Origin of the sequence: Pseudomonas sp. MEJ086 (genome assembly GCF_030209025.1) — a bacterium.
GTDB lineage: Bacteria > Pseudomonadota > Gammaproteobacteria > Pseudomonadales > Pseudomonadaceae > Aquipseudomonas > Aquipseudomonas fulva_A.
This window is the reverse complement of the sequence record NZ_JARVSV010000029.1, coordinates 1-57,671: the sequence shown is the minus strand read 5'-3', so window position 1 is coordinate 57,671 and position 57,671 is coordinate 1. Positions and strand designations below refer to the sequence as shown.

Here is a 57,671-nt window from a genome sequence, read left to right as displayed (position 1 = left end):
CGGCACTGCATTCGTAGGAGCCCGCTTGCGGGCGATGCGGTCGTGTTCATCCAGCGGATGGCATGCCGTTGTCATTGATCGCGGCCTGCGCACCGGGTATTCAGATGAATTGACGGTACGTCCGCGGATCGCCGGCAAGCCGGCTCCTACAGGATCGGTGTACCTGCAAGATGGTCGTCCGGCACTGCATTCGTAGGAGCGTCGCCCCCGGCGCGAATGCGCTGTTAGCCAGCTCTGACGATACGTGGTGATCTAACCCGTAGGAGCCCGCTTGCGGGCGATGCGGTCCTGCTCACCCAGCGGATGGCATGCCGTTGTCAGCAATCGCAGGCTACGCACCGGGTGCTTTGGTAGCCGGTGTCGAGCGTGGCGATACACGGAAAGAAGGGCCTGGATGTCGCGGTGCTCGATCCAGGCTAAGAGATACGGCGCGAGATGACCCCGTGCCGCGTGGGCAGGTCAGACGCCGATTTCGCCGCCGTCGTTGCGCTGGATCACCACCGTGGAGGCGCGTGGGCGGACGCTGGTGCCGGCTGGCGTTTCGTCCGTGGCGACGTCGGTGGATGGCCAGTTACCCGGGTGCTGGATGTTGACGAAGATGGTCTTGTTGTCCGGCGTGAAGGCGATGCCGGTCACTTCGCTGCCGTTCGGGCCAACGAAGAAACGGCGCAGATCCACCTGATTCTGAGCATTGACCGGTACCTGCTTGCCGCTGGCATCGACCAGGTTGGTGGGGATTACCGCCAGCATCTGGTCGTTGGTGTAGCTGGTCACGCTCGATTCGCCGTTGTCGGTCTGGATCCAGAGAATCCCGCGGCTGTCGAAGCTCATGCCATCCGGGCTGGCGAACTGGTTGAGTTCGGTCAGGCCGGAGCGGTTGATGTCGGGGGTGCCCGAGGCGTTGGCGCCGAACACGAAGATATCCCAGGCAAAGCTGAGCTGATCGTCGCTGTCATGCCAGCGGATCACGTGACCGTGACGGTTCGGGCCGCGTGGGTTGGCAGCGTCAACGGCGGCCGCAGTGCGCGCGCTGTTGTTGGTCAGGGTCAGGTAAACGTCGCCATTGAGCGGGTTGACGGCGGTCCACTCCGGGCGGTCCATCGGCGTCGCGCCGACGGCATCGGCCGCGCCGCGGGTGTTGAGGATGATCCCCGGCAGGTCGGTGAACTTGGTGCCCAGGGTGCTGCCGTCGGTGGTCTGGGTGGCCGCTACCAGCGGGATCCAGGCACCGGTGCCGTCGGCATCGAAGCGGGCGACGTACAGGGTGCCGCTGTCCATGTACTTGGCACCGGTGGCCAGGCGGTCGCTCGGGTTGGCATCGGCAGCGTCCCACACCGCGTCGGAGACGAACTTGTACAGGTACTCATTGTTCGAGTCGTCACCGGTGTAGAACACCACCGGCTTGCCGACTACCGGCAGCGCCGGCCAGCAGCCTTCGTGGCGAATACGGCCCAGGGCGGTACGCTTCACGGCACGGGTGCTGGAATCGTACGGATCGATCTCGACGATGTAGCCATAGGTGCTGGCTTCGTTGCGGTAGTCGTCGGTCGCCGACGCACCGCTCGGGGTGATGTTGAAACGGGTGAATTCGTCGTTCTGTTCCGAGGCATCCCCGGCAGCGGTTTCCCAGCCATAGCGGCCAGTGCTGGTACCGACACCGATACGTGACTGATCGGCAGGACGGGGGGAGGTGTTGATGAAAATCGACGGCCAGTTCTCTTCGCAGGTCAGATACGTGCCCCACGGGGTGTAGCCGTTGCCGCAGTTGTTGTTGGTGCCGCGGGTTTCGGTGCCGTTGATCGAGAACTTGGTCTTGACGTGGTCGGTGCCGCGCAGCGGGCCGGAAATATCCATCACGGTGGCGGTGGTGAAGCGACGGTTCAGCGGATCGTTATCGACGACCTGCCAGCGGCCGCTGACCTTGCTGATGCGAATCACACCCGCGCCATGGGCGTTGATCTCCTTGCGCACTTCTTCGGCTGGGCGCCGGCCGTTGATCGTGGTCTGGCCGTTCGGGTGCAGGGCATCTTCGTCGATGTATTCGTAGTTGATCGCCAGCAGGCCATCATCGGAGCTGCCGTTGATGGGGAAGAAGTGCATGCCGTCGTGGTGCATGCCTGCCGAGTTTTCCTGCTCGGTGGAGGTGTTGCTGCCATCCGCTTTCCAGGTGCCACCGGCGCTGTTGAACGGCGTTCCCCAAGGGGCCAGCACGTAGGCGCTGTAACCGGCAGCTACCACGCAGGCATCGGTGCGCGAGCCGGCAATCGACTGGAAGCCGAGAGCCAGTTTCGGCTCGGCGGGTGGCTCGGTGGAAGGGCTGTCATTGCTGGAACCGCCGCTGTCGAAACAGCCGGTGAGGCCGGTGCCCGCGATCATGGCGATCGCGGCGCCCAGGCCACCGCGCATCACGCTGCGGCGGCTCAGGTACGAATCCAGAACCGATGCCATCGGCAGGTTGCCACTGGGGTTGCGGTCCAGGTTATCGCCGGTATCTCGACTCATCAGGTCATGTCCTTTTTCTGTTGAAGCGGCTTGAGGAAACCGGGACTTTAGAGACCGAATGTGATGATTTTCTGGCAGTTCTGTTAACGGCTATTGAAAGCTTTGTGACGCTACCTTTCTGATTTATCTGATTTTTTCGATTGATGACCGAGGTATGGCTGTCGAATAACCGCCATTAAACTGTCACATAAGCTGCCCAGTATCCCGCCCCGACAATGCATAAAGATGAGGCGAGCGGGGCGATGACGAACATCGGCAGACGTGAAGTGATGAGCTGGATGGGCATCGGTGCAATGGCCCCGATGCTCAGCGCCTGCTCGGGCTTCGCAACCCCGCGGCAGAATGGCCAATCCGAACTGGAATTGCTGTATTTCGCCGATACCCTGGATGCCCGCCAGCCGGGTCAACCGGTGGTGCCGGCCACTCGGCTGGGGCCGGTTTCCCACCTTGGGCGAGCGCCCTGGCTCAGTGGCAGCAATGCCCACCAGGCCCGCAGCGAACTCAATCCGCTGCTCGATGCGCGCCTGGCCGAAGGCGTCAGCACCGGTGGTTACGCCGTACTGGGTGCCTTGCTGGAAGAGCTGCGTCAGCGCCACGGCGTCGAGCGCTGCCTGACCCTGGAGAACGGCCAGGGCTGGAACGGCAGTGGGCTGGCCTATCTGACCCAGGGAGAGAGTGGCGCGCAGGGTAGCCAGTTGCTGGGCAGCGAGGTGCGGGTCAGCAGCGATGAGCGCGTGCTGTGGCCACAACGCTGTGCCGGCCTTTATCGGCATTTCGCTCGGCCCGTCGTCGGTGCCGGCCTTGCAGACGCCGAGGCGCTGGGTAGCGAGCCTTTCACCATCATCCGGCGCGCCGGGGTGCGGATCGCGGTAGTGGGGATTACCGACCCTTATGCCGGGGATCAGAATGCCTCACTGAAACAGTGGTACCAATCGCTGCTACCGGCCTTCAGGGAAGCACGTGCCCAGGCCGATCTGGTCATCGCCCTGGCCGATGTGGGGACCGGTCCCGGCCTGTGGCTGGCCGAACGACTGAGCGATGCCGATCTGCTGTTGTGTGCCCGTGGTCAGGACTTCTGGCCGGCGCCGATCGAGGTGCTGCAGAGCAGCGGCAGACGGGTGCCGGTGGTGCTGGGCGGCTGCCGGGCCAGCGGTGCCTTTCATATCGCTTGCCAGCGGCAGGCGGGGCAATGGACCTTCGTCGCGCGCTTTCACCCAGCGTTCGAACATCTGCTGTCCCCGGCAGGTCAGGCGCATGCGGCGCGCCTGCGGACGCAGTTGCAGGGCCAGCGAGCGCCTCACGCCGCCTGGCTCGATCAGCCCCTGGCCAAGGCGCCGCAGGCGCTGTGGCGTCGCGACACCCGGGGTGGCAGCTGGGACCGCCTGCTGCATCAGGCGCTCTCCGATGACGGCCAGATGCAGGTGTTGCTGCCTGGCCTGCGTTACGACAGCCCGGTAGCCGCTGGCCAGGCGATTACCCGAGAACAACTGATCAGCCTGACTGGCGGCTATCCGGCCCCCGTCGTGGAGGCGCCGGTAAAGCCGCTCGAAAGCGTGCTGGAAAACGCAGCCGATCAACTGTTCGGCGATCCCCTGTTGCTCGACAACAGCCAGGATCTGCCGCGCTGGCAGGGGCAGGCCTGGCAGGTCAACTACAGCCCGACCGGCAAGCGGGTTTCCGGTCTGGCTCCACTCGACGGCCTGTGCCGCAGCGTGTCACTGACCGATGACGCCAGCCCAGGCGAACCCCTCTGGCAGCGTGTGGAGGCCTGGCTGACCAGGCAGCCAAGCGACTGGCAGCTACCTGCTCTGCATCTGCCTAGCGTGCGTTACGTACAGGGCCATCCCGGCTGGCATCCCAGAGGCGTCAGTTGATCAGCGCGCAGCGACTGTGGAGCGGCTTTTGGCTGACCCTCGGTGCCTGGCTGGCGGCGCAGTGCGTATTGCAGCTCAGCCGTGAACCGCAACCGGCCCGTGCCGCTGCCGTCGATGTGGCAGCGCCCCCTGGCCTGCTGGTGGGCCACTGGCAACTGAATGCCGATGGCGACGCATTGCCGCTCACGCGCCTGCCGATCCAGTACCTGGGCGGGCTGCGCGCGGTGCCGCTGAGCGCCACCGTGGTGGTGTTGCGCTACGGCGAGCAGGTCCGCAGCTTCAGCCGTGGGCAACGCCTGGGGCCCGGCATCGTGCTGCAGGACATCGACGAAACAGGGCTTATTTTCGATAACCAGGGGCGGCGCGAGCGCCTGCCCTGGCCGCCACGGCCTGCCGTGACCGGCTTCAAGCGGCAAGGATAAGAGATGATCGTTCGCTACTGCCTGGCCGCTCTGTTGGCCTTGGGCTCGACCCAGTCTCTGGCCGATGACGTGCTGGATCTGCCGGTCGCCGAGTCGCCGCTGTACGAGGTGAATTTCGTCGACACCGAGCTCAGCGAGTTCATCGACAGCGTGTCGCAGATCACCGGGACGACCTTTATCGTCGACCCGCGGGTCAAGGGCAAGGTCACCGTGCGCACGGTCGAGCGCCATGACAGCGAAGCGATCTACGACATCTTCCTCGCGCAACTGCGTGCCCAGGGTTTCGCCGCGGTCAATCTGCCTAACGGCAGCGTGAAGATTCTCCCCGATCAGGCGGCGCGCCTGGAGCCGGTGCCCGTGGACCCCAGCGGCGGGCAGCAGGCGGGCGGCGATGGTATCGCCACCCGGGTATTCAGCGTACGCAACGCCGCCAGCGAACAGCTGCTCGGCATCCTCAAGCCGCTGATCGACCCTCGGGTGGGTGTCATCACGCCGTATCCCGCCGCCAACCTGCTGGTGGTCACCGACTGGCGCAGCAATCTGGAACGTATCGATCGTCTGTTGGCCGAGCTCGATCAGGTCAGTGACGAGCCGTTGCAGGTGATGCCCCTGCAGCATGCCAGCGCTGCCGACACCAGCGTGCTGATCACTCGCCTGCTGGCCAGCGAGAAGGGCGGCGACAGCGCCCAGGTGATCGCCGACCCGCGCAGCAACGCCTTGCTGGTACGAGGCAGTGCCGATAGCCGCGAAAGGGTGCGCGCCCTGCTGACACAACTGGATCGGCCGGGTGGCGAACTGCGCAGCTCCAATACCCAGGTGATCTACCTGCGCCATGCCAACGCCAGTGAGGTGGTGAAGGTGTTGCGCGGTCTCAGTCAGGAGGCCCCCCAGGCCCCCGGCGAGGGCACGGAGGGCGTCCAGGCTGCGCGCCTGCCGATCAGTGATTCGGGGGTACGCCTGGAGTACGAGGAGGGCACCAACGCAGTGGTGATGGTCGGCCCGGACAGCGAGCTGGCAGCCTACCGCTCCATCGTCGAACAACTGGACATCCGCCGTGCTCAGGTGGTGGTCGAGGCGATCATCGCCGAGGTCTCCGATTCCCGTGCCGAAGAGCTGGGCGTGCAGTGGCTGTTCGCCGACGAGAAACTTGGCGCCGGGGTGGTCAACTTCAGCGCGGGCGGCGCGAACATCGCGGGTATCGCCGGTGCGGCGGCCAGTGGTGACAATGCCGCCCTCGGTGAGCTGCTTTCGGGGGTCAACGGCGCGACCGCCGGCATCGGCCATTTCGGTGGCGGGTTCAATTTCGCCGTGCTGCTCAATGCGCTGAAGAGCAAGAGCGGCTTCAACCTGCTGTCCACGCCGACGCTGCTGACCCTGGACAACGCCGAGGCGTCGATTCTGGTTGGCCAGGAAGTGCCTTTCGTCACCGGCTCGGTGACCCAGAACAACAGCAACCCGTACCAGACCATCGAGCGCCGCGAGGTCGGTGTGAAGTTGCGCATCAAGCCGCAGATCAATATCGACAACAGCGTGCGCCTGGATATCGTTCAGGAGGTGTCGTCGATCGCCGACTACGCCTCGGCCAGCGATGTGATCACCAACAAGCGCGAGATCAAGACCAAGGTGATGGTCGAGGACAATGGCCTGATCATTCTCGGCGGGCTGATCAGCGATGAAGTCAGCAATACGGATCAGAAAGTACCGCTGCTCGGTGACATTCCCGGGCTCGGCCGGCTGTTTCGTTCCTCCGGCAAGAGCGGCGTCAAACAGAACCTGATGGTGTTCATTCGTCCGCGCATCCTGCGTGACGGGCCAAGCATCGCCAGTTTCAGTGCCGACAAATACCAGAATCTGCAGCGCGAGACGGCGCTCAAATTACCCGCGCTGGATGGCGATGTCCGGCTGCAGCAGCTCTTCCCGGCAAGCCGCGCACGCCTCGATGGAGGCGCCTGGTAATGAGCCTGTTGCCCTACCGTCTGGCCCGTCAGGCCGGCCTGGCCTGGGTGCCCAGCGAGGGTAGCTGGAGCCTGTGGCTGTGCGATGACGCCGACAGCGACCAGTTGCAGGAACTGTTGCGTGTCGAAGGTGCGCCCGGCGCGGTGTGTCACTTGCCGCGGGCCGAGTTCGAACGGCGCCTGGGCCAGCTGTACCAGGCCGGCGAGGGGGCGAATGCGGCGCTGATCGAGGGCATTGGCGAACAGGTCGATCTCGACAGCCTGATGAATGACATGCCACGCATCGAGGACCTGCTCGAGAGCGACGACGAGGCGCCGGTGATCCGCCTGATCAATGGCCTGTTCGCCCAGGCGCTGCAGTTGCAGGCCTCGGATATCCATATCGAGACCTTCGAGCAGAGCCTGGTGGTGCGCCTGCGCATCGACGGCCACCTGCGCGAGGTTCTGCGCCCGCCACGGGCGTTGTCAGCCATGCTGGTGTCGCGGATCAAGGTCATGGCACGGCTGGACATCGCCGAAAAACGCCAGCCCCAGGATGGCCGCATCACCCTGCGGGCCGCCGGCCGCGAGGTCGACGTGCGGGTTTCCACGCTGCCGGGCATTCATGGCGAGCGGGTGGTGATGCGCGTGCTCGACAAGCAGGCCAGCCTGCTGGCGCTGCCCAACCTGGGCATGCCGCCTGCCGTGGAGCAGGGCTTGCGTGCCTGTCTGGGCCGCCCCAACGGCATCGTGCTGAGCACCGGCCCGACCGGCTCGGGCAAGACCACCACCCTCTACGCCAGCCTCAACAGCCTGAATGACGGCAGCCGCAACATCCTCACCGTCGAAGACCCGGTGGAATACGCCATCACCGGTATCGGCCAGACCGCCATCAACCCGCGTGCCGGGCTGACATTCGCCAGTGGCCTGCGGGCGATCCTGCGCCAGGACCCGGACGTGATCATGCTTGGCGAAATCCGTGATCGGGAAACCGCGCAGATTGCCGTGCAGGCCAGCCTCACCGGGCATCTGGTGTTGTCGACCCTGCATACCAACAGTGCAGTGGGCGCCGTGACGCGGCTGCGCGACATGGGTATCGAGCCCTTCCTGATCGCCTCCTGCCTGCGTGGCGTGCTCGCCCAGCGCCTGGTGCGCCGCCTGTGCAGTTGCGCCGAGCGTAGACCCTTGCAGGCCGCCGAACGGCAGTTGATGCCGGAGCTGGCCGGCCTCGAGTACAGCTTTCATCCGGTCGGCTGCGAAGAGTGCCAGGGTTGCGGTTATCAGGGCCGCCTGGGGCTCTACGAATTCATCGAGCTGGATGCCGGGCTGATCGCGCTGCTGTACAGCGGCGCCAGCGAGGTGAGCATGCAGGCCTACCTCGAGGATCGTCGGCAGAGCCTGTCGGCCATGGCCTGCGACTGCCTGGCACGCGGCGACACCAGCCTCGCTGAAGTGCTGCGTGCGGTGCAGGGCTGAGTATGCCGACCTATCGCTATCAGGCCGTCGACCTGGCTGGCAAGCCGCACAAGGCCAGTCTGCAGGCGGACAGCGAGCGCCATGCCCGGCAGCTGCTGCGCGAGAGCGGCTTGTTCGCCCGCGAGTTGCATCGTCACGACCCGCAAAGCCGGCAGCCGCGCCGCCAGCGGGTCAGCCGTGCGCAACTGTGCGAGCTGACCCGGCAACTGGCGACCCTCACCGGCGCAGGCATTCCGCTGGTCGACGCACTGGGTACTCTGGAGCGGCAGCTGGTCCAGCCAGCGCTGCGCAGCCTGCTGGTGGCGGTGCGCGGCTCCCTCGCCGAGGGCGTTGGCCTGGCCCGCAGCCTGGCGCGTCAGGGCGGCGTGTTCTCGATGCTGTATTGCGCGCTGGTCGAGGCGGGCGAGCGCTCCGGTCGCCTGGCCCAGGTGCTCGAACGCCTGGCCGAGCACCTGGAGCAGGTCCAGCGGCAACAGCACAAGGCCCGCACCGCGCTGATCTATCCGGCCGTGCTGATGGGCGTTTCCCTGGCCGTGGTGATCGGCCTGATGACCTTCGTGGTGCCCAAGCTCACCGAACAGTTCACCCATGCCGGGCAGAGCCTGCCGTGGATCACCACGCTGCTGATCGGCATCAGCAATACGCTGGTGCTGCTCGGCCCCTGGCTGCTGGGAGCGGCACTGCTGGCGGCATTGGTCGGCAAGCTGCTGCTGCGCAAGGCGCACTGGTGCCTGCGCCGCGATGATCTGCTGCTGCGCCTGCCCCAGGTCGGCGTGCTCCTGCAGGTCCTGGAAAGTGCCCGGCTGTCGCGCAGCCTGGCGATCCTCGCCGGCAGTGGCGTGCCATTGCTCGAAGCCCTGCAAGTGGCGACCGCCACGGTCAACAACCGGCGCATCCGCCTGGCCCTGGAGCGGGTCGGCAGCGAGGTGAAGGGCGGCGTCAGCCTGCACCGCGCTCTGGAGGCCAGCGGCCATTTTCCACCGTTGCTGCTGAACATGGTCGCCAGTGGCGAAGCCAGCGGCACCCTGCCGGACATGCTCGAACGCGTGGCGGACAACCAGGAGCGTGGCTTCGCTCGCCAGGTGGACACCGCCATGGCGCTATTCGAACCCCTGATGATTCTGGTGATGGGCGGCGTGGTGCTGTTCATCGTAATGGCCGTGCTGCTGCCGATCATGCAGCTCAATCAGGGCCTGACACTTTGAAGAGGAAAGCCATCATGCGCAGCAATCGTTTCACTCAACGGGGCTTCACCCTGATGGAAATCATGGTGGTGATCTTCATCATGGGGCTGTTGATCGCCGTGGTTGCGCCCAGCGTGCTGGGTAGCCAGGACAAGGCCATGAAGCAGAAGGTGATGGCCGATCTGTCGACCTTCGAACAGGCACTGGACATGTACCGCCTCGACAACCTGCGCTTCCCCAGTAACGAGCAGGGGCTGTTGGCCCTGGTGATCAAACCCACCGTCGAACCGCTGCCGCGCTCCTGGCGCGCTGACGGTTACATCCGCCGCTTGCCGCAGGACCCGTGGGGCAATTCCTACCAGTACCGCAGCCCGGGCGAGCATGGTCGGGTCGATGTCTATTCGTTGGGCGCCGATGGCATCGCGGGCGGCGAGGGCATCGATGCCGACCTGGGCAACTGGGAGCTTTGAGACGTTGCCATGAACCGGAATGACAGCGGGGTGGAAGGCCCTTACGTAGGATGGACAACGCCGTTTTTTTCCACCGTTGCGATCGTGAGCGGTGGACGGGTGAAGCGTCGTCCATCCTGCGTGGCTGATGCCATTGTGGATGAGCCGGTACGTTGGCTGGATAACGCTCTTTTTGTCCACCATTGCGATCGTGAGCGGTGGGCGGGCAAAGCGTCGTCCACCCTACATGGCCGGGAGCTCTGGTAGGTGTCCAGGCAGCGCGGTTTCAGCCTGCTGGAGCTGCTGGTCGTGCTGTTCATCGCCGGCTTGCTGACCAGCCTCAGTGTGGCCTGGCTCGACAGCGGTCAGGCGCCGGCACAGCAGGCGCTGGAGCGCCTTGCCGCGGCCAGCCGCGCTCAGGCCGCAGTGGCGCTGCATGCCGGACAGATTCATGGCCTGCGCTGGAATGGCCAGCGCCCGGAGTTCGTGCGCCAGGTACGCGACAACGATCAACTGCACTGGCAGGTCGAGGCGGTCGCATTGGGGGAGTGGCCGGCAATGTTGCGACCTGACTGGCCGGCTGCCGGTGAGCCGCGTCTGGTCTTCACGCCAAACGGGGTCGGTCGTCCGCAGGCACTGCGCTGGCATTGGCCCGATGGAGGCGAACGGTGGCAGTGGGACAGCGCCGGTCGCTTGCAGCGGACGTCGCTGCCATGAAGCGCCAACGGGGTTTCACCCTGCTTGAAGTGACGGTCGCCCTGGGTATCGCCGCCACGCTGGCGGTCATGACCAGCCAGGTGCTGCGCCAGCGCCTGGCCGTACAGCAGAGCGTCCAGCAGCATCAACTGGGGGCGTTGTGTGCTCGTGAGCTGGAGGCACGCTTCGCGGTCGAGCAGCTCTGGCCTGCGCAGAACAGCCTCGCTGGCGTTCTTGCCCAGGGCCACGAGAACTGTCACTGGCAACTGCAGATGCAGGGCACCGGTGTGCGGGATCTGCGGCGTGCCGAGTTGAGCCTGTTCGCTGATGGCGATCGCCGCGAGTCGCTGGGGCTGTATCAACTGTTTCTGGTGCGCCCATGAGGGGCAGGCAGCGCGGTTTGACCCTGGTGGAACTGCTGGTCGCCTTGGCGTTGACGGCGTTGCTGGGTGTGCTTCTGGCGGCCCTGGTCAATGGCTGGATCAACGTTCGTGAGCGCTTGGCGCAAGGTTCTGCAGGGATGCCGGTTCTGGATTTCTGTCTGGCACTGGAGCGTCGTTTCGATACCACCGTGCTGCGTCAGCTCCATGAGCGGCGGTTACCGCTGGCCTTGAACTGGCTGGACTGGCGGCCGGACGAGCTGCAACTGCAGTGGGTCGCGCTGGGTGCCTGGCCGAGTGCCGAGGGCGGTGCCCGTCTGCAGCGTCAGCGTCTTGATTACGACCGCCGCAGCCAGCGTCTGCTGCTGCACACCTCCAGCGATCTGTACGCCGCAGCCGCACCTGTCTGGGCACTGCGCGAGCAGCTGGATCGGGTGGAAGCGGTGAGTTTTACCTTTCGTCAGGACAGCCGCTGGCTGGCCTGGCCATCGACGGACAGGTTGCGACCCGACAGGGGCGTGCGCCTGACTTTTCAGCGGGATGGAGCACCCTATGTCTGTACGTTCGCCCTGCCATGGGGCCGTTCATGAAGCGTGAGCGCTGGCGCCGCCGCGCGGCACGGCCCTGGCTGTTATTGCGCCCGGGCGCGGATGCCCAGGCCTGGCAATGGGCGCGGGTAGAGCAGGGGCGCGTGCAGGCGTCAGGTTATGGTGCGCCGCCGACGATCACGGGCGCACGGGTGGCGTTGGTGCTGCCGGGTGAGCTGTGCAGCCACTTTCAGGTGCCCGCGCCGCCTGGGCTGAAGCGTCACGAGTGGCCGTTGTTGCTCGAGGATCGCCTGCTGCAGAGCGCTCAGGATCTGGCCTGTGGCTGCCTGGCCCGCGAGCCCGGCTCCATGCAACTGGTCTGCGTCGAACAAACGCTGCTGGATGGCTGGCTGGCCCAGTGCGCCGAGTGGCAACTCGATGTGCAGCGTTGCTGGGCGCAGTTCCAGCTATTACCGGTGCCGGCCCCAGGCTCGGCATGGTGCTGGCGACAGGACGCCGGCGCGAGCCTGTTCGTCGGTCGCAGTGCCGAGGCGCGCCTGCACTGGCTGGCCTGGCCAGTCGCGCTTCAGGCGGCAACGCCTGCCTGTGTTTGGCGCGAGCTCGAGATGCACACGGTCGAGGGCGATTGGCCCGAGCCTCTCGCCGCGCTGGATGGCATGCCCAGCCTGTTCGAGCGGCGCCGGGGCAAACGTCAGGTCCGCCAGATGAGCCCTGGCCTCTGGCGCCTGCCTGCTGCCTGTCTGGCCGTGGCCGTGCTCTGGGCTGGCCTGTGGTCCAGCCAGCAGTGGCGGCAGCAGGGCGTCTATCAGGCGCAGGTGGAAGCGCTGGTCGGGCCGGTCGCATCATTGCGCGAAGCCGCGCAGCGGGTGAGGCAGCAGCGTCTGGGCGCGGATGAGCGACAGCTTCGTTTGCGGCAACTGGAACATCTGCAGACCGAACTCGATGGCTGGTTGCGTGCCAACGGTAGCTGGCAATTGAGCGCTGCGCGGTTCGATGGTCAGCGCTGGGCACTGCGTCTGCAGGGGCATGAGGTCATCGACGATGCACCCTGGCAAGCGATGGCCAGCGCCATAGGCGTGGCGGTGCAGGTGACTCAAGCAGGCGACGCGCTCAATCTGACCTTCGACCTGGGAGCCGCATCATGAGGCTGAATCTCGAAGGACGCGGCGTACGAATACTGGCGGTGGCGATCATCGCCGTGTTGCTGGGGCTGCTGGCCTGGCGTGAAGGCCAGCAGCGCTGGCAGACGTTTGGCCAATGGCAGGCGCTGGCCCAGTCGGCCCAAGCCCTGCGGGCCGCCAGGACACTGACCGTCGATGACCTGCAGCAGGCCGCCAAGGCCCGTGAAATCAGCATCGAAACGCTGGAGCCTGGCAGTGAAGAGTGGCTGGTGCGCGGCCATTTGAAAGATGAGCGCGTGCTACAGGACTGGCTCCAGCAGTTGGAGCGAGAGGGTGCACGACCGTTGCGCTGGGGGCTGCGACGTGACGACTCGGCGCTGCACTTCGAATTGGCGTTGCAACGATGACGCGGCGTCGTTGGCTGTGGGCATTGCTGGTCTTTGTCATGACGCTGCTGGTCGAGCTGCCCGCCCGCTGGCTGTTGGCGCCGCTGCCCGTCCCGCTGGCAGGCATCAGCGGCAGTATCTGGCAGGGGCAGGCCGAGCGCTTGGGCGATCTCGGCCCGTTGCGCTGGAATTGGCAACCCTGGCGGCTCAGCGCACAGGCGAGTGCTGGCTATCAGGGGCAGCGCTGGCAACTGCAGGTGTCCGGCTGGCCCTGGGCCTGGCATGCCTCGTTGCAACCCGCCAGCGATCCACATACGTTCGTGACCGGTTACCGCTTGGCAGGGCAATGGCAGGGCAGCATCGAGTTGAAAGGCCGTGGAACACGCTGCCTGTCAGCCAACGGGAATTTACAGGGTGATGGTCTGGCGCTGCTCGCACCCTGGCAGCTGGACCTGGGACGTGCGCGTGTGACGCTCGATTGCAGCGCTGGCTGGAAATTGGCAGGGCAGTTGAGCCTGGCTGGGCAGCATCATGCCGACCTGGCGGCCGATCTGCTCGCCAGGCAGGCCAGGTTGACGGGGCGAGTCGAGCCTGGCGCGGCACTGCAACCGGTGCTGGTCAGTGCGCAGTGGCTGGCGCCTGGCGGCAGTGAGGTGGCGCGCAGTATCCGTTGGTAATCACGCCCTTTCAGGGACGAATCTCGATCAGCGTGCCGTCTTTCACCAGGCCCCAGACCTCGCGCATGTCGGCGTTCTTCATGGCGATGCAGCCTTCGGTCCAGTCCAGCGTGTGGAAGAACCACTCAGGGTATTCGTCGTCCACTGGCGTACCGTGGATCATGATCATACTGCCCGGCTTCACCCCGGCGGCTTTGGCCTGGGCCTGATCGCGGGCGTTGGGGTAGGAGATGTGCATGGATAGCTGGTAGTTCTCGCTCTTGCGGCGCCAGTCGATCCAGTAGAAGCCTTCCGGCGTGCGCAGGTCGCCTTCGCGCTGCTTGGCACCGAGCGGCTGCTTGCCCAGGGAAATGCGATAGGACTTGAGCGTTTCACCCTGGCCGATCAAGTGCAGCCGACGCTGGGACTTTTCCACCAGGATCTTGTCGACGGTCGCGGCGGGGGAGGCAGGCGCGGTGGCAGCCTGACCAGCGAAGGTCAGAGAGAGCAGGGTGAAGGCGAGCAACCAACGCATGGGATTTCGACTGAGCGGATGGCCGGCGGGCGGCGGAGGCTCATTCTAAGGCAGGCGTATAGGGGCGCCTAGGGGATCGCGACAAGAGCCGCCATTGGTATCGGTAGCCTGGCGTAGAGCGAAGCGAAACCCGGGATGCGGTATCTGGTCTGCCCAAGGCTACCGAAGCGGGCAGCGACACCCAGGGGAATCCCCCAGGTATCGCCGCTCGACGCCGGGCTACTGCCTGTCAGTACAGCGACGGCAGTTCGTTGGGGCGCAGATCGAACACCAGCACTTCGGCCTGTTCGCCGTTGCTCAGGTGCAGATCACGCACATCGCGCAGCCGTACGCCATCGCCTGCCTGCAGCGGCTGGCCGTTCAGCTCGACGCTGCCGCGAGCGACGTGAACGTAGGCATAGCGGTTCTCGTCGAGCTGCAACTGAGCCTGCTCGGCGCCTTCGAACAACCCGGCATACACCCGCGCATTCTGCCGCACGGTGAGCGAGCCATCGGCGCCGTCCGGCGAGATGATCAATTGCAGGCGGCCGCGTTTCTGCGCCTCGCTGAAGTGCTCCTGCTGATAGCGAGGCTCGGCCTGGCGCTCGCCCGGCACTATCCAGATCTGCAGAAAGTGCACCGAGTCGCTGCGCGAGTGGTTGAACTCGCTGTGCGAAACACCGGTTCCTGCGCTCATCAGTTGCACGTCGCCAGGGCGGATCACCGAGCCGGTACCCAGGCTGTCCTTGTGCTCGAGAGCACCTTGCAGCACATAGGAGAAGATCTCCATGTTGCGGTGCGGATGCTCGCCGAAGCCCTGGCCGGCAGCCACGGTGTCATCGTTGATGACCAGCAGGTCCGAGAAACCTCTTTCTTTCGGGTTGTTGTAACTGGCGAAAGAGAAGGTGTGAAAGGAGTTGAGCCAGCCATGGTTGGCGTGGCCACGATCGGTCGATTTACGGATAGCCAGCATGATGAATCCTCCTGTTGATGATCGCTGCCTGATTCGGCGGCATGGGGGAAGTCTACTGACTATCTTTGGATTGATTAACGGGCTGTAAATGGACTTATTGTCTTCTTTGGGTTGACTATTGCGTCAGGTTCAGCCGCCCATGTGCTGAATCTGTTCCTTGATGAAATCCGAGAACACCTGCACCGCTCTGGCAGTCTGCCGGTGTTGCGGGTACACCGCGTAGACCGCCGCCGGCGCCGGCCAATGCGTCTCGAGTATGGGAACCAGTGCGCCACTTTCCAGCGCCTGCCCGATGATGAAGGTGGGCAGGTAGGCGATGCCCATGCCGGCGATGGCTGCATCACGGATCAGTTCGCCGTTGTTGGCGCGCAGCTGACCACGCATGGTCAGGTTGCGAGCCTTGCCCTGATCGCGCAGGCGCCATTCGACATGCCGGCTATGGCCGTAGAGCAGGCAGGCATGCCGCTGCAGATCATCGAGGTTCTCCGGCGTGCCGCGCTCGTCGAGATAGGCCGGGCTGGCGCAGAGAATGGTCTGCATGTCGGTCAGGCGCTTGGCGATCAGGCTGGAATCTTCCAGGGTGCCGATGCGGATCGACATGTCGTAGCCGTCGGCGAGCAGGTCGACGGCGCGGTCATTGAGGTCGATTTCCAGGTTGATGTGCGGATGCTGCTGCATGAACTGCGGCAACAGGTGGCTCAGGTGCAGGGTCGCGAAGGTCATCGGCGCGCTGACCCGCAGGGTACCGCGCAGCGAAGCTCCCTGGGCCGACACCAGTTCCTGAGCGTCGCGCAGGTCGGCCAGGATGGTGGTGGCCTTGTCATGCAGCAGCACGCCCAGCTCGGTGGCCTGCAAGCGCCGCGTGGTGCGGTTGAGCAAGCGCACGCCGAGCAGCGCCTCGAGCGCGGCGACACGCCGACTGACGTACTGCTTGGTGACGCCGAGGGCATCGGCGGCTGCGGTGAAACTGCCGGTGTCGAGGGTGGTGACGAACAGGCGCAGGTCTTCGACGTTCATGGGCTTCTCATCGGTTGGCCTGCGATTATTACCGGGTGCGTGGGCTTCACGCCATCGGCTATCCTCGGCGTCTGCCTCAATTGCCCAGGACGCTGCGATGTTCACCAGCAAGTTGCCGTCGATCGGCACCACCATCTTCACCACCATGTCCCAGCTCGCCGCCCAGACCGGCGCCATCAACCTGTCCCAGGGCTTTCCCGATTACGACGGCCCCGAGGCGCTGCGCGAGGCCGTCAACCGGCACATCGCTGCCGGGCACAATCAGTACGCGCCGATGACCGGCCTGCCGGCGCTGCGCGAGCAGATCGCCCTGAAGATCGGGCGCCTGTATGGCCGCCAGGTCGGTGTGGACAGTGAGGTGACCGTCACGCCCGGCGCGACCCAGGCGATCTTCTGCGCGATCCAGGCGCTGATTCATCCCGGCGACGAGGTGATCGTCTTCGACCCGAGCTACGACAGTTACGACCCGGGCGTCACCCTGGCCGGCGGCCGCTGCGTGCACGTCCCGCTGGCCAGCGGCGATTTCGCCATCGACTGGCAACGGCTGGAAGCGGCGCTGAGCCCGCGTACCCGGCTGATCATCCTCAATACACCGCACAACCCCAGCGGTGCGCTGATCAGCCGTGAAGAGCTGGATCGTTTGGCCGCGTTGATCCGCGACCGCGACATCTATCTGATCAGCGACGAAGTCTACGAGCACCTGGTGTTCGATGGTCGCCAGCACGCCAGTGTGCTGAGCCATGACGAACTCTATGCCCGCGCCTTCGTGGTCAGCTCGTTCGGCAAGACCTATCACGTCACCGGCTGGAAGACCGGTTACGTGGTGGCGCCACCCGCGCTGAGCGCCGAGCTGCGCAAGGTTCATCAATACGTCAGTTTCTGCGGCGTGACCCCGCTGCAGTGGGCGCTGGCCGACTTCATGGCCGCCTGCCCCGAGCATGTGGACGAGCTCCCCGGCTTCTACCAGGCCAAGCGCGATCTGTTCTGCGACCTGCTGGGGGGCTCGCGCTTCACCTTCAGCCGCACGCCGGGCACCTATTTCCAACTGGCCGACTATTCGGCAATCCGCCCTGATCTGGACGATGTGGCCATGGCCCAATGGCTGACCCGTGAGCATGGCGTGGCGGCGATTCCCGTGTCGGTGTTCTGCCAGACGCCGGATCCGGCGCAGCGTCTGGTGCGTTTCTGTTTCGCCAAGCGTGAAGAGACCTTGCGCCAGGCAGCGGAAAAACTACGGCAGATATAGTGGCGCCGCGGGGAAGACGAACGGTAGGAGCGTCGCCCCCGGCGCGATGGTGGTGGCCATCACGCAGAATCGCGGGTGTTATCGATAATCGCTGCGGGGTCGCAGCTTCTGAAGCTGGGCAGCGCAGCTTTATCCACGTCGCACGGATCCGCATCCAGCAAGAGAGGCATCAATGAGCGAAGCAACCAATCTCCAACTGGCGCTGATCCAAAGCGACCTCGCCTGGCACGATCCCGAGGCCAATCGCAGGCATTTCGAAGCGCAGTTGCAACAGGCTGCTGGCGCCGAACTGGTGATACTGCCGGAGATGTTCAGTACCGGGTTTTCCATGCAGTCGGCCGAGCTGGCCGAGCCGGAAGATGGCCCCACCAGTCGCTGGCTCAGCGAGCAGGCAAGGCGTATCGGCGCGGTGATCACCGGCAGCCTGATCATCCAGGCCGCCGATGGCAGCTATCGCAACCGCCTGCTATGGGCGCGACCCGATGGTTCGCTGGCGCATTACGACAAGCGCCACCTGTTTCGCATGGCCGGTGAACACGAGCACTATGCGGCGGGTGACCGCCAGGTGGTGTTCGAGATCAAGGGCTGGCGAGTGCGGCCACTGATCTGCTACGACCTGCGTTTCCCGGTCTGGAGCCGTGATCCCCAGGGCACCGACCTGCTGCTCTATACCGCCAACTGGCCCGCGGCGCGGCGCCTGCACTGGAACCGGCTACTGCCGGCCCGAGCCATCGAGAACCTGTGCTACGTGGCCGCGGTGAACCGCATCGGTGTGGATGGCAAGAATCACCCCTACAGCGGCGACTCCCAGGTGCTGGACTTCCAGGGCGACAGCCTGCTCGATGCTCACGACAAGGCCGGCGTGTTCCATCAGCGCCTCGATGGCGCCGCATTGGCTGCCTATCGCGAGCGTTTTCCCGCGCACCAGGATGCCGACCCGTTCGAGTTTCGCTGAATCAGGAAGGTTGCGCGCAACGCCCGGAAAATGGCTCCTGCGCAGAGCGTGGGAACGATCGTCAAAAGCGCATCGAATCGACCATCCGCAGGATGGGTCGGGCCGCGTAGATCGAGGAGCGAAGCGACGATACCCATCAGGCCTTGCAAGTAGCCCTTGATGGGTATCGCTTCGCTCGACGTCATCCTACGGCAACGGCGCGTTTACTTTATTGCCTCAGTACGCGCTGGCCTGGTTGAGCATGGTCACTTCGTCGGCGCTCAAGTGCAGGCGGGTGGCGGCAACCAGATCGGCCAGTTGCCTGCTCGATGTGGCACTGGCGATGGGCGCGGTGATGCTCGGACGGGCGATCAGCCAGGCGAGGGCAATCTGGGCTGGCGTTGCATCACGGGCTGCGGCGACCTCATCGAGCGCGGAGAGGATGGTGACGCCGCGTTCATCCATGTAGCCCTTGACCATCTCGGCGCGGGCGCCAGCGATATCGTCGCGGGTGCGGTACTTGCCGGTGAGAAAGCCGCTGGCCAGGGAAAAGTAGCTGATCACCCCGATGCCGAGTTCCTGCACCACCGGCTCCAGTTCCTCTTCATAGGTCTTGCGTTCGTGCAGGTTGTAGTGCGGCTGCAGGCTCTGGTAGCTCGGCACGCCCAGGCGCTGCGCCACTTGATGCGCTTCGCGCAAGCGCTCGCCGCTGTAGTTGGAAGCGCCGATCACCCGCACCTTGCCTTGTTCGATCAGGCGGGAGAAGGCGCCCAGGGTTTCTTCCAGAGGGGTGTCGGCATCGTCCTGATGGGCCTGATACAGGTCGATGTAGTCGGTCTGCAGGCGCTTGAGCGAGTCCTCCACCGCTTTCTGGATGTAGTCCGCCTCGAGGCCTTTGCCTCCGTGGCCCATTTCCATCCCAACCTTGGTCGCCAGCACGATACGTTCGCGCTTGCCGCTGCGTTTCAGCCATTTGCCGATGATGCTTTCCGACTCGCCACCCTGATGGCCGGGGGCCCAGGCCGAGTACATGTCGGCGGTGTCGATGAAGTCCAGGCCGTTGTCGACGATGGCGTCGAGCATGGCGAAGGACTGCGCTTCGTCCAGCGTCCAGCCGAATACGTTGCCACCGAAGGCGATGGGCGAAACCTGCAGGCCGGACTGACCGAGAGTGCGTTTGGACATCTAATGCTCCTCGAGTTGATGGGGCGTCAGCGTGTGACCGCCCGACCGTCTGCGAGGTTCGCCTGCCCGCACGCGCATACCGCAGAAACGCGACCGGCCCGGTTCGCGAGGGCGAGACCGGGCCGGTGGCGGGTGGCGATTGGCCTGCGTTACGCGGCGTGCTCGTCCTTGGCCAGGGAGGCCATGTCGATCACGAAGCGGTACTTCACGTCACTCTTGAGCATGCGCTCGTAGGCTTCGTTGATGTTCTGGATATCGATCATCTCGATTTCCGAAACGATGCCGTGTTCGGCGCAGAAATCCAGCATCTCCTGGGTCTCGGCGATGCCGCCGATCAACGAGCCGGCCAGGCGGCGGCGCTTGAAGATCAGCCCGAACACTTCCGGCGACGGGTGCGGTGAGTCGGGGGCGCCGACCAGGGTCATGGTGGCGTCGCGCTTGAGCAGCCCGAGGAAGGCGTCAAGGTTGTGCGGCGCGGCGACGGTGTTGAGGATGAAGTCGAAGCTGTTGGCGTGGGCGGCCATCTCGTCGGCGTTCTTCGACACCACCACTTCGGCCGCGCCAAGGCGTAGGGCATCTTCACGCTTGTTCGGCGAGGTGGTGAACAGCACCACATGAGCGCCCATGGCGGCAGCGATCTTCACGCCCATGTGGCCAAGACCACCAAGGCCGACCACACCGACCTTGTCGCCGGGCTGGACGTTCCACTGGCGCAGCGGCGAGTAAGTGGTGATGCCCGCGCACAGCAGGGGTGCGACCGCAGCCAGGTTGTCGGTGTGGCTGATGCGCAGGACGAATTTCTGGTCGACGACGATGTTGTCGGAGTAGCCACCAAAGGTGTTTTCGCCACCGAATACCGGGCCGTTGTAGGTGCCGGTGAAGCCGTTCTCGCAGTACTGCTCGAGGCCTTCGGAGCAGGACGAGCAGCTCTGGCAACTGTCGACCATGCAGCCGACGCCAGCCAGATCACCGACCTTGAAGGTCGTTACCGCGCTGCCCACTGCGGTGACCTTGCCGACGATCTCGTGGCCCGGTACCGACGGGTAGAGGGTGTTCTTCCACTCGTTGCGCGCGGTGTGCAGGTCGGAGTGGCAGACGCCGCAGTAGAGGATGTCGATCTGCACGTCGTGGGTACCGACGGCGCGGCGCTGAAAGCGATGGGGCGCGAGAGGTTTGCTGGAGTCCTGGGCGGCGTAGCCGAGAATGGTGGTCATGGGCAATTCCTATCGTTTGCAATGCGGCTGCGTATGCCGCGGGGGGTGACAAGCGTAGCGCTGGACGCTCGAATGTCGATTGCACAATCCTGCTGCGCTCTGTCCTGATCCTCCATCGAATGCCGTTCGGATCGTTCCTCACGTGAGTATGGTTGCCCCGTTCTCGTTGGCGCGCCGCGCGCGCGAATCGCGGGCATGGCCCGCTCCCACAGAGTGGTTTGAGTTGTTGAGTGCGCGATATTCAATCCAGGCCGCGTCTTTGAAATCGGCGCGTTCCTTCCGCTCTGGATGGGAATGCCGCGTCCGGTAAGCGATATCCCGTGGCAAGGGCGAGGAGGGGGGAGATCGATAAAACCGTGTGGGCGCGCGCAGTGCGCGCGAATCGCGGGCATGGCCCGCTCCCACGGGATGGTTTGCGTTGCAGAGTGCGCGATATTCAATCCAGGCTGCGTCTTTTGCTTTGGTTCGTTCCTCCCGCTCTGGATTGGAATGCCGCGTCCGGTAAGCGATATCCCGTGGCAAGCGGAGGGGGTGGAGAGCGATAAAGCCGTGTGGGAGCGCGCCGTGCGCGCGAATCGCGGGCATGGCCCGCTCCCACGGGGTGGTTTACGTTGCCGAGTGCAGGGTTTCAACACGGGCTAGGTCTTTAGGTTTATCGCGTATTGAGCCGTGCGCGCAGCAGTGGGGTGAGTTGGTCGAACAGGGTCTGTACCGAGCGCAGGGCCAGGCAGTCGGGGCGGGTCAGCAGCCATAGGTCGGTGTCGCAGTCGGTCAAGGCGTCACTCAGGCGCTGCACGCCTTCCAGGCTGCGGGCCATGAAGTCGGGCAGGGCGGCGACACCCAGGCCTGCCTGTACCAGCGTGGCCACCGCCGACATGCTGCTGCAGCGGTAGCGCGGCACCAGGCTGGGGTGCACCTGATGCCGCCAGGCCACGGTGATGTGGTCGGGCATGGAGTCGTCGGGGGCGATCCACGGCACCGAGGTGGGTGCCTGCACGAATGCTTCGCGGTGCTCGGGACGGCCGCAGATGTAATAGGCGGTGTGCCCCAGTTGCCGGCCAACCAGATGCTCGGGCGGTGCGTTGGACAGGCGCAGTGCGATGTCGGCGTCGCGGCGGCTGAGGTTGGCGAAGGTGTTGGTGGTCGCCAGCTCCAGCGCCAGCGCCGGATAACGCGGCATCAGCTCGGCCAGGCTGGGCAGCAGCAGGTTCTGCAGCACGGCGTCGGTGCAGGTCAGGCGAACGGTACCGCTGATCACCTTCTCGCCATGTTGCAGGGCGATGCGCGCCGCATCCAGGGCCTGTTCCGCACGTTCTGCCTGTTCCGCCAGGGCCTGGGCGCTCTGAGTCGGCATGTAACCGCGGCGGCTTTTCTCGAACAGCGCCACGCCCAGGCTGGCCTCCAGCTTGCGGATGGCGCGAAATACCGTTGATACGTCGACATGCAACTGCTCTGCGGCTCGCGCCAGGGAGCGTCCGCGCACCAGAGCGAGTACGAGAGCGAGGTCGGCATGGCTGATCTGGTATTGCGTCGATGCAATCATGAATTGTCTGAATGCCAGTATCGGTTGCGTATGCGCCCACTTATACTCAGGGCGTTGCCTAGAATCAATTACCCAGAATAATGAGGCGCCAGGCTCGTGAGATGTCTTCCGCGGGCGCGCCGAGCCAAAAGGAATGATTTTCCATGACTTCGGTAACCCCACGTGTCGTCCAGCTCAACGAGGCGAACACTTTCCTCAAGGATCATCCGGAGATCCAGTACGTCGATCTGCTGATCACCGACATGAACGGCATCGTGCGTGGCAAGCGTGTCGAACGCGCCAGCCTGCACAAGGTGTATGAGAAAGGCATCAACCTGCCTGCCTCGTTGTTCGCGCTGGACATCAATGGTTCGACCGTCGAAAGCACCGGCCTTGGCCTGGATATCGGCGACTCCGACCGCATCTGCTACCCGATCCCCGACACCCTGTGCAAGGAACCCTGGCAGAAGCGCCCGACCGCGCAACTGCTGATGACCATGCACGAGCTGGACGGCAAGCCGTTCTTCGCCGACCCCCGTGAGGTATTGCGCCAGGTGGTGGAGAAGTTCGACGAACTGGGCCTGACCATCTGCGCCGCCTTCGAACTGGAGTTCTACCTGATCGACCAGGAGAACGTGAACGGCCGTCCGCAGCCACCGCGTTCGCCGATTTCCGGCAAGCGCCCGATTTCCACGCAGGTTTACCTGATCGACGACCTCGACGAGTACGTCGACTGCCTGCAGGACATGCTCGAAGCCGCCAAGGAGCAGGATCTGCCGGCCGATGCCATCGTCAAGGAAAGTGCCCCGGCGCAGTTCGAGGTCAACCTTCACCACGTCGAAGATGCCATCAAGGCCTGCGACTACGCCGTGCTGCTCAAGCGCCTGATCAAGAACATCGCCTACGACCACGAGATGGACTCGACCTTCATGGCCAAGCCCTACCCGGGCCAGGCGGGCAACGGTCTGCACGTGCACATCTCGCTGCTCGACAAGAAGACCGGCCAGAACATCTTCGCCACCGATGACCCGGAACAGCACGCACCGCTGCGCCATGCCATCGCCGGCATCCTGGAAACCATGCCGGCTTCGATGGCCTTCCTGTGCCCGAACGTCAACTCGTACCGCCGCTTCGGCGCCCAGTTCTACGTGCCGAATGCGCCGAGCTGGGGCCTGGACAACCGCACGGTCGCAGTACGCGTGCCCACGGGCAGCAGCGACGCCATCCGCATCGAGCACCGGGTAGCCGGCGCCGATGCCAACCCGTACCTGATGATGGCGTCGATTCTCGCCGGCATTCACCACGGCCTGACCAACCAGCTGGAGCCGGGCGAGCCGATCGAGGGCAATTCCTACGAGCAACTGGAGCAGAGCCTGCCGAACAACCTGCGTGATGCCCTGCGCCAGCTCGACGACAGCGAAGTGATGAACAAGTACATCCGCCCGGAGTACATCGACATCTTCGTCGCCTGCAAGGAAGCGGAAATGCACGAGTTCGAGACGACCATCTCCGACCTCGAATACAACTGGTACCTGCACACGGTCTGACGGAGCGGCGAGCATGACAATCACTACCCGCCAGGACTGGGAGCAGCGCTACCGCAGTCTGGACATCGAGGCGCGTGCCTTCATCGACGGCGCCTACCGCGACGCCGTGGGCGGCGCGACCTTCGACAGCGTCAGCCCGGTGGACGGTCGTCACCTGGCCCGCGTGGCCAGTTGCATGGCCGAGGACGCCGAGCTGGCCGTCAAGGCTGCCCGCGCGAGTTTCGAGCGTGGCGACTGGGCCCATCAGGCCCCGGCGCAGCGCAAGCGTGTGCTGATCGCCTTCGCCGACGCGTTGCTGGCCAATGCCGAGGAGCTGGCGCTGCTGGAAACCCTCGACATGGGCAAGCCGATCAGCGACTCGCTGAGCATCGACGTGCCGGCGGCGGCCAACGCCATCCGCTGGAGCGCCGAGGCGATCGACAAGCTGTATGACGAGGTGGCGCCGACGCCCCGTGACCAGCTTGGTCTGGTTACCCGCGAAGCGGTCGGCGTGGTGGCGGCCATCGTGCCGTGGAATTTTCCGTTGATGATGGCCTGCTGGAAGCTAGGGCCAGCCTTGGCTACCGGTAACTCGGTGATTCTCAAACCGTCCGAGAAGTCGCCGCTGACCGCTATTCGTATCGCCCAGCTGGCGCTGCAAGCCGGTATTCCTGCTGGCGTGTTCAACGTGTTGCCCGGTTATGGCCATACGGTTGGCAAGGCGCTGGCGCTGCACATGGACGTCGACACCATCGTGTTCACCGGCTCCACGAAAATCGCCAAGCAACTGATGATCTACGCCGGCGAGTCGAACATGAAGCGCGTGTGGCTGGAGGCGGGCGGCAAGAGCCCGAACATCGTCTTCGCCGATGCACCGGATCTGCAGGCCGCCGCCGAGGCCGCTGCCGCTGGCATCGCCTTCAACCAGGGCGAAGTATGCGTGGCGGGCTCGCGGCTGCTGGTCGAGCGCTCGATCAAGGAGCGCTTCCTGCCGATGGTGGTCGAGGCCCTGCAACGCTGGAAGCCCGGCCATGCGCTGGATCCGCAGACGCGTGTCGGCGCCCTGGTCGATGACGGCCATCTGGACACCGTGCTCGGCTTCATCGAGGCCGGTCGCCAGCAAGGTGCGGTGATCATCAGCGGCGGTGAGCGTGCCCTGCAGGAAACCGGCGGCAGCTATGTGCAGCCAACGATCTTCGACGGCGTGGACAACGCCATGCGCATCGCCCAGGAAGAGATCTTCGGCCCCGTGCTGTCGGTGATCACCTTCGACAGCGACGAGGAAGCGGTACGCATCGCCAACGACACGCCTTATGGCCTGGCCGCTGCCGTTTGGACGCGCGACATCTCCCGGGCGCACCGCACCGCGCGGGCACTGCGGGCCGGCAGCGTGTGGGTGAACCAGTACGACGGTGGCGACATGACCGCACCGTTCGGTGGTTTCAAGCAATCGGGCAACGGGCGTGACAAGTCGCTGCATGCCTTCGACAAGTACACCGAACTTAAAGCCACCTGGATCAAGCTCTAGCGACCTCGGGTGACCTGCCTCGCGCCTGTTTCTGCAAACAGATGCGCTGGTATCGGCGCCCGATGGGATGGCTATGCGGAGCGGAAACTTTGGAGTTCCTAGGGAGTTTCACATGACTCAACACGTCGACAGTTACTACGCCGCCTCGCGCAATCCGCGAGTCGATTACCCCGCGCTCGGCGAATCCGTCGAGACGGATGTCTGCGTCATCGGCGCCGGTTATACCGGCCTGTCCACGGCGCTGTTCCTGCTCGAGCATGGTTTTCGCGTGATCGTGCTGGAAGCCGCCAAGGTCGGCTTCGGCGCCTCGGGGCGCAACGGTGGGCAGATCGTCAACAGCTACAGCCGCGATATCGACGTCATCGAACGCCAGGTCGGCGCACGCCAGGCACAGCTGCTCGGCGAGATGGCCTTCGAAGGCGGGCGCATCATCCGTGAGCGGGTCGCCAAGTACGGCATTCAGTGCGACCTGAAGGATGGTGGCGTGTTCGCCGCCATCACCGACAAGCAGATGGGCCATCTCGAGTCGCAGAAGAAGCTGTGGGAGCGCTACGGCCATACCCAGCTGGAGCTGATGGACGAGCGCCGCATCCGCGAAGTGGTCGGCACCGAGCGCTATGTCGGCGGCATGCTGGACATGAGCGGCGGTCATATCCATCCGCTCAACCTGGCTTTGGGTGAGGCCGCTGCGGTGGCATCCCTGGGCGGTGCGATCTACGAGCAGAGCCCGGCGACCCGCATCGACCGTGGCCCGCAGCCGGTGGTGCACACACCGAACGGGCAGGTGAAGGCCAAGTTCGTGGTGGTGGCGGGCAACGCTTACCTGGGCGGGCTGATGCCGGAACTGGCAGCCAAATCCATGCCCTGCGGCACTCAGGTGCTGACCACCGAGCCGCTGTCGGACGAGCTGGCCCATAGTCTGTTGCCGCAGGATTACTGCGTGGAAGACTGCAACTACCTGCTCGACTACTACCGCCTCAGCGCCGACAAGCGCCTGATCTACGGTGGCGGCGTGGTCTACGGCGCCCGCGACCCGGCGGACATCGAAGCGATCATCCGACCCAAGCTGCTCAAGACCTTCCCGCAGCTCAAGGACGTGAAGATCGATTACACCTGGACCGGCAACTTCCTGCTGACCCTGTCGCGCCTGCCGCAGGTCGGTCGCATCGGCGACAACATCTACTACTCCCAGGGGTGCAGTGGCCATGGCGTGACCTACACGCACCTGGCCGGCAAGGTGCTGGCCGAAGCACTGCGCGGTCAGGCCGAGCGTTTCGACGCGTTCGCCGGCCTGCCGCATTACCCGTTCCCAGGCGGGCAGCTGCTGCGGGTGCCGTTCACGGCCCTGGGCGCCGTTTATTACCAGTTGCGCGATCGCCTCGGTATCTGATGCTGCGCCTGCCGACGTGATCCGTCGGCAGGCTTTTCCGGAGAGAACAACATGACCCGCATGCCCCTGATCGGCGTTACTGCCTGCCGGCAGCAACTTGGCAAGTACGATTCGCACACCGTCGGCGACAAATACGTCGAGGCCGCGGCTTACGCCGGCCTGCCGCTGGTACTGCCAGCGCGCAGCACGCCGAGCGATCCGCATCAACTGCTCGCACAACTGGACGGCATCCTGTTCACCGGTTCGCCTTCCAACGTCGAGCCCCGTCATTACCAGGGCACGCCGAGCATCGAGGGCACTCAGCACGACCCTCGTCGCGACGCCAATACCTTGCCGCTGCTGCGCCTGGCGATCGAGAAGGGCGTGCCGGTGTTCTGCATCTGCCGCGGCTTCCAGGAGCTCAACGTGACCCTTGGCGGCACCCTGCATCAGCGGGTTCAGGAACTGCCGGGTTATCTGGACCATCGCGAGCCGCAGAGCGAGTCGGTCGCCGAGCAGTACGCGCCGCAGCATGCGGTCAGCGTGCAGCCGGGCGGAGCGTTCGAGCGCATCGGCTTGCCGTCGCAGTTTCAGGTCAACTCCCTGCACAGCCAGGGTATTGACCGTCTGGCCGACAGTCTGCGCATTGAGGCCCAGGCGCCCGATGGCCTGGTCGAGGCGGTGTCGATACCGGGCTCACCAGGCTTCCTGATCGGCGTGCAGTGGCACCCGGAGTGGCGCTTCAGTGAAAACCCCGAGTCGCTGAAGCTGTTCCAGGCCTTTCGCGATGCCTGCCAGGTGTATGCGAAGACCCGCCAAACACGCTGAACCCGCCTGAACCCTGCCGGGTTCGAGGCGCTCTGACGAACAATTCTAAAATGATGGCAGAGGCTTATGAGTGAATCATCGACCGTTCAGGGAAGCCCGCTAGCGGCCACCGGAGCCTCTTCCAAGGGGCTGGCGCAAGGCAAGGTCGGGCTGCTGGCCTGCGTGGTGTTGGGCATTTCCACCATCGCGCCGGTCTATACGCTGACCGGCGCCCTCGGCCCCACCGTCCGCGAAGTCGGTGTTTACCTGCCGGCGGTATTCATCGTCGGTTTCCTGCCGATGCTGCTGGTGGCGCTGGGTTACCGGGAGCTCAATGCTGCCGAACCGGACAGCGGCACCTCGTTCACCTGGTCGGCACGGGCCTTCGGACCGATGATCGGCTGGATCGGAGGCTGGGGGCTGGTTACCGCCACGACCATCGTGCTTTCCAATCTGGCGGGCATCGCGGTGGACTTCTTCTACCTGTTTCTCGCCCAGTTGACCGGGCTGGATTGGCTGGCGGACCTTACCCAGAACCTGCTGGTGAACATCGTCACCTGCTGCATCTTCATCGCCATGGCCGTGTGGGTCTGTTGCCGGGGCATCGGCATGACCATGGGTGTGCAGTACACGCTGGTGGCCCTGCAACTGGTGGTGCTGATCGGTTTCGCGCTGGCCGCCTTCGCCGCTGCGCCGGACAGCTCGCCAGTGGTCTTCCATCCCGAGTGGTTCAACCCGTTCAACATCGACTCGTTCTCTGCCTTCGCAGCGGGTCTGTCGCTGTCGATCTTCATCTTCTGGGGCTGGGATGTCTGCCTGACGGTCAGCGAAGAGTCGGTGGGCAGCGAGAAGGTGCCTGGGCGCGCGGCGACCATCACCGTGCTGCTGATCCTCGCCCTCTACCTGTTCACCGCGGCGGCTACCCTGCAGTTCGCCGGCACCGGCGATACCGGTCTGGGCCTGGGCAATGCGCAGATCCAGGAAAACGTCTTCGCCCACCTGGCTGGCCCGGTCATGGGGCCGCTGGCGATCCTGATGTCCATCGCGGTACTGGCGAGCACGGCGGCGTCGCTGCAATCCACCTTCATTTCACCGGCGCGTACGTTGCTGGCGATGGGGTATTACCGCGCGGTGCCGAAGCGCTTCGCCAGCGTGCATCCGCTTTCGCAGACGCCACGTTACGCGACCATCGCTGCGGGCATCGCCACGGCGGTGTTCTACGTGACCATGCGCACCCTGAGCGAGAACGTGCTGGCCGACACCATCACCGCCCTGGGCATGATGATTTGCTTCTACTACGCGCTGACCGCCTTCGCCTGCGTGTGGTATTTCCGCCACAGCCTGTTCGACAGCGTGCGCCACTTCTTCATGCGTGGGCTGTGCCCGTTGCTGGGGGCGGTGATGCTGTCGATCATCTTCTGGCAGACCACCTTCGACAGCATGTCACCAGACTTCGGCAGCGGCTCCCACATCGCCGGCCTCGGCCTGGTGTTCGTGATCGCCGTGGTGATTCTGCTGCTCGGCCTGGTGCTGATGTTCATCGCCCGCTGGCAGTCCCCGGCATTCTTCCTCGGCAACACCCTGCAGCGGCAGGTGAAACCGGCCAAAGCGCAATAGGCCACAGAACCATCGCTCCAGAAACGACAAAGGGACGCCAGGCGTCCCTTTGTGCATTGGCGGCCGAGCGTCAGGCTGCCTGGGTTTTCCCGTCGGCCTGGCGAATGGCGCGGTTGAGTGCGCTGAACAGGGCGCGGAAGCTCGCGGTGGTGATGTTCTCGTCGATACCGATGCCGTGCAGCGGACGTTGGCCGTCGAGACGGATCTCGATGTAGCAGGCCGCCTTGGCGTTGGCGCCACCGCCGATGGCGTGCTCGTGGTAGTCCATGATTTCCACCGCCAGCGGTACGCTCGACACCAGGGCTTCCAGTGCACCCTTGCCAGCACCGCTCCAGCGTTGCACGGCGCCGTCCACCTGCACTTGCACCTCGACGTTGCTGTCGCCGTTCTCTTCCTGCAGGCGATGGCCTTTCAGCTCATAAGGCGCCTTGGCTTGCAGGTACTCGCGCTCGAGCAGGCCGTGAATCTGTCCGGCCGTCATTTCCAGGCCCAGGCGATCGGTCTCGCCCTGAACCACCTGGCTGAACTCGATCTGCATGCGACGCGGCAGGTTGATGCCATATTCCTGCTCGAGCAGGAAGGTGATGCCACCTTTGCCTGACTGGCTGTTGACGCGAATCACCGCTTCGTAATCGCGGCCGATGTCGGCCGGGTCGATTGGCAGGTACGGGACTTCCCAGATCTGGCCTTCCTTCTGCTGGGCGAAGCCCTTGCGGATGGCGTCCTGGTGAGAGCCGGAGAAGGCGGTGTGCACCAGGTCACCGACATAGGGGTGACGCGGGTGCACCGGAATCTGGTTGCAATCTTCGACCACCTTGCGCACGGCGTCGATGTCGGAGAAGTCCAGTTGCGGGTCGATGCCCTGGGTGTAGAGGTTCAGCGCCACGGTCACCAGGCAGACGTTGCCGGTGCGCTCGCCGTTGCCGAACAGGCAGCCTTCGACACGGTCGGCGCCCGCCATCAGGCCCAGCTCGGTAGCAGCCACACCCGTGCCACGGTCGTTGTGGGTGTGCAGGCTGATCAGCACGCTGTCGCGCTTGTCGACGTGCCGGCCGAACCACTCGATCTGGTCGGCGTAGTTGTTCGGCGTGGCGTTCTCGATGGTGGCCGGCAGGTTGAGGATCAGCTTGTTCGCCGGGGTTGGCTGGAACACGTCGATCACCGCGTTGCACACCTCGACGGCGAAGTCGATTTCGGTGGAGCTGAATACTTCAGGCGAGTACTCGAAACCCCACGCGGTTTCCGGTGCGGCCTCGGCCAGGCGCTTGATGGTGGTACCGGCCGCCACGGCGATGGCCTTGACGCCAGCCTTGTCCTGGTTGAAGACGATCTTGCGGAAGCTTGGCGCGCAGGCGTTGTAGTAGTGAACGATGGCCTTCTTGGCGCCCTTGAGCGATTCGAAGGTGCGCTCGATAAGGTCGTCGCGAGCCTGGGTCAGTACCTGGATGGTGACGTCATCCGGGATGTGGCCGCCTTCGATCAGTTCGCGCACGAAGTCGAAATCGGTCTGCGAGGCGGACGGGAAGCCCACTTCGATTTCCTTCAGGCCCACGGCGAGCAGGCACTTGAAGAAGCGCATCTTCTTCTCGGCATCCATCGGCTCGATCAGCGACTGGTTGCCATCGCGCAGGTCGGTGGACAGCCAGATCGGCGCCTGGTCGATGATCTTGTCCGGCCAGGTGCGATCCGGAATGTTGATCGGGGTGAAGGCGCGGTACTTGTTCGAGGGGTCTTTGAGCATGCTCATGGAAAATTCCTGAAGACGAAGGCCGGCAACGGCCGAACTGAAAATAAAAAGATGAAGAGGGATAAGCGGGGAGCGGGTTTGCCGACGTACTTGGGCGCCAACAGACCCTAGCGCAGTCGCTGGGCGACCAGGCAGAGATTGGCGTGTTGCCGGAGGAGGATGAGGGTTTGCGAGACATTCATGTGGCTAACCCTAACCAGTGAGGGGAAAGCTGGCAAGCCTGTCTGGTAAATTGGTGAAAACCACCAAGGCTCGGCCCTTGGTGGTTTTTTATTGCGCTATCTGTGTTTTTTCAGCTGCTGCATTGCGTGCCATGAGCAGGGGCGTCTTGCTGCTCAGTTTCCGGCATCAAGTACCGGACGCAGCTCGCGCATGTCGGCACCGCTCGGGTGCTGGAACACGCGCAGACCGAATTCCGGGAGGATCGCCAGCAGGTGATCGAAGATATCCGACTGATAGCCCTCGTATGGCACCCAGGCCACGGTGTTGGTGAAGCAGTAAAGCTCCAGCGGCAGGCCGTCGGCGGTGGGCTGCAACTGACGGACGATCTGCGTCATGTTCTGGTTGATGCCTGGGTGCTGACGCAGGTAATGCTCGACGTAAGCACGGAAGGTACCGAGGTTGGTGACCCGGCGCGTGTTGGCCGGCTCCTGGGCGGCCTCGGCCAGCTCGGTGTTCCAGCTCAGCAATTCGCTCTGCTTGCTGCTCAGGTATTGGCCGAGCAGCAGGAAGCGCTGCAGGTGAGCGATTTCGTCTGGGCTGAGAAAACGTACGCTGGTCTGGTCCAGATAGATGCTGCGCTTGATGCGACGGCCACCGGACTCCTGCATGCCGCGCCAGTTCTTGAACGGATCGCTGATGAAGCGCTTGGTCGGGATGGTGGTGATGGTCTTGTCCCAGTTCTGCACCTTGACGGTGTGCAGGGCGATGTCGATCACGTCGCCGTCGGCATTGAGCTGAGGCATCTCGATCCAGTCGCCGACACGGACGATATCGCTGGAGGAGATTTGTACGCTGGCCACCAGCGACAGCAGGGTGTCCTGGAAAATCAGCATCAGTACCGCAGCCATGGCTCCGAGACCGGAGAGCAGGATCAGCGGCGAGCGGTCGATCAGCGTCGCGACCATCAGAATCGCGGCGATGGCGTAGATGACGATGGTGACGACCTGGATGTAGCCCTTGACCGGCTTCAGGTGCGCATTCGGTCGGCGCTGGTAGAGGGTGTTGACCAGATTCAGCACGCCGCCGATGGCCAGGGCGATGGTCAGGATGATGAAGGCGCTGCAGACGTTGTTCACCACCGTGACCGCGGCAGCGGGCAGATGCGGGACCACCTTGATGCCACTGGCGAGGATCATCGCCGGCACGATGTTGGCCAGGCGTCGCACGACATGGGAGTCGGCCAGGGCCTTGTCCTGACCGACCGTGGTCGAGCGCAGTACCCGATAGAGGCCGCGCACGAGGATGCGCTTGACGATCCAGTTGGCGATCCAGGCGCCGAGGATCAGCAGGCTCAGGCTGATCAGGGTGTGCAGTTCGGGGTAGTTTTTCAGCCATTCGAGAGTGGCGTCGTAATGCTCTTTCATCGCGTTCCTCAGCTTTCAGTCAAACCCGCTGCGAGAGAGTGCCCTTGTGCAGCGGCGGCGTACCTTAGCAAAAGCGGATCACGATCAGGCGTTTCTGTCAGGTTTGTTCAATATTGAAGTGGCTGCGGCTATGCTCGACGCTGAGTCGACACCTCTCCAGGAACTCTCGTATGTCCCGAATCGGCTGTGGCGCTATCACGCTGCTGACGCTCCTGCTCGGTGCCTGTGCGCAATCGCCGGCGCGAGATGAAAATCTGCCGTTGGAGCAACGCCTGGCCAGCCTCGGCTACCGGCAGGGCGAAGTGGTGGATGCGCTGCAGCGCTTCGATATCGACGGATGGCAGTACCTGGACAAGACCCACATCATCCTCGGTGACGGGCCCGGACGATCCTATCTGGTCACCTTCTCGCGACCGTGCCGCAACCTGAACGTCAGCAATGGTCTGGGGTTCAGCACGACCGTGGGATTGCTGACACGCCTGGACCGCATCGTATCGAGCGACGGCAGCGGCTTTGCCGAACACTGCCTGATTGGCGAACTGCATCGTCTGGAAAAGGTGCCCAAACCGGGCAAGTGACTCCGTCAGTACGGCTGCCAGGTGAGCCGCTCCCGTACCAGGGCACGAGAGCGGAGGGCGATCAGAACTCGCCGCGCAGGGTCACGGCGAAGTTGCGGGGTTCGCCGTAGTAGTAGTTGGCGCCTGTAGCGCCGATCTTCTCGTAATAGTGTTTATCGAAAAGGTTGTTGCCGTTCAGCTGCATTGAGTAATGCTCATTGAAGCGATAACCGACGACTGCGTTGTACACGGCATAACCACCTTGTTGAGCGCGTACCGTACGGCCGTTGGATGTACCTTCGGCATAGATGTCACTCTGTGCCTGTACGCCGCCGCCGACGGTCCAGGCCGAAAGCGTACCCGGTAGGCGATAGCTGGTAAAAAGCCTCAACAGGTGTTTGGGGTCAGTGGTTCGCAGTGCGTTGCCCTGATTGGCAGCGGTGTCCTTGAGATATTTGGTTGTGGTGTAGGTATAGCCGGCTCCGATCTGCCAGCCGCTCAGCACCTCGCCGGAGATTTCCAGTTCGACCCCCTCGCTTCGACTCTTGCCTGAAGCGACATAGCAGGCGCCCAAGGCATTGTTGGGCAGGCAGCGGATGTTGTCGTCGGTAGCCGCCGCATCCTGCAACGCCTTGCCCACCAGATTCGTGCGGAACATCGCCACGGAACTGTTCAGGCGGCCCTCGTAGAACTCGCCTTTCAGCCCCACTTCATAGACCTCACCTGTCATCGGGTCGAGCAGGCCACCCGAAGTGTCGTATCTGCTCTGTGGGGAAAATATTTCGGTGTAGCTGGCGTAAGCGCTGATGGCCTCGGTCAGGTCATAAATCAGTGCGCCATAGGGCACAACTTCGCGGTTGATGCTGTAGTCGGCGCTTGTCGAGTCTTGCAGTTCGTAGTCGTACCAGTTAAGACGTGCGCCGATGATGGCGGTCAGCGGCTCGGCTAGCGAGATGCTCCAGTTGGCATAGATCGCTTCCTGAGTGGTAATGCTGTGAGTCTGCGGATTGGCGGTGGCGGGCCCTGCTGTCCAGTTGATGTCGGAGGGATTCCAGTTCCGAATGTCAACGACCAGGTTCTGACCGTTGGCGTCTACATAGTTACCCCATACCGAATCGATTCCGATGGAGTCGGTCACGTTGCGTTCGGTACCCAGGGTCAGGTGGTGCTCGCGGCCGAATAGGTCGAAATTACCATCCAGAACCGCGCCTAGATTGGTGTAATTGGTGCGGCCACCACCGTCGCTGTTGTTATACGACACGTTCCAAAGATAAGGATTGGTGGCGCCGCGTGGGCGAGCCAGATTGGTTTGCTGGAAGCCATGATCCTTGTAAGCGAAGCGACTGCGACTGCCGGTCAGTTTGAGATTCCAGTCATTAGCGAAGGCATGTTCCAGTTCGCCGAAGAAATTCACGTTGGTACGATCCCAGCGTGCCCAGTTAGCTCCGAAGAATGTGTCGCGATCAAACGGCAAGGGCGAGCCGTCGAGGTCCGCCGGCAAATTGCCCCAGGCCCCGGTGGCGTCAAGCTCGGTATATTCCAAGCCGCCAGTGATTACGGTGCGGTCACCGAGATCGGCGGACAATACGGTGTATACGACATTCTTGCGCTCCATGCGCGTGTCCTGGAAAAAGTCCTTGTCGTCGTGGACGGCAATGATCCGGCCGCGAATCGAGCCGTCTTCTACCAGTGGGCCGGAGATATCAGCCACGTATCGATTGGCATCCCAGGAGCCGGCGGTATAGCTGGCAGAGCCTTGAAACTCCCGGGTTGGCCGCTTGCGCACCAGGTTCGCTGTTCCTGAGGGATTACCTGAGCCGCGGAGCATGCCGCTGGCACCGCGCAAAACCTCTACGTGATCCAGTGTCGCTGCGTCCGGTTGGATGAAGTTGCCGCCGCCTGCCCCTTGGGCAACGGTCGCGCCATCAAACTGGATGGCATCGATGGAGAAGCCGCGTGAGTAGTAGTTCACCCGCTCGCTATCGGTCTGGTCGACCACCACGCCAGGTGTCTGCTGGAGCATCTCCTTGAGGTTGGTCAGGTTCTGATCCTTCATGCGCTGTTCGGTCAGTACCGTCACCGACTGTGGGGTGCGGCGCAGCGACTGCGGCGTCTTGCCGATGCTGACCGCCCCGGTGGTGTACGAGCCACTGCCTTCGGTCGTGCCGCCCAGGCCGGTGCTGCTGATTGCTGTCGCGCCCAGCTCCATGGCGCTGCCGACGTCCAGGCGTTGGCTGAGAATGAAGCTGCCATTGCCCTGGTTCAGGGCTTCCATATCGCTGCCTTGCAGCAACTGGTTCAGCCCTTCATGAGCCTCGTATTCGCCTTGCAGGCCCGGCGAGTTCTTGCCGGCGGTTTGCTGCGGGGTCGTGGCCAGGGTGATCCCGGCGGTACGGGCGAACTGGTTGAGGGCATCGGCCAGCGGCCCGGCAGCAATCGAATAACGCTTAACGCTGGCAGTGCTACCGGGCTCGTCCGCCAGCAGGGTGGCTGGGGCAGCGGCGAAGCCCAGAGCTGCCCCGAACAGGGCGTGGCGCAGGGCGCGATTGAGCGGGGTGAGGCGGGCGGCGTTTAAGCGTGGTTGCATGGGGCTCACTGTCGACGGAACGGCTATGAATAGGAATGGTTCTGATTCCTTGCCGAACCGTGTCGGAAAAGCCGACAGTTTTTTCCAACTTTTTTCAGCGCGAGAACGACGCTCTTTTCAGCCTGCGCGCAGATGCGAGGTGGCTGGCGTCAGGCCGCTTCCACCCGAACCCACCAGCGCGTCATGTACTGCACGCGAATCGGCAGGGTCTGCGCCATGACCCGCAACAGTTCATCCGTATCGCCGAGACGGAACACGCCGGACAGGCGCAGATCGGCAACGCTGCGGGTGTAGCCGAGATGACCGTTGCGGTAACGGCCGACCTCGTCGAGAAAATCCTGCAAACGCATGTCGCGGGTGACGATCAGCCCCTCGCGCCAGGCGGAGGGGTCCATATCGTCACGCTCGAACGCTGAAGCGCGGCCATCGGCGACCCGGTAACGATTTCCGGAAGTAGCCAGAAAGGTGGGCAGCCCGGCCACCGCGACCTGACCCTGTTCGACATGCAGGTTGATACCGCCATCACGTATGCGCAGGCCGAAGCGGGTGGCCGGCTCGGCTCCCGCCTGAGCCTCGAACGATCCGTACGGGGTACTGACCCGCAAGGGACGCCGGCTGTTGGCTGTGCAGCTGACGAACAGTTCGCCCTGACGCAGGACGATCAGGCGCTGTCTGTCGTCGAGGCGTACATCCACGGCGGTGTCGGTGTTGAGGTCGAGTTCGTCACCGTGGCCGAGGGCCAGGTGGCGATGTTCGCCCACGGCGGTTGCCTGGTCCGCCAGTAGCGGCTGGACGATGGACAGATCCTTGGCCAGCCAGGCACTGCCACCTGCCACGGCAGTCAGCGACAGCAGCTTGAGTGCCTGTCGACGGCGCAGACGCATGGCCGAGTTTTCCAGCGTATCGACGGTGCCTGCCGGCAGGGTCCGCAGATCCTGGCTCAACTCGGCATGCATGCCGCTGACCCGCTGCCAGGCGCGTTCGTGGCCGGCATCCTCGCGTCGCCACTGCTCGCACTGGCGACGCAGCGCGGGGGCGTCGTCCTGCTGCAGGCGCATCAGCCAGCCGATCGCCTGCTTGACCCGGCGTGCTTCGGCATCCTTGTTGGTCAGGTCGCTCATGCATCTTCGCCATAGCGCAGCAGATAGCAGTGATACAGCGCGTCGGCGATATAGCGCTCTACGGAGCGAACCGATACACCCAGACGCTCGGCGATTTCCCGGTATGACAGGCCTTCGCACTGGGCAAGCAGAAAGGCGGTGCGAACCCGGGGTTTGAGGCCGTCGAGCATCAACGCGATGCGTTCGAGCAGCTCCAGCACCAACTCCCGGGATTCCGGCGAGGGCGCTTCCGCGTCCGAAAGGTGCGCGATGCTCTCCAGCCAGGCGCGCTGCAGCTCTTCACGGCGCCAGTGATCGATCACCAGGCCGCGGGCGACGGTACGCAGAAACGCGCGGGGCGTATCGATGGCGCTCAGGTCGCAGCGCTGGATGACCCGCACAAAGGTATCGTGGGCGAAATCCGCGGCATCGCTGGCATTGCCGAGGCGGCCGCGCAACCACGTCTTCAGCCAACCATGATGGTCGCTGTAGAGCGTGTGGATGACGGTGCGCTGAGGTGAGTCGAGGGCTGACATGAAAAGCCAGGAGTGAGTCTGATAATTCCTCGCATTGTCATTCCCGCGGCGGTTCTTTGCAATGCCGCGGGTTGCCAGATGATAAGCGGCACCCATCAATCACCCAGGTCAGGCGGGTTCGGTTCGACCCTGATTCCGACTGCCTGCACTACCCCGAGCCGCCGACCGGCGTGCCTCAGTTGGCGTAGGCGTATTCTCCGCCTCGTTGCAGGGCACGTTGGTAGGCGGGGCGGGCATGGATACGTTCGAGGAAAGCCTTCAGCCGGGGGCGGCTGGCATCCAGCCCGCCTCGCGAAGTGGCCGCCTCCAGTGGAAAGCTCATCTGGATATCGGCCACGCTGAATTGCTCACCGGCGAACCAGGTGCTCTTGCCAAGCTCGCCTTCCAGATAGTCCAGATGCAGTTTCAATTGTGGGTTGATCAGCAGGTTCTTGACCTTCTGCGCAATGCCGCGGGCGACGGGTTTGACGAAGAAGGGCATGGGGCTGTTTTCCACCTTGTCGAACACCAGCTTGAGCAGCAGAGGCGGCATCGCCGAGCCTTCGGCATAATGCAGCCAGTAGTTGCAGCGCAGACGCTCGGGGCTGTCTGCTGGCGGTAACAGGGCCGGGCCATGACGGTTGGCCAGGTAGTCGATGATGGCGCCGGACTCGGCCAGGGTCAGGTCGCCGTCGGTAACCACCGGCGACTTGCCCAGCGGATGTACGGCGCGCAATTCTGGCGGGGCCAGCATGGTCTTGGGGTCGCGCTCGTAGCGCTTGATCTGATACTCCACGCCCAGTTCTTCGAGCAGCCAGAGGATGCGCTGCGAGCGCGAGTTGTTCAGGTGATGGACGGTGATCATCGTGGCTCCTGGTCGTGAGGGGGCGATAGCCATCCATGAAGCGCTGCGTTCAGGGCGATCAGCCAGTGATCGCCACTCTACACGTCAATGCCCGGCGCTGGCTAAGGCTTGAACGCACCAATGAAGATCGCCGGATCGACCCGTGCATCGTTGAGGCTGACGTTCCAATGCAGGTGCGGCCCGGTGGCGCGTCCGGTGGCGCCGACCTTGCCGAGCACGCCGCCGCGGGGTAGCTCGTCGCCGACCTTCACGCCGACCTCCGACAGGTGGCAGAACATGCTGATCAGGCCCTGGCCGTGGTCGACGAAAACGGTCTTGCCGTTGAAGAAGTAGTCGCCCACCAGAATCACCTTGCCGGCCGCGGGTGCCTTGATCGGTGTGCCGCGATTGGCGGCGAAGTCCAGCCCGGAGTGCGGGTTGCGCTCCTCGCCATTGAAGAACCGGCGCAGCCCGAAGGGGCTCGACAGCGGGCCGTTGACCGGCTTGTCGAACATCAGGTTGCTCGGTTGCCGTGGGCTGAACTGCTGGTAGGCACGGGTCTGCTCGGCCAGTTCCCGCTCGATGCGCGCGAGGTTCTTGGCGTTGGGGTTGACCTGCTGCTGGTTCTTGATGGTGATGCGCTGCTCGACGTAGGTCTTGCTGCCCACCTGAAAGCTCAGACGCTGGCCGCCCGTTTCGATCTGCTGGGTGCCGGGTTTGACGCTCAACGGAATGCCGACGATGGCGATCCAGCGCTGCTGATCTTCATGCACCACCAAGACCGGCTTGCGCTGGTAGGTGGCGCTGGGTGCACTGGCCGAGGCACCGAGGTCGACCACGGCGACGCCACCCGGTACCGGCTTGTTCAGCAGGCGGCTGATGAAGCCTTCGGCGTGAGCGGGCAGGGCGAGACAGAGGGTGAGCAGCAACAGCAGGGAGCGCATTGATTTTCCTTTTTTATCGAGGCTTGAGAGGGGCTCTTTCAGGGTGAGGGGCGTTCTGCGAAACCGCGATACGGCCACCAATCGCCTTCAAGGGCCAGGCGCCCCGGACTTCCACGTGAGTTTTCGGCAACCTGTAGGAGCCCGCTTGCGGGCGATGCGAGCGTGGCCATGATCTTCAGTCCAGCAGCGAAAGCGTGACGGGCGCGACATGATTGTCCTCGACGCGTACGTCCAGCTCGCCTTCACCAAGGCGCGCCTTGAGGCGCTGCCCCGGTTGGGTGGCGGCAGCGCTGCGGATGGCCTGGCCACGGTCGTCGAGCAGGATGCTGTAACCGCGTCCGAGGGTCGCCAGGGGGCTGACCACGTGGAGCGTCTGCATCTGACTCTGCAGCAGCAGGCGGCGGGCCTTGAGGCCTTCCTTCATGGCCCTAGGCAGACGTTCGGCGAGGCTGTCGAGACGCTGGCGCAGCAGCTTGAGGTGACGTCCCGGATGCTGCCCGGCCAGGCGCGCCTGCAACTGCGCGAGCTTGTGGGCACGCTGATTGACCTGATGCGTATAGGCACGGCGCAGACGCATGTCGAGATCGTCGAGGCGCTGGGCTTGCTGACGCAGCCGTTCGCCGGGATGGCGCATGCGCCGGGTAAGGCCCTCGAGGCGCATGCGTTCACGGGCCAGGCGGCCGTTGATGGCCAGGGTCAGACGGCGTTGCAGCACCGTGACCCGCTGCACCAGGTCATCGCTATGGGGCGCCAGCAGTTCCGCCGCGGCTGACGGCGTGGGAGCGCGCACGTCGGCGACGAAATCGCTGATCGACACATCGGTTTCATGACCGACCGCACTGACGATGGGCGTGACGCAGGCGTCCACGGCGCGTGCCACGGCTTCTTCGTTGAAGCACCAGAGATCCTCCAGCGAGCCGCCGCCACGGGCGAGGATCAGCGCATCGAAGCCCTGGGCGTCAGCCAGCTTCAAGGCCCGAACGATCTGTGCCGTGGCCTCGCGGCCCTGTACGGCGGTGGGGATCAGGCTCAGTTCGACCTGCGGAGCACGGCGACGAAACACGCTGATGATGTCGCGGATCACTGCGCCGGTGGGCGAGCTGATGATGCCGATACGCCGCGGGTGAGCCGGCAGAGGGCGCTTGCGTTCGGCGGCGAACAGGCCTTCTGCACCGAGCTTCTCCTTCAAGGCCTCGAAGGCCAGGCGCAGGGCACCGTCACCGGCCGGCTCCACGGCGTCTAGAATCAGCTGATAGTCGCCACGGCCCTCGAACAGCGAGACCTTGCCGCGCACCTTGACCGCCAGACCATCACGCAGCGCCTGGCGTACCCGTGCGGCGTTCTGCCGGAACAGCGCACAGCGCACCTGAGCCTGGCTGTCCTTGAGGGTGAAGTAGACATGCCCGGAGGCTGGCCGTGCGAGGTTGGAAATCTCCCCCTCGACCCAGATGCCGCCGAAGACATCTTCGAGCAGCAGGCGCGCACGGTTGTTGAGCTGGCTGACGCTGAGCACCTCGCGGTCGAGGTTCAGACGTTGGAACGGGTCTTTGATCATGGACGGCATCATAAGCCGAGGCGCGTGTGGCCGAAACCGTGCGTCATCAAATGAAGCAGATACGCCAGCCTGCGACGCGACGCCGCTGCAGTTGCAGCGGGCTCTGGCGTATCATCGGCATGCAAATGATAATCCTCCGCACAGGCGGCCTGTTGGTTCAGGCTGCGACTGCCCCGAGCCATCATGAATCCGACTTCTCCACTCTCCGCACCGCGCGTTCTGGTGGTCGACGACCATCGCAAGATTCGCGAGCCGCTGGCCGTTTATCTGCGCAAGCACGCCTTCGACGTGCGTACCGCGGAGAGCGCCGAGGGCATGTGGCAGTTGCTCGACGCCCAGCGGTTCGACGTGGTGGTGCTGGATGTGATGCTGCCGGACGGCGATGGCTTCGAGCTGTGCAGCCGCCTGCACCGGCGCAACGGCGTGCCGGTGATATTGCTGACCGCCCGCGATACCACCCGCGACCGCATCCGTGGGCTGGACCTGGGCGCCGATGATTACCTGACCAAACCCTTCGAACCCCGGGAGCTGGTGGCGCGCATCAACAGCGTGCTACGTCGGCGCGGCCCGCTCAGCGCCGAGCCTGCGCTGTTCGAACCGACGCCGCAGCCGCTGCTGCGCCATTACCAGTTCGCCGGCCTGGCGTTCGCCAGCGGCAGTGGCAGCCTGAGCGACAGCAGCGGGCAGTCGACCCGTCTGAGCACGGCGGAAGCGCGTTTGCTGCAGGTCTTTCTCGACCATCCGAACCAGGTACTGGATCGCGCCCGACTGATCGACCTGACGGCTCGCCCGGACAGCGATGTGTTCGATCGCACCATCGACCGCCAGGTCAGCCGCCTGCGCCGCAAACTGATCGACAGCGCCGGCTGTGAGGACCTGCTGCGCACCGTATGGGGCGGCGGCTACATGCTGGTCGCGGAGGTGACGCGCTCATGAGGTGGCTGGCGCGCCTGTGGCCGCAGCGTTTGATTCATCAATTGGCGGTGTTGCTGATCCTCGCGCTGCTGGCTTCCCACGGCATTGCCGTCCTGCTGCTGCAGCGCACCGGCGCGCTGGTGCATCCGCTGTCCCGTGCCCAGATACTGGAGCGTCTGGGTACCGCTTACCACGCGGCCGTGGAATTGAATCAGGGCGATGGCGAGCGCCTGTTGATATCGATGGGCGGCGTCGAGGCGCGTTTCTGGATCGCCGCCGAGGCGGATGTTCCAAGCTTCGAGATGCACCCGGAAGAGTTGCGCCTGACCGCCGAGTTGGCCAATGAGCTACAGGCGCCTGCAGAGCTGATCCACATGCAGCTCGAACGCATCGGCGGCGGGCCCGCGCGCGAAGACGTGCTGAGCCCTGCCGGCTGGGAGCCGTTACGCCTGCGCAGCAGTATCAGGCTGCCGTCGGGGCAGTACCTCAATGCCCTGCAGCATCCATCCGGTGCCTATGAATGGAGCCGCCTGCTGGCATATGCCTTGCCGGTGAGCATCGTGCCGATTCTGTTGATCCTGCTGTTCTTCATGGCCCGGGTGGTGCGCCCGTTCAGGACGCTGGCCGCGGCCACCGAGCGCATCAGCCGGGGCGAGCGCATCGCCCACCTGTCGCTGTCGGGCCCGCGCGAGGCTCAGGAACTGAGCCGAGCCTTCAACCTGATGCAGGAGCGCCTCGCTCGCCATGTGGAGGGGCGCACGCGAATGCTCGCAGCGCTCAGCCACGACCTCAATACACCCTTGACCGAGCTGCGCTTGCAGCTCGAGCTGCTCGATGACGGCCCCTTGCGCGAGGACCTGCTCGACAGCCTCGACGAGCTCCGCGCGATGGTCGCCGAGACGCTGGACTTCATCCGCGACGATGCCGTGCAGGAACCGACGGTGCGCCTGTCGTTGACCGCGCTGCTCGATGATCTGGCGCGACGTTATCGCACCTTGGGGCAACCGGTCAGTTGGCAGAGCGGGCCCGAGGTCTTCTGTCGTTGCCGACCGTTGGCGCTCAAACGCGTGCTCACCAACCTGATCGACAACGCCCTGCAGCATGGTGGGGATGCCGTGATCAGCTTGGAGCGTACCGCAACGGGCGAGATAAGCCTGGAGGTCCTCGATCATGGGCCGGGCGTCGATCCCGCGCGACTGGAGCAGGTGTTCGAGCCGTTCGTGCAGTTGAATGCGGAGAACGGCGCGAGCGGGCTAGGGCTCGGCCTGGCCATCGCGCGTGCGTGCGTGCAGGCCCACGGTGGTGAACTGACCCTGGAAAACCGCCCGCCCGCCGGCCTCTGCGCGGTGGTGCGTTTGCCGGCCGGGGGCCCTTGAGTTTCGCCGCCCGGCAGTGCTCCTATCGTTCCTCACGCTCCGCATGGAATGCCTGCGCAGGACGCTCAGCCCGTAGGGTGGCTTCAGCCCACCACCACAACGGCCACAGCCCGAAGCACTGAACCGCATGTTCTGAACCTACAGCCAACATCGGCGTTGAATGGCTTTGGTGGGCTAAAGCCCCACCCTACGGTTCATGCCCCTGGGGGTAGGGTGGGCTTCAGCCCACCACCCAAAGCGCCCACAGCCCGAAGCACTGAACCGCATGCTCTGAACCTCCAGCCACCATGGCATTGAATGGCTTTGGTGGGCTAAAGCCCCACCCTACGGTTGATGCCTCTGGGAGTAGGGTGGGCTTCAGCCCACCACCACAACGGCCACAGCCCGAAGCACTGAACCGCATGTTCTGAACCTACAGCCAACATCGGTGTTGAATGGCTTTGGTGGGCTAAAGCGCCACCCTACGGTTGATGCCTCTGGGAGTAGGGTGGGCTTCAGCCCACCAAGTCCAAGCGCCCAACCCTCCGATCGTTCCTCACGCTCCGCGTGGGAATGCCTGCGCAGGACGCTCTGCGTCCAATCCGGGTGCAGTGGCGGGCGCGGAGCGCCCAGGGCCGAATTCCCACGCGGAGCGTGGAAGCGATCAAACTGTTTCGGCCTTGAGAAAATCCACGAATGCTCTGAGCGGCGAGGGCACGTGGCGGCGGTCGTTGTAATACAGGTAGGGGCCATCGAATGCCTGCCACCAGTCCTCCAGTACCGGTATCAGTGCTCCCTGTGCGAACAGTGGGCCGAGGTATTCCTCGAAGGTGTAGATGAGGCCAACGCCACCGATGGCGGCACCCACTTCAAGATCCTGGGACGAGGAGAGCAGCGGGCCCTGTGGCGGTACGCGCACGATGGCGCCGTCTTTTTCGAACTCCCAAACACCCAGCTTGCCGCTCTCGAAACGATGGCCGATCAGGCGATGCTCGAGTAGGTCGCGGGGATGTAGCGGCATGCCGTTTTTCTCCAGATAAGCAGGCGATGCGGCTGCCACGAAGCGCTGCCGACGAGGCCCGATGGGTACTGCGATCATGTCCTTGGCGACACTTTCTTCGTAGCGCACTCCCGCGTCGTAGCCGGCAGCGATCACGTCGATGAAGGTGTTGTCCATCGTCACTTCCACGCTCACGCCGGGATAGCGCTCCAGAAAAGTGGGGATCAGCTGCGGCAGCACGAAGCGGGCAATCGGCACCGGGACATTGAGGCGCAGCGTGCCGACCGGGTGTCGCGCATCGTTATCGAGGTCGCTGAAGGCGGCGCCTATCTCGTCGAGGGCAGGGCGCAGCCGCTCCAGCAGGCGAGCACCGACTTCGGTCGGAAATACGCTGCGAGTGGTGCGGTTGAGCAACCTGACGCCCAAGTCGCTCTCCAACCGGCGCACGCAATCGCTGATCGATGACGCCGACATGCCGCGTTTCTGCGCCGCCACCCGGAAGCCGCCGGCTTCCACGACCGCTGCAAACAGGGCGACATCCGTCAGGTTGGGCTGGCGCATGGGCGAACTCCAGAAAGGAAAACTGGATTGTACGAATGGGCGTACATAGCGTCCATTTTTGTGCGGCTTATCACCAGTAATTCAACGGTGAACAATGCCTCACGTCGACGTGCCGCCTTGCCGCGGTCCGTCAGATCATTCCCTACGTGAGGATCGAACCATGACAGACACAACCCTGCAGATGGACCCCACAAACGCTGCCAGCGCGGCCTGGCGCAAAGGCCTGGCAACCATCGGTCTGGCCCTGAGTTGCGTGCTGGAATCCGGCGTGTCCAGTGCCCAGAGTCAGCCGAAGCCTGACTGGAGCCTGTCGGATATGCCATCGCAGAGCGGGCGTATCTTTCTGGTCACCGGTGGCACCAGCGGCATGGGTTATGAGGATGCCAAGGCGCTTGCAGCGGCTGGTGCCGAGGTGGTGATTGCCGCACGCAATCCACAGCGCGGCAAGGAAACCATCGCTCGCATCAAGCAGGAAGTCCGTGGGGCCCAGGTGCAGTTCGAAGCGGTCGACCTGGCTGACCTGGCGTCGGTCAAGGCGTTGGGCGAACGCCTCAATGCCACCTTGCCGCGCCTCGATGGGCTGATCAACAACGCCGCGGTAATGGCGCCGCCAGAACGTGGCACGTCGGCCGATGGCTTCGAGCTGCAATTGGCCACCAACTATCTTGGGCATTTCGCGTTGACCGGCCATGTGCTGCCGCTGTTGCGCAAGAGTAGCTCGCCTCGGGTCGTCACGCTCTCCAGCATCGCGGTCGCACGGGGCAGCATCAACTTCGAGGACCTGCAATCCGAGCAGGCCTACAACCCCTATGCGTCCTACGCGCAGTCCAAGCTGGCCGTGCTGATGTGGGCTTTCGAGCTGCAGCGCCGCAGCCAGGCGCAGGGGTGGGGTATCCAGAGCATCGCCGCGCACCCGGGGGTTGCCGTGACCGAGCTGATCAAGCGCGGCCCTGGCCTGGAAAGCGACTTCGGACGTGACTGGGCCAAGGATCGTGAGCGTTACCACTCCGCTGCCCAGGGGGCATTGCCGACCCTGTACGCGGCCACCGCGCCAGACGCGCAGGGCGGTGCCTACTATGGGCCAATCGGCGAAGAGGAGAAGCGCGGGCCGCTTGGCCTGGCCAGCGTGCCAGCCGCGGCGAAGGACATCGACGCAGCGGCTCGTCTGTGGCAGGTTGCCGAGCGGTTGACCGGTGTCAGCTACCGTTGAGCCTCGTGGCAGGAGTGTCATCATGCTCTCAGCAACCCTGACGCAGCGTCTCGGCGCTGCCATCAACGCCGAACGCCACGAACTGAATCCCGCGCTTGCGGGGTTCGCCCTGTTTTTCTGTCTGTTCTCCGGCTATTTCATGCTGCGGCCCATCCGCGAGTCGATGGGCATCATGGCCGGTATCGAGAACCTGCAATGGCTGTTCACCGCCACCTTTGTGGTCATGCTGGTGGCTGTGCCGTCGTTCGCCTGGCTCAGCTCTCGGGTGCCGCGTATCCACTTCGTGGATTGGGTCTACGGGTTCTTTTGCGTGAACCTGCTGGCATTCGCCGGGCTGTTTCAGCTCGGTGACGACAACGTCTGGCTGGCGCGGGTGTTCTACGTGTGGATATCGGTCTACAACCTGTTCGTGGTGTCGGTGGCCTGGAGCCTGATGGCCGATGTGTTCGACGGGCACCAGGCCAAGCGGTTGTTCGCCTTCATCGCGGCCGGCGCCAGTGTCGGCGGCCTGGTCGGGCCGGCCATGAGCGCGCTGCTGGTCGGCGTTATCGGCGAGTCCGGGTTGATGCTGTTGGCAGCCACGCTGCTGGGCATCGCCCTGGCGCTCAAGGCGCCGTTGATGCGCTGGCGGGACGTGGGTGGCGCCGGCAGACCGGGCGCTGCATCCATCGAAAGCACTCGCAAGCCGGTGACGGGCAATCCATTCAGCGGCCTGACGCGGGTGCTGCAGTCGCCTTACCTGCTGGCGATCGCCGGATTCGTGGTGCTGCTCGCGACCGTGACGACCTTTCTGTACTTCGAGCAGGCGCGCCTGGTGGCCGAACGCTTTCCCGACCGCGAGTCGCAGATCCGGGTATTCGGCATCATCGATGTGGTCGTGCAGGCCGGTGCCTTGCTGTCGCAGGTGTTCATCACCGGGCGCATCGCGCAGAAAATGGGCGTGCGCATGCTGCTGGCGATCGTGCCGATATTGGTCTGCGTTGGCTTTATCGGGCTTGCCCTGGCGCCGACGTTTGCCATGCTGGCAGCGCTGATGATCGTCAGGCGTATTGGCGAGTACGCCTTCGTCAGGCCCGGCCGGGAAATGCTCTTCGCACCGCTGGATGCCGAGAGCAAGTACAAGGCGAAGGGGTTTATCGACACGGTCGTCTACCGGGCAGGTGACGCAATCAGTGGCTGGTTGAAGAGTGGCCTGGACATGCTCGGCCAGGGTGCGGTGCTGGTGGCGACCGTGGGTGCGCTCTGCGCATTGGTATGGGGAGTGCTCGGCTGGTACCTGGGTAAGCAGGCCGACAAGATGAGCACGCGCGCCACGCCGGAGGCGAAAGAGGGGACGAGGGTGGTGCTGGCCAGTCACTAGTGATCGTTCCTCACGCTCCGCGTGGGAATGCCTTTGCAGGACGCTCCGCGTCCAACTCAGGTGCGGTAGCGGGCGCGGAGCGCCCAGGGCTGCGTTCCTACGCGGAGCGTGGGAACGATCGAATAGCCAGCCACCATCGGCGTTGAATGCCTTTGGTGGGCTAAAGCCCCACCCTACGGTTCATGCCCCTGGGGAGTAGGGTGGGCTTCAGCCCACCACCTCGATCGTTCCTCACGCTCCGCATGGGAATAATTTCGCAGGACGCTCTGCGTCCGACTCAGGTGCGGTAGCGGGCGCGGAGCGGTTCCTACGCGGAGCGTGGGAATGATCGAATAGCCAGCCACCATCGGCGTTGAATGGCTTTGGTGGGCTAAAGCCCCACCCTAGGGTTCATGTCCCTGGGGAGTAGGGTGGGCTTCAGCCCACCACATCGATCGTTCCTCACGCTCCGCGTGGGAGTGATTTTGCAGGACGCTCTGCGTCCGACTCAGGTGCGGTAGCGGGCGCTCCGCGTGGGAATGATCGAATAGCCAGCCACCATCGGCGTTGAATGCCTTTGGTGGGCTAAAGCCCCACCCTACGGTTCATGCCCCTGGGGAGTAGGGTGGGCTTCAGCCCACCACCTCGATCGTTCCTCACGCTCCGCATGGGAATGATTTCGCAGGACGCTCCGCGTCCGACTCAGGTGCGGGCGCGGAGCGCTCAGGGCTGCGTTCCCACGCGGAGCGTGGGAATGATCGAATAGCCAGCCACCATCGGCGTTGAATGGCTTTGGTGGGCTAAAGCCCCACCCTACGGTTCATGCCTCTGGGGAGTAGGGTGGGCTTTAGCCCACCACATCGATCGTTCCTCACGCTCCGCGTGCGACTCAGGTGCGGTAGCGGGCGCGGAACGCTCAGGGCATCAGAAGTCCAGCGACGCACCCAGCCAGTAGGTACGGCCATAATTGACCGTGCCGTCGTCCTCGTCGTTGAGGCGTTTGTTACCCAGGTTGTAGACGGCCGAGTTGAGCGTCAGGTTCTGCGTCAGCTTGTACGAGCCACCGATGTCGGCAGTGGTGTAGGCGCGGGACGATTGGCCGGTCAGCGTAGCGCCATATTCCTCGCCGCTGTAGTTGGTGGCAGCCCAGGCCAGGGTTCGGTCATTGATATCCCAGTCGGCACGCAGGCTCGCCTTGCGCTTGGGGGTCAGGGACAGCGGCCGGCTCTTGTCAACGCCGCTCTTCTGCTCGGAATCCAGGTAGGTGAAGTTACCCTTGATCGCCACGTTGGCCAGCGCCTGCCAACTGCCGCTCAACTCCAGGCCACGGATCACCGCTTTGTCGACGTTGACCCGCTCCATCACGGTCAGGCCCTGCCACTGTTCGGTGGTGGTGACCGTGGACAGCTTGTCCTTGAAGTCGTTGTAGAACAGCGTGGCGCCAGCCGACAGGTCGTCACGGTTCGACCACATCGCGCTCAACTCGTAGTTGGTGCTGCTCTCGGGTTTGAGGTTGGAATTACCGAACTGCACGAAGCGGTTGCGGCGCACCACGGCGTAGTCGTCGATTACCGCGCGCAGTTCCGGCGCCTTGAAACCGCGGGCCACGCCACCTTTCAGCGTCCACTCGTTATTCAGGTGCCAGACGCCATAGACACGTGGGTTGACGTGACTGCCGTACTGCTCGTGATGATCCAGACGCACGCCGGTGGTGAGGGCGAAATCGTCGGTGATCGACCATTCGTCTTCGGCGAACAGGGCCTTCTGTACCACCGAGTATTCCTCGTTCTCGCGCTCGCGAGAGGTGCCGCGGTTGGCCTGGTTCCAGTCGGTCAGCGTGGCTTCGTTCCACTGCACGCCGGTGGTGGTGACGTGATAGTCGGTAGGGATCACCAGCTTGCCGTCCAGCACGCGGTTGCGGATCTCCGGCTTGCGCCCGAACACGTCGGCCTGCGCCGGTGTCGCCTTGCCTTCGCGGCTGGTGGTTTCTTCGGCGAACGACAGTGTCGAGTCCGCCCAGCCCCAGCGGCCTTCGTGAGTCAGCGACCAGTGATCACGGTTGTTCTTCTGTTCGCGGGTCGACCAGTTGGCGCTGAGACCATCGCCGTTCTTCAGGCGCGAGGCGCCCGCTTCGAGCAGGAAGTCATGATTCTCGGTCGGCGTAAGGGCCAGGCGCGCGGTCAGGCTCTTGTTGTCGGACTTGGCGAAGCCTTCGTTGGCTTCGACGTCGTCATCGGCCTGGCGGTCGAGGTAGCTGCCCCACACCTGCAGGCCGAGCACTTCGTTGATCAGCGGGCCATTGAGATAGAACTGGGTGTTGCGGGCATTGCCCTGATCGCTATTCGGGCGTGCCGAGTAGTCATGGGAAATGTTACCGCCCCACTCGGGCGATACCTTGCGGGTGATGATGTTGATCACCCCACCGATGGCATCCGAGCCGTACAGCGACGACATCGGCCCACGCACCACCTCGATGCGCTCGATGGCTGCCGTCGGCGGCACGAAGCTTTGCTCATAACCCCGGTTGCCATTGACCCGTGAGTCGCGCCCGCTCTGGCGTTTACCGTCGACCAGAATCAGCGTGTAGTCGCCAGGCATGCCGCGAATCTGGATGTCGGTCTCGTTGGCGCCACCGTTGACCACCACACCTTCCACATCACGTACCGCATCACCCAGGTTCTGCACCGAACGCTTGCGCAGATCATCACCGCTGATCACGGTGACCGAGGCCGGAGCGTCCTCCAGGTTCTGGGCGAAGCCGGAGGCAGTGACCACCATGTCGTCCAGCTCGACGGTGTCGGCATGGGCGAGTGTGCTGCCGGTGGCCAGGCAGATAGTCGCCAGGCGAATCAGGGTGCCGATACGGCGGCGAGGGAAGGGGGCGTGCATGGATTGTTCCTTACGAATCGTTTGCAGGCGCGAATCGTATGCATCCATGGCGAGGAAGGTTGGACAAAGTGAGACAGGCTGGTCGCGTGGGTTGGGAACTTGGAGTGTCTGTCGGAACGTGCCGCGGACAGCAGAGCTGCTGATAGCCTAATGGTTGACCTTGATGGCTACGTGTACCAGTGCCAATTGCGGCAATGCCCGCGATCATCCATGCAGGCTTCCGCGACCGCGATTGCGGAGAAGCCGATGAGGATCAATGTCGCCACAACGCAAGCCGTTATCGAGCCCCAACCACGCTTTTCGGTGCAGAACACCTTGAAGGAGGCAATCAACCCCAGCGCTAGCAGTGCGAGCGCCATATGAGACATCAGTAGCTTGAGTATCAGTTCACCAAAGCCCCCAGGCCCATCACCGCGGATCATCAGCGCCTCTCTGACGAATAGAGAAAACAGAGCCGAGTTGAATAGGTTGTAGGCCAGGCATGCCACCAACGCTCTTGGATTTCTCCGACGGCCATTGACGGTGCTGCTTGTCGGTTCGCCGGTATGTCCGCACGGCGTTTGCTTGGGACGCTTCAGCATGGCGCTAATGTTTCACCCGAATGCCTTCGCCGCAGCGGGCGGTAAAACGCTCTAGACGATCACGGCGCTCCATGTCATTGCTGTGATCCTGATTCGACAGTCTGTTGGCGTGCCTTATGGCTGCGTTGAACGAAGCCTCTTCGCTGGCAGAGGCAGGTTCAAAGGCGCCCCGAACCCTATGGTCTTCGTCGAACTGCGCGTCCCAGCTTCTGAACACCAGGTTGTATTGATGGTCCTCGGCGTCTTCATCGTAGTGGGCAGTATCGACCTCCAGGGCGACACGGCCTGCGAAGTCAGGCACGGGCGAGCGCAAGGCTACCCAGGCCATGCTCGTATCGGGCGAAAACCTCACCACGACAAGACCCGGTTGCCATTCGACGCACCAGTAGATGGCTCCTGCGCTGAGTATGTAACTGTAACGAGCGCCGGTTTGCAGTATCGCCGCCGGCCCATCGAGATATTCCTCATCGCTCAGCGGTTGCAGATGAGGGATCACGCAGCGGGTGAGGTAGCCAGCGTCTTCTGGCGCGACCGGGCCGGTGTAGAGACCGTCGGGGCATGATTGTTCACTGATGGGTACGATGTACTTCATAGGCGCATTGAATCTTGAAAGAGTGGTTCAGTGAGGAGCGCGGTGGACAAGCTTAGCGTTGGCTACGCGACCCTATCCACCCTATATGTCCGGGCTATCTAGTCATTGTACGGGCACCGTGTACCACTGCCTGGCTCTGAGAATTATCGTTCGTTTCGGGATTTCGACATCTGCATCGGCGATGCTCACTTTGCCCAGGTGCAAGGTCCATCGTGATCCTGCCTCTGGTGGCGATGTATCGAAACGCAAGTCAACGCCGCCATGCACTCCGCCGCTATCGTTGGGGTTCACTGCCGGTTGGTGTACGGCGATATCCGGAATTTTCCCTGCCCACGGAAGGCCCGGCGATATGTTTTCTGCATGCGGGCTGGTGATATAGAGCGTTGGTGTAAGGCGTTCGCCGTTTTCCTTTTCCATGTAGGCACCTTTGGCCGAATAACTTATTGGGGCTGAGCCTCTTTTGAAGTCATTCACATACAGGTAGATCCAGGTGCTGGACGTGTCTACATAATGGATTTTCGTGGCGATTTCGAAGGGCTGTGGTTTTCCGTCAGTGGTCACTTCAAACCTGTGAATACTCGGCCATGCGGCCTCGCCCTCGAACCAGGGTTGAGGCGGTGTTGAACCGATGCAGGCACTGAGCAAAAAACAAAGCGCATAAACAGTGCTTATCTTCCATGGCTTGCACATGACTACCTCTACGGCCGACGTTTGGTTGAGGCACTTTTGCCCGCGCCCAAAAGCAGTATGGCGTATTAGCCACAGGCGTCAGCGAGTACTCAGCTCTCAGGCAAAACGGCTGGCGCCTCGGCCGCTTCATTGGCCAGTTTCAGCCTGTCGGCCTTGCAGATGTACTTGGGCTTGTTCTTCGGCGCCAGCTTGGCGTTGGCCTTTTTGGCGTGGGCCTCTAACAGCTGCTTTATCTTCTTGCGGCGGTTCATGATTTCTCTGCTCTTTGTCGAAGGGCCCGATACTAAAACGCCCATTGAGCCGGGCTGACGCGGTGCGTCATTCCGGCCCAATGGGCGTTTTTCGTGAGGGAAGGGGCTTAAACCCGCTCAGCCCACATATCGTACTCATCGGCATCGACGATACGCACGCGTACCTTGTCGCCCGGCTGGAAGTCGGTGCCTTCGATAAAGACGCTGCCGTCGATTTCCGGGGCATCGGCCCAGGAGCGGGCCACGGCGCCCTGGTCGTCGACTTCGTCGATCAGCACGTCCATTTCGCGGCCGATCTTCATCTGCAGGCGTGCGGTGCTGATGGCCTGCTGGTGGGCCATGAAGCGATCCCAGCGATCCTGTTTGACGTCATCCGGGACGATATCCACGTCCAGGTCGTTGGCCGGCGCGCCTTCCACCGGCGAGTACTGGAAGCAGCCGACGCGGTCGAGCTGGGCTTCGGTCAGCCAGTCGAGCAGGTACTGGAAGTCTTCTTCGGTTTCGCCGGGGAAGCCGACGATGAAGGTCGAACGGATGGTCAGGTCCGGGCACTGCTCGCGCCAGGACTTGATGCGCGCCAGGGTGCGGTCTTCGAAGGCCGGGCGCTTCATCAGCTTGAGGACGCGCGGGCTGGCGTGCTGGAAGGGGATGTCCAGGTAAGGCAGGATCTTGCCGGCGGCCATCAGCGGGATGATGTCGTCGACGTTGGGGTACGGGTACACGTAATGCAGGCGCACCCACACGCCCATGCTGGAGAGCGCTTCGCAGAGCTCTTTCATGCGTGTCTTGACCGGCTGGCCGTTCCAGAAATCGGTCTTGTACTTGAGGTCGACGCCGTAGGCGCTGGTGTCCTGGCTGATCACCAGCAGCTCCTTGACGCCGGCCTTGACCAGGCGCTCGGCCTCGCCCAGCACGTCACCCACCGGGCGGCTGACCAGCTTGCCACGCATCGACGGGATGATGCAGAAGCTGCAACTGTGGTTGCAGCCTTCGGAAATCTTCAGGTAGGCGTAGTGGCGCGGGGTGAGTTTGACGCCCTGGGGCGGCACCAGATCGATCAGCGGGTTGTGATCCTGGCGCGGTGGCACCACGTCGTGCACGGCGTTGACCACCTGCTCGTATTGCTGCGGGCCGGTGACCGACAGCACGCTGGGGTGCACGTCACGGATGCTGCCTTCTTCGACGCCCATGCAGCCGGTGACGATGACCTTGCCGTTTTCCTTGATCGCTTCACCGATCACCTCCAGCGACTCGGCCTTGGCGCTGTCGATGAAGCCACAGGTGTTGACCACCACCACGTCGGCATCCTGATAGGTCGGCACGACCTCATAACCTTCCATGCGCAACTGGGTGAGGATGCGTTCGGAATCGACCAGGGCTTTCGGGCAGCCAAGGGAGACGAACCCAACTTTCGGGGTGGCGGTGGTGGTCATGCGGGCGAACCTCAGGCTGAGATGATGCGGGCGCTCGGGCGCCTCTGATCAAAAAGTGCGCAATTCTAGCGGCGAGCGCGAGACTTTGCCAGCACTGCCGACGGGCCGTGCTGCACGCCGACGCCTGGTCTCACCTCAGGGGCTCAGTTGTGTCTACTTCTGGCGCTTCTGGATCGCCCCGATGAGCCGCTCGGCCAGCGCCGGATAATCCTTGTCGTAGTGATGCCCGCCGGGCAGCTGGAGTTTCTCACCGACGCTCTGCTCTTGCGTGCAGCCGCTTTCCGGCGCCTCTTCGCTGCCATAGACGCACAGCACCTTTTCCGCCGGCAGCTTGACCAGCTCCGGCCCGGTGGCCGCTTCGCTGGCATCTTTGCCGAGCCAGCCCTGAACGCGGATCTCGAAGGCGCCGCTGCGCGCCAGAGCCAGCAGCAGCACGGCGTCGACCTGGCGCTTGTCGCTGTCGGGCAGGCGGTTGTAGAGCGCCGGCATCACATCGGCGCCGAATGAGTAGCCAATCAGCACGAAGCGTTTGGCGTGCCATTTCTCCCGGTACTCGCGCATCAGTTCGGAGAGGTCGCTGGCGGCTTGTTCGGGGCTCTTGCGCTGCCAGAAGTAGCGCAGGGTGTCGACGCCAACCACCGGGTAGCCCCGTTCGGCCATCTGTTCGGCGACTGCCTTGTCCAGGTCACGCCAGCCGCCATCACCCGAGTAGAACAGGCTCACGGTCTCGCCGGGCTGGGTTGCCGGCACTTCGACCACCGGCAGGGCATCGCTGGCGCCTTGCAGCAGGCGACGCAGTTGCGCGGTGAGCAGCGCCTTGGGCGCGGTCTGGTAGTCGCCGATCAGGGTTTCGGCATTGCTCTGCTGGCGCACGAAGCGCGCGCTGGCGTCATCCGGGTTGTCGTTCCACACGGCCAGCCAGTGACCCTGTGCGCTGCTCGCTGGTGGCGGCGTATCGCAATCGGGTTTGTCCAGCGAGAAGCCAACGGAGAGCGCCTGGGCCTTGTCATCATTCTGGGTGGCGAGCCAGCGCCAGGCGAGCATGGCGGCATTGTCGCTGCCAGCGAACAGGTTCACTGGGCCGTCCATCTGGGCGGTGGCCTCTTGCAGGCGTTCGGCCTGGGCCTCGCAGCTCTGCGCTATGGCCTGGTACTGGCCGATCATGGCGTGATTGGATTGCGCCAGTTCCAACAGCTCCGCATCGCTGAGTTGCTGGTCGGTGGGCAGGGCCAGGAGCACGCGGCGTTGCACCCTGTCACCCGGCGTGGCGAGCAGCAGATCGCCGCCGGAGGCCAGTGGCTGGCGTGCCAGGCTGGCTTCGGCGGGCGGCCGCAGCCAGTAGTAGAGGCCGCCAGCGAGCAACACGAGCAGGAGGATCAGTATCGGTATCAGGTGTTTGGCAGTACGGGTCATCAACGTTTCACCAGTCCGGTAAAACCGCCGGCGATCAGCGCGGCGGTATCGGTCAGCGCCACCAGCGGATCGAGCCCGGCAGGTACGGCCATGTAGCGGGGTTCCCAGTCCGGCTGGAACTTGTCCTTGAAGCGACGCAGGCCTTGGAAGTTGTAGAACGCCTCACCGCGCTGGAACACCAGGGCGCCAAGGCGCTGGGCCAGTGGCGCACCGCGACGCGGCTGCAGGCCGGAGAGCGGTACCATGCCGAGGCTGAAGCGGGCGAAGCCGGCTGCCTTGAAATGCAGGATCAGGCCGAGCATGAGAAATTCCATGGTCAGCTTTGGCGCATCCGGCAGCACACGCATCAGATCGAGAGTGGCGAGGTCGCGGCTGTCGGTCTCCAGCAGGTTGGCGAAGGCCACGGCACGGCCCTCGACCCGCGCGACGACGATACGGAAGTGACGCAGATAGGCGGGGTCGAAACGACCGAGGGAAAAGCCTTTCTCGCGCATCTGCTTGCCGTTCAGCCAGGCATCGGAGATGCCGCGCAGTTCGTCGAGAGGCGCTTGGCCGGGCTCGAAGAATTCCAGCACCAGGCCGTCGCGCTGCCCGCGGTTCCAGGTGTAGCGCAGGTCCTTCATGGTCTTGCCGGTGCTGTCCAGGTCGAAGCGATTCAGATCGACCCGGGCTTCCTCGCCCAGCTTGATGGCGGTGAGGCCGATGTCCATGTACAGCGGCAGGTTCTCGGCGCGCACCTGATAGAACACCGGGCGGGTGTGGTGGCGGTCGCACAGATCGCGGAATTGCCAGACCAGCTCGGCACGCCGCTGCGTGGTGCCGATTGGATCGAACAGGGCGACCATGCTGCGGGCGCGGCGCGAGTACATCAGAAAGGCATCGCCCTGCGGGTGTACCAGCAGGGCCTTGTCGCCGGTCAGTGCGAGGCCGCCATCGGCCTGGTCGGAGGCCTTGATGATCTGCGCTGCGCGATCCAGTTCTTCGCTGCTTGGCAGGGTGATGGCCGGTGGTGCGGCGCGCAGCAGCCAGGCAAGGAAGACCACGCCGAGCAGCAGCACGCAACCGAGGGCGGCACGCAGGCCCCGTGGTGCATCGGCGTTGACCGCGAACTGCCACCACAACTGGTGTTCGTAGGGCACGTCCTGATAGGCGAAGAACAGCAGCCAGATGGAGGCACCGAGCACGCAGGCGCTGGCCGCCAGGTGCCAGGGTGAGAACGGCAGCTCCATGATGCGGCTGGGGCGATAGAAGTAGGGGCGGAATAGGGCCAGCAGGCCAGCGGTGATGCTCAGCAGCAACGCTTCCTCCCAGTCGAAGCCCTTGAGCAGCGAAAGCACCGCACCGGTGACCAACAGCCCAAGGGTCATCGCCCAGGCCGCGGAGAGACGGCGGCGCAGCCCCTGGGCCAGCAGCAGACAGAGCAGGCCGATCAGGCTGGCGCCGAAGTGCGAGGCATCGATCAGTCGGTGCGGAATGAGAAAGTCGAGAATCTCCAGGCGTTCATCCAGGCTCGGTGTCGCGCCGGAGAACAGCAGCACCATCCCCGAGATGAACACCAGCAGCGCCAGAACTGGAGCGGCCAGGCCGCTGGCCGCACGAATCGCCTGGCGGGCATCCACCAGACGGCGCAGCTCGATGGCCAGCAGCAGCAGGCAGGCCACCAGCAATGGCAGCACGATATAAATGAGGCGATACAGCAGCAGCGCTGCAGCCAGGGGGGCAGCGCCCAGTTCGTTGGCGAAGGCTGCCAGCAGCACCGCCTCGAACACCCCTACGCCGCCGGGCACGTGGCTGAGCACGCCAGCGGCCAGCGCCAGCAGATAGACCAGCAGGAAGGTGGTGAAGGGCGGCGCTTCGGGCAGCAGCAGATACAGCACGCCTGCTGCGGCGCTGACATCGACCAGGGTGATCAGTACCTGAAGCAGGGTCAGGCGTGTGTCGGGCAGGCGCAGCAGGTGCCTGTGCAGGCGCACGGTGACGCAGTCCGGGGCTGGTCTTTCCGCCAGGCGAGCGCGGTGCAAAGCCAGAAGCAGCGCCGCGCCGAGGGCCAGAAGAACCAAACAGAGGGCGATCAATACCGGTGTTGGCAGGTGCAGGGCGGCGGCCGCTGCACCAGGATCCGCCAAGGCTGCGAGGGCTGCCAGCAGGGGCAGGGCGCAGCCGAGTGACAGGCTGGCGAATACCGTCATGCGCGCCACGTCACCGGCGCCGATGCCATGGCGGGCATACAGGCGATAGCGAATCGAGCCCCCGGAAAGCATCGACAGGCCGACCGCATTGCCGATGGCGAACGCGCAGAAGCCGCCAGTGGCCAGTGTGCGGGCTGGCAGGCTGACGGCTGCGTAGCGGCTGGCCGACCATTCGTAACCGAGCAGGGCGATGAAGCCCAGTACGGTCAGGCCAACGGCGCCGAACAGATTCACGGTCGGCACCGCCAGTATGGATTGGTGCAGCGCACTCGGGTCGAGCTCATCGAGCAGATGCCGGCAGGCGAGCAGCGCCACCACGAATAGCAGCAGGGCGGCACTCAGCCCCAGCGGCTGGCGGTATCGGTCCAGGCGTTGGCGCCATAGCAGCAGTTGAGATTTGGGCAGGGAAGGTGGGACAGTAGCGTCGGAGCTGGCGCGCATCGGATACCTCTTGGGTAGTGCGGCTCAGATTGGAAGGCGGAAGCCAAGTTTCTTTGTGTGACAAATAATGTATGGGTACAGGCGTGCCGCTTCAAGGTGTGCATGCCTGACACCAGGAAAGATTTATCTGCAGAAGAGGATAGTGCTTGAAGAGAGTGTGTGCAGGAGGTGCCCGGACGTTTTCAGGCGCCCATAAAACAAAAGCCCCGACAGCTAGGCTGTCAGGGCTTTCGTTTCGAAGGTGGTTGCGGGAGCCGGATTTGAACCGACGACCTTCGGGTTATGAGCCCGACGAGC

48 protein-coding genes are annotated in these 57,671 nt (G+C 64.0%); 24 read left to right on the top strand and 24 right to left on the bottom strand.

Annotation, left to right across the window (positions count from 1 at the left end; translation table 11 throughout):
- Positions 1-459 precede the first annotated feature (459 nt).
- Positions 460-2,502 (bottom strand): PhoX family protein, encoded by a 2,043-nt coding sequence (locus QRN22_RS18845; protein ID WP_042551975.1) that lies wholly within the window; start codon positions 2,500-2,502, stop codon positions 460-462.
- 242 nt (positions 2,503-2,744) lie between these two features.
- On the opposite strand from QRN22_RS18845, the gene QRN22_RS18840 reads away from it, so the two are divergent.
- The 12 genes from QRN22_RS18840 (at position 2,745) to QRN22_RS18785 (ending at position 13,649) form a co-directional block, all read left to right on the top strand.
- On the top strand, positions 2,745-4,376 hold the full coding sequence (locus QRN22_RS18840) for a bifunctional UDP-sugar hydrolase/5'-nucleotidase (RefSeq protein ID WP_042551974.1): 1,632 nt from the start codon (positions 2,745-2,747) through the stop codon (positions 4,374-4,376).
- Positions 4,373-4,798, top strand: a complete 426-nt coding sequence (locus QRN22_RS18835) for a pilus assembly protein PilZ (protein WP_042551973.1) — start codon at positions 4,373-4,375, stop codon at positions 4,796-4,798. Before QRN22_RS18840 ends, QRN22_RS18835 begins: the two co-directional genes overlap by 4 nt.
- Positions 4,799-4,819: 21 nt before the next feature.
- Positions 4,820-6,754 carry a type II secretion system secretin GspD gene (gspD, locus tag QRN22_RS18830; protein WP_419761270.1) on the top strand — a complete coding sequence of 645 codons (1,935 nt, stop codon included), beginning with the start codon at positions 4,820-4,822 and terminating at the stop codon, positions 6,752-6,754.
- A 5-nt stretch (positions 6,755-6,759) separates the two neighbouring features.
- The gene (locus QRN22_RS18825; protein WP_082045693.1) at positions 6,760-8,208 is read left to right on the top strand and encodes a GspE/PulE family protein; all 1,449 of its coding nucleotides are present in this window, start codon (positions 6,760-6,762) and stop codon (positions 8,206-8,208) included.
- Positions 8,209-8,210: 2 nt separating this feature from the next.
- Positions 8,211-9,413, top strand: coding sequence for a type II secretion system inner membrane protein GspF (gspF, locus tag QRN22_RS18820; RefSeq protein ID WP_042551970.1), 1,203 nt, complete (start codon positions 8,211-8,213; stop codon positions 9,411-9,413).
- A gap of 14 nt (positions 9,414-9,427) precedes the next feature.
- Positions 9,428-9,862 (top strand): type II secretion system major pseudopilin GspG, encoded by a 435-nt coding sequence (gene gspG / locus QRN22_RS18815; protein ID WP_042551969.1) that lies wholly within the window; start codon positions 9,428-9,430, stop codon positions 9,860-9,862.
- Between the two features lie 246 nt (positions 9,863-10,108).
- The gene (gene gspH / locus QRN22_RS18810) at positions 10,109-10,558 is read left to right on the top strand and encodes a type II secretion system minor pseudopilin GspH (RefSeq protein WP_042551968.1); all 450 of its coding nucleotides are present in this window, start codon (positions 10,109-10,111) and stop codon (positions 10,556-10,558) included.
- Positions 10,555-10,920: a type II secretion system protein gene (locus QRN22_RS18805; RefSeq protein WP_042551967.1), complete on the top strand. Its 366-nt coding sequence runs from the start codon at positions 10,555-10,557 to the stop codon at positions 10,918-10,920. The genes gspH and QRN22_RS18805 overlap by 4 nt, the downstream gene beginning before the upstream one ends.
- Positions 10,917-11,507: a prepilin-type N-terminal cleavage/methylation domain-containing protein gene (locus QRN22_RS18800; protein WP_042551966.1), complete on the top strand. Its 591-nt coding sequence runs from the start codon at positions 10,917-10,919 to the stop codon at positions 11,505-11,507. Before QRN22_RS18805 ends, QRN22_RS18800 begins: the two co-directional genes overlap by 4 nt.
- Positions 11,504-12,610: a GspL/Epsl periplasmic domain-containing protein gene (locus tag QRN22_RS18795; protein WP_082045691.1), complete on the top strand. Its 1,107-nt coding sequence runs from the start codon at positions 11,504-11,506 to the stop codon at positions 12,608-12,610. The genes QRN22_RS18800 and QRN22_RS18795 overlap by 4 nt, the downstream gene beginning before the upstream one ends.
- Positions 12,607-12,993 carry a type II secretion system protein GspM gene (gene gspM / locus QRN22_RS18790; protein WP_042551964.1) on the top strand — a complete coding sequence of 129 codons (387 nt, stop codon included), beginning with the start codon at positions 12,607-12,609 and terminating at the stop codon, positions 12,991-12,993. The genes QRN22_RS18795 and gspM overlap by 4 nt, the downstream gene beginning before the upstream one ends.
- Positions 12,990-13,649 (top strand): hypothetical protein, encoded by a 660-nt coding sequence (locus tag QRN22_RS18785; RefSeq protein ID WP_042551963.1) that lies wholly within the window; start codon positions 12,990-12,992, stop codon positions 13,647-13,649. Before gspM ends, QRN22_RS18785 begins: the two co-directional genes overlap by 4 nt.
- A gap of 10 nt (positions 13,650-13,659) precedes the next feature.
- On the opposite strand, the gene QRN22_RS18780 is transcribed toward QRN22_RS18785, so the two are convergent.
- The 3 genes from QRN22_RS18780 to QRN22_RS18770 form a co-directional block, all read right to left on the bottom strand.
- Positions 13,660-14,163: a L,D-transpeptidase family protein gene (locus tag QRN22_RS18780; protein ID WP_042551962.1), complete on the bottom strand. Its 504-nt coding sequence runs from the start codon at positions 14,161-14,163 to the stop codon at positions 13,660-13,662.
- Positions 14,164-14,392: 229 nt separating this feature from the next.
- Complete coding sequence (locus QRN22_RS18775) at positions 14,393-15,115, bottom strand: pirin family protein (RefSeq protein WP_042551961.1); 723 nt, start codon at positions 15,113-15,115, stop codon at positions 14,393-14,395.
- 129 nt (positions 15,116-15,244) lie between these two features.
- Complete coding sequence (locus QRN22_RS18770) at positions 15,245-16,132, bottom strand: LysR family transcriptional regulator (protein WP_042551960.1); 888 nt, start codon at positions 16,130-16,132, stop codon at positions 15,245-15,247.
- Positions 16,133-16,229: 97 nt separating this feature from the next.
- Between QRN22_RS18770 and QRN22_RS18765 the strand changes: the two genes are divergently transcribed.
- Positions 16,230-17,378, top strand: coding sequence for a pyridoxal phosphate-dependent aminotransferase (locus tag QRN22_RS18765; RefSeq protein ID WP_042551959.1), 1,149 nt, complete (start codon positions 16,230-16,232; stop codon positions 17,376-17,378).
- Between the two features lie 172 nt (positions 17,379-17,550).
- Positions 17,551-18,333, top strand: coding sequence for an amidohydrolase (locus QRN22_RS18760; RefSeq protein WP_042551958.1), 783 nt, complete (start codon positions 17,551-17,553; stop codon positions 18,331-18,333).
- 216 nt (positions 18,334-18,549) lie between these two features.
- On the opposite strand, the gene QRN22_RS18755 is transcribed toward QRN22_RS18760, so the two are convergent.
- From QRN22_RS18755 to QRN22_RS18745, 3 genes are all read right to left on the bottom strand, one after another.
- Positions 18,550-19,497: an aldo/keto reductase gene (locus QRN22_RS18755; RefSeq protein WP_042551957.1), complete on the bottom strand. Its 948-nt coding sequence runs from the start codon at positions 19,495-19,497 to the stop codon at positions 18,550-18,552.
- A gap of 149 nt (positions 19,498-19,646) precedes the next feature.
- Complete coding sequence (locus QRN22_RS18750) at positions 19,647-20,711, bottom strand: NAD(P)-dependent alcohol dehydrogenase (RefSeq protein WP_042551956.1); 1,065 nt, start codon at positions 20,709-20,711, stop codon at positions 19,647-19,649.
- A gap of 652 nt (positions 20,712-21,363) precedes the next feature.
- Positions 21,364-22,254, bottom strand: coding sequence for a LysR family transcriptional regulator (locus QRN22_RS18745; protein WP_042551955.1), 891 nt, complete (start codon positions 22,252-22,254; stop codon positions 21,364-21,366).
- 143 nt (positions 22,255-22,397) lie between these two features.
- Here QRN22_RS18745 and QRN22_RS18740 point away from each other — a divergent pair, with 143 nt between their 5' ends.
- From QRN22_RS18740 to QRN22_RS18720, 5 genes are all read left to right on the top strand, one after another.
- A complete protein-coding gene (locus QRN22_RS18740; RefSeq protein ID WP_042551954.1) occupies positions 22,398-23,780 on the top strand; it encodes a glutamine synthetase family protein in 1,383 nt (460 codons plus the stop codon).
- 13 nt (positions 23,781-23,793) lie between these two features.
- The gene (locus tag QRN22_RS18735) at positions 23,794-25,287 is read left to right on the top strand and encodes an aldehyde dehydrogenase (RefSeq protein WP_042551953.1); all 1,494 of its coding nucleotides are present in this window, start codon (positions 23,794-23,796) and stop codon (positions 25,285-25,287) included.
- 112 nt (positions 25,288-25,399) lie between these two features.
- Positions 25,400-26,677: an NAD(P)/FAD-dependent oxidoreductase gene (locus tag QRN22_RS18730; protein WP_042551952.1), complete on the top strand. Its 1,278-nt coding sequence runs from the start codon at positions 25,400-25,402 to the stop codon at positions 26,675-26,677.
- Between the two features lie 51 nt (positions 26,678-26,728).
- Positions 26,729-27,484 (top strand): gamma-glutamyl-gamma-aminobutyrate hydrolase family protein, encoded by a 756-nt coding sequence (locus tag QRN22_RS18725; protein WP_042551951.1) that lies wholly within the window; start codon positions 26,729-26,731, stop codon positions 27,482-27,484.
- 66 nt (positions 27,485-27,550) lie between these two features.
- A complete protein-coding gene (locus QRN22_RS18720; RefSeq protein ID WP_042551950.1) occupies positions 27,551-29,080 on the top strand; it encodes an APC family permease in 1,530 nt (509 codons plus the stop codon).
- A gap of 70 nt (positions 29,081-29,150) precedes the next feature.
- Here QRN22_RS18720 and leuA read toward each other — a convergent pair whose 3' ends face one another.
- Positions 29,151-30,827, bottom strand: coding sequence for a 2-isopropylmalate synthase (leuA, locus tag QRN22_RS18715; protein WP_042551949.1), 1,677 nt, complete (start codon positions 30,825-30,827; stop codon positions 29,151-29,153).
- 335 nt (positions 30,828-31,162) lie between these two features.
- On the bottom strand, positions 31,163-32,413 hold the full coding sequence (locus QRN22_RS18710; protein WP_042551948.1) for a mechanosensitive ion channel family protein: 1,251 nt from the start codon (positions 32,411-32,413) through the stop codon (positions 31,163-31,165).
- Positions 32,414-32,583: 170 nt separating this feature from the next.
- On the opposite strand from QRN22_RS18710, the gene QRN22_RS18705 reads away from it, so the two are divergent.
- Positions 32,584-32,991, top strand: a complete 408-nt coding sequence (locus tag QRN22_RS18705; RefSeq protein ID WP_042551947.1) for a DUF6491 family protein — start codon at positions 32,584-32,586, stop codon at positions 32,989-32,991.
- A gap of 61 nt (positions 32,992-33,052) precedes the next feature.
- Here QRN22_RS18705 and QRN22_RS18700 read toward each other — a convergent pair whose 3' ends face one another.
- From QRN22_RS18700 to xseA, 6 genes are all read right to left on the bottom strand, one after another.
- The gene (locus QRN22_RS18700) at positions 33,053-35,557 is read right to left on the bottom strand and encodes a TonB-dependent siderophore receptor (protein WP_042551946.1); all 2,505 of its coding nucleotides are present in this window, start codon (positions 35,555-35,557) and stop codon (positions 33,053-33,055) included.
- Positions 35,558-35,706: 149 nt separating this feature from the next.
- Positions 35,707-36,678, bottom strand: coding sequence for a FecR domain-containing protein (locus tag QRN22_RS18695; RefSeq protein ID WP_042551945.1), 972 nt, complete (start codon positions 36,676-36,678; stop codon positions 35,707-35,709).
- The gene (locus tag QRN22_RS18690) at positions 36,675-37,193 is read right to left on the bottom strand and encodes a sigma-70 family RNA polymerase sigma factor (RefSeq protein ID WP_042551944.1); all 519 of its coding nucleotides are present in this window, start codon (positions 37,191-37,193) and stop codon (positions 36,675-36,677) included. The genes QRN22_RS18695 and QRN22_RS18690 overlap by 4 nt, the downstream gene beginning before the upstream one ends.
- A gap of 175 nt (positions 37,194-37,368) precedes the next feature.
- Entirely contained in the window at positions 37,369-38,037 is a 669-nt protein-coding gene (locus QRN22_RS18685; RefSeq protein WP_042551943.1) for a glutathione S-transferase, read from the bottom strand.
- Positions 38,038-38,138: 101 nt separating this feature from the next.
- On the bottom strand, positions 38,139-38,960 hold the full coding sequence (locus QRN22_RS18680; protein ID WP_042551942.1) for a peptidoglycan DD-metalloendopeptidase family protein: 822 nt from the start codon (positions 38,958-38,960) through the stop codon (positions 38,139-38,141).
- Between the two features lie 175 nt (positions 38,961-39,135).
- On the bottom strand, positions 39,136-40,515 hold the full coding sequence (xseA, locus tag QRN22_RS18675; protein WP_042552067.1) for an exodeoxyribonuclease VII large subunit: 1,380 nt from the start codon (positions 40,513-40,515) through the stop codon (positions 39,136-39,138).
- A 183-nt stretch (positions 40,516-40,698) separates the two neighbouring features.
- On the opposite strand from xseA, the gene QRN22_RS18670 reads away from it, so the two are divergent.
- Together QRN22_RS18670 and QRN22_RS18665 are read left to right on the top strand one after the other, a co-directional pair.
- Positions 40,699-41,451 (top strand): response regulator transcription factor, encoded by a 753-nt coding sequence (locus tag QRN22_RS18670; RefSeq protein ID WP_042551941.1) that lies wholly within the window; start codon positions 40,699-40,701, stop codon positions 41,449-41,451.
- A gap of 29 nt (positions 41,452-41,480) precedes the next feature.
- The gene (locus tag QRN22_RS18665) at positions 41,481-42,806 is read left to right on the top strand and encodes a sensor histidine kinase (protein WP_156152636.1); all 1,326 of its coding nucleotides are present in this window, start codon (positions 41,481-41,483) and stop codon (positions 42,804-42,806) included.
- Positions 42,807-43,449: 643 nt separating this feature from the next.
- Here the strand turns inward: QRN22_RS18665 and QRN22_RS18660 are convergent.
- A complete protein-coding gene (locus QRN22_RS18660; RefSeq protein ID WP_042551939.1) occupies positions 43,450-44,346 on the bottom strand; it encodes a LysR family transcriptional regulator in 897 nt (298 codons plus the stop codon).
- Positions 44,347-44,506: 160 nt separating this feature from the next.
- Between QRN22_RS18660 and QRN22_RS18655 the strand changes: the two genes are divergently transcribed.
- Both QRN22_RS18655 and QRN22_RS18650 read left to right on the top strand, forming a co-directional pair.
- The gene (locus QRN22_RS18655; RefSeq protein ID WP_042551938.1) at positions 44,507-45,556 is read left to right on the top strand and encodes an SDR family oxidoreductase; all 1,050 of its coding nucleotides are present in this window, start codon (positions 44,507-44,509) and stop codon (positions 45,554-45,556) included.
- Between the two features lie 22 nt (positions 45,557-45,578).
- Positions 45,579-46,916: an NTP/NDP exchange transporter gene (locus tag QRN22_RS18650; protein WP_042551937.1), complete on the top strand. Its 1,338-nt coding sequence runs from the start codon at positions 45,579-45,581 to the stop codon at positions 46,914-46,916.
- 903 nt (positions 46,917-47,819) lie between these two features.
- On the opposite strand, the gene QRN22_RS18645 is transcribed toward QRN22_RS18650, so the two are convergent.
- The 8 genes from QRN22_RS18645 to mprF form a co-directional block, all read right to left on the bottom strand.
- Positions 47,820-49,784: a TonB-dependent receptor domain-containing protein gene (locus QRN22_RS18645; protein ID WP_042551936.1), complete on the bottom strand. Its 1,965-nt coding sequence runs from the start codon at positions 49,782-49,784 to the stop codon at positions 47,820-47,822.
- Positions 49,785-49,951: 167 nt separating this feature from the next.
- Positions 49,952-50,365: a hypothetical protein gene (locus QRN22_RS18640; RefSeq protein WP_156152631.1), complete on the bottom strand. Its 414-nt coding sequence runs from the start codon at positions 50,363-50,365 to the stop codon at positions 49,952-49,954.
- A 4-nt stretch (positions 50,366-50,369) separates the two neighbouring features.
- Entirely contained in the window at positions 50,370-50,957 is a 588-nt protein-coding gene (locus QRN22_RS18635) for a hypothetical protein (RefSeq protein WP_042551934.1), read from the bottom strand.
- Between the two features lie 102 nt (positions 50,958-51,059).
- Positions 51,060-51,647: a hypothetical protein gene (locus QRN22_RS18630; protein ID WP_156152630.1), complete on the bottom strand. Its 588-nt coding sequence runs from the start codon at positions 51,645-51,647 to the stop codon at positions 51,060-51,062.
- An 89-nt stretch (positions 51,648-51,736) separates the two neighbouring features.
- The gene (locus tag QRN22_RS18625) at positions 51,737-51,898 is read right to left on the bottom strand and encodes a DUF2986 domain-containing protein (protein ID WP_082045683.1); all 162 of its coding nucleotides are present in this window, start codon (positions 51,896-51,898) and stop codon (positions 51,737-51,739) included.
- 107 nt (positions 51,899-52,005) lie between these two features.
- A complete protein-coding gene (rimO, locus tag QRN22_RS18620) occupies positions 52,006-53,331 on the bottom strand; it encodes a 30S ribosomal protein S12 methylthiotransferase RimO (RefSeq protein ID WP_042551933.1) in 1,326 nt (441 codons plus the stop codon).
- 153 nt (positions 53,332-53,484) lie between these two features.
- Positions 53,485-54,744: a virulence factor family protein gene (locus tag QRN22_RS18615; protein WP_042551932.1), complete on the bottom strand. Its 1,260-nt coding sequence runs from the start codon at positions 54,742-54,744 to the stop codon at positions 53,485-53,487.
- Complete coding sequence (mprF, locus tag QRN22_RS18610; protein ID WP_042551931.1) at positions 54,744-57,374, bottom strand: bifunctional lysylphosphatidylglycerol flippase/synthetase MprF; 2,631 nt, start codon at positions 57,372-57,374, stop codon at positions 54,744-54,746. The genes QRN22_RS18615 and mprF overlap by 1 nt, the downstream gene beginning before the upstream one ends.
- Positions 57,375-57,671 lie beyond the last annotated feature (297 nt).

Coding starts and splice junctions, on each gene's coding strand:
- QRN22_RS18845 (WP_042551975.1), bottom strand. CDS start 2,502: ATGAGTCGAGATACCGGCGATAACCTGGACCGCAACCCCAGTGGCAAC.
- QRN22_RS18840 (WP_042551974.1), top strand. CDS start 2,745: ATGACGAACATCGGCAGACGTGAAGTGATGAGCTGGATGGGCATCGGT.
- gspF (WP_042551970.1), top strand. CDS start 8,211: ATGCCGACCTATCGCTATCAGGCCGTCGACCTGGCTGGCAAGCCGCAC.
- gspG (WP_042551969.1), top strand. CDS start 9,428: ATGCGCAGCAATCGTTTCACTCAACGGGGCTTCACCCTGATGGAAATC.
- QRN22_RS18805 (WP_042551967.1), top strand. CDS start 10,555: ATGAAGCGCCAACGGGGTTTCACCCTGCTTGAAGTGACGGTCGCCCTG.
- QRN22_RS18800 (WP_042551966.1), top strand. CDS start 10,917: ATGAGGGGCAGGCAGCGCGGTTTGACCCTGGTGGAACTGCTGGTCGCC.
- QRN22_RS18795 (WP_082045691.1), top strand. CDS start 11,504: ATGAAGCGTGAGCGCTGGCGCCGCCGCGCGGCACGGCCCTGGCTGTTA.
- gspM (WP_042551964.1), top strand. CDS start 12,607: ATGAGGCTGAATCTCGAAGGACGCGGCGTACGAATACTGGCGGTGGCG.
- QRN22_RS18785 (WP_042551963.1), top strand. CDS start 12,990: ATGACGCGGCGTCGTTGGCTGTGGGCATTGCTGGTCTTTGTCATGACG.
- QRN22_RS18780 (WP_042551962.1), bottom strand. CDS start 14,163: ATGCGTTGGTTGCTCGCCTTCACCCTGCTCTCTCTGACCTTCGCTGGT.
- QRN22_RS18775 (WP_042551961.1), bottom strand. CDS start 15,115: ATGCTGGCTATCCGTAAATCGACCGATCGTGGCCACGCCAACCATGGC.
- QRN22_RS18770 (WP_042551960.1), bottom strand. CDS start 16,132: ATGAACGTCGAAGACCTGCGCCTGTTCGTCACCACCCTCGACACCGGC.
- QRN22_RS18765 (WP_042551959.1), top strand. CDS start 16,230: ATGTTCACCAGCAAGTTGCCGTCGATCGGCACCACCATCTTCACCACC.
- QRN22_RS18760 (WP_042551958.1), top strand. CDS start 17,551: ATGAGCGAAGCAACCAATCTCCAACTGGCGCTGATCCAAAGCGACCTC.
- QRN22_RS18755 (WP_042551957.1), bottom strand. CDS start 19,497: ATGTCCAAACGCACTCTCGGTCAGTCCGGCCTGCAGGTTTCGCCCATC.
- QRN22_RS18750 (WP_042551956.1), bottom strand. CDS start 20,711: ATGACCACCATTCTCGGCTACGCCGCCCAGGACTCCAGCAAACCTCTC.
- QRN22_RS18745 (WP_042551955.1), bottom strand. CDS start 22,254: ATGATTGCATCGACGCAATACCAGATCAGCCATGCCGACCTCGCTCTC.
- QRN22_RS18740 (WP_042551954.1), top strand. CDS start 22,398: ATGACTTCGGTAACCCCACGTGTCGTCCAGCTCAACGAGGCGAACACT.
- QRN22_RS18735 (WP_042551953.1), top strand. CDS start 23,794: ATGACAATCACTACCCGCCAGGACTGGGAGCAGCGCTACCGCAGTCTG.
- QRN22_RS18730 (WP_042551952.1), top strand. CDS start 25,400: ATGACTCAACACGTCGACAGTTACTACGCCGCCTCGCGCAATCCGCGA.
- QRN22_RS18725 (WP_042551951.1), top strand. CDS start 26,729: ATGACCCGCATGCCCCTGATCGGCGTTACTGCCTGCCGGCAGCAACTT.
- QRN22_RS18720 (WP_042551950.1), top strand. CDS start 27,551: ATGAGTGAATCATCGACCGTTCAGGGAAGCCCGCTAGCGGCCACCGGA.
- leuA (WP_042551949.1), bottom strand. CDS start 30,827: ATGAGCATGCTCAAAGACCCCTCGAACAAGTACCGCGCCTTCACCCCG.
- QRN22_RS18710 (WP_042551948.1), bottom strand. CDS start 32,413: ATGAAAGAGCATTACGACGCCACTCTCGAATGGCTGAAAAACTACCCC.
- QRN22_RS18705 (WP_042551947.1), top strand. CDS start 32,584: ATGTCCCGAATCGGCTGTGGCGCTATCACGCTGCTGACGCTCCTGCTC.
- QRN22_RS18700 (WP_042551946.1), bottom strand. CDS start 35,557: ATGCAACCACGCTTAAACGCCGCCCGCCTCACCCCGCTCAATCGCGCC.
- QRN22_RS18695 (WP_042551945.1), bottom strand. CDS start 36,678: ATGAGCGACCTGACCAACAAGGATGCCGAAGCACGCCGGGTCAAGCAG.
- QRN22_RS18690 (WP_042551944.1), bottom strand. CDS start 37,193: ATGTCAGCCCTCGACTCACCTCAGCGCACCGTCATCCACACGCTCTAC.
- QRN22_RS18685 (WP_042551943.1), bottom strand. CDS start 38,037: ATGATCACCGTCCATCACCTGAACAACTCGCGCTCGCAGCGCATCCTC.
- QRN22_RS18680 (WP_042551942.1), bottom strand. CDS start 38,960: ATGCGCTCCCTGCTGTTGCTGCTCACCCTCTGTCTCGCCCTGCCCGCT.
- xseA (WP_042552067.1), bottom strand. CDS start 40,515: ATGATCAAAGACCCGTTCCAACGTCTGAACCTCGACCGCGAGGTGCTC.
- QRN22_RS18670 (WP_042551941.1), top strand. CDS start 40,699: ATGAATCCGACTTCTCCACTCTCCGCACCGCGCGTTCTGGTGGTCGAC.
- QRN22_RS18660 (WP_042551939.1), bottom strand. CDS start 44,346: ATGCGCCAGCCCAACCTGACGGATGTCGCCCTGTTTGCAGCGGTCGTG.
- QRN22_RS18655 (WP_042551938.1), top strand. CDS start 44,507: ATGACAGACACAACCCTGCAGATGGACCCCACAAACGCTGCCAGCGCG.
- QRN22_RS18650 (WP_042551937.1), top strand. CDS start 45,579: ATGCTCTCAGCAACCCTGACGCAGCGTCTCGGCGCTGCCATCAACGCC.
- QRN22_RS18645 (WP_042551936.1), bottom strand. CDS start 49,784: ATGCACGCCCCCTTCCCTCGCCGCCGTATCGGCACCCTGATTCGCCTG.
- QRN22_RS18640 (WP_156152631.1), bottom strand. CDS start 50,365: ATGCTGAAGCGTCCCAAGCAAACGCCGTGCGGACATACCGGCGAACCG.
- QRN22_RS18635 (WP_042551934.1), bottom strand. CDS start 50,957: ATGAAGTACATCGTACCCATCAGTGAACAATCATGCCCCGACGGTCTC.
- QRN22_RS18630 (WP_156152630.1), bottom strand. CDS start 51,647: ATGTGCAAGCCATGGAAGATAAGCACTGTTTATGCGCTTTGTTTTTTG.
- QRN22_RS18625 (WP_082045683.1), bottom strand. CDS start 51,898: ATGAACCGCCGCAAGAAGATAAAGCAGCTGTTAGAGGCCCACGCCAAA.
- rimO (WP_042551933.1), bottom strand. CDS start 53,331: ATGACCACCACCGCCACCCCGAAAGTTGGGTTCGTCTCCCTTGGCTGC.
- QRN22_RS18615 (WP_042551932.1), bottom strand. CDS start 54,744: ATGACCCGTACTGCCAAACACCTGATACCGATACTGATCCTCCTGCTC.
- mprF (WP_042551931.1), bottom strand. CDS start 57,374: ATGCGCGCCAGCTCCGACGCTACTGTCCCACCTTCCCTGCCCAAATCT.